The organism is Stenotrophomonas daejeonensis (assembly GCF_001431505.1).
Classification (GTDB): Bacteria; Pseudomonadota; Gammaproteobacteria; order Xanthomonadales; family Xanthomonadaceae; genus Stenotrophomonas; species Stenotrophomonas daejeonensis.
Window position 1 is genome coordinate 1 of sequence record NZ_LDJP01000006.1, and the last position, 54170, is coordinate 54170.

A 54170-nucleotide genomic window follows, 5' to 3' on the forward strand; every position below is an offset into this window, starting at 1 on the left:
ACGGCGATGGCGTGCGCGACCTGGGGCGCAATGCGAATTCATCGGGGAAATGATTGCGTGGGTGCGTGGTCGCCAGCATTTCGGTGGTGCCATCGGCCAGGCGCCCCAGGTCGCGCACGCCATCGCCGTTCACGTCGCTGCCTTCGGTCTTCGGGCGGGTGACGACGTCCTCGAAGCCGGGGCTGCGCACCGCGGTCTTGGCATGACCATCGTATTGCGCGGTGGGCTCGGTGGTGGCCTTGTGGAATTCACGGGCATGGCGCTCGCCGTTCGCGTCGGTCCACAGCACCACGATGCGGTCGTCATAGACCCCTTTGCCATGAAAATTGGCGGTGCCTTCGCGTGATTCGCCTTCCGTGGTGCGGTTTTCCTGACGCAATCCCAGGATCACGCGATCCTGCCCTGCCAGCGCGCCACGAGCGGCGTCATTGCCGCGTGTGGCAATGATGCTGGCATAGACGTCATGCAACTGCGCCTGTGTCAGGTCCTTGGTTTCCTCTGCTTCCCGAAATCGAGGCGGAAGCCCTGCATGTGCCAGCCGGTCCAGCATGAGCTGCACGCTGGCGGCCTCGGTGATGGGAACGGCACCGGGTTGGCGCAAGGCGGCAAGTTGCGCTTGCGCGCGTGCCGCGACGAAACGGTCCAGCGCCTCGCGGATGACCGGTGGCTGGCCTTGGCGCAGTGTTTCCAGATGGGCAGCGGCATCGCGTGCGCGGCCTTGCTGCAAGAGGGTGGCGACTTCATCGGCCGAAGCGCGGATGGCGAACTCTGGCATATCTCTGGTCCTTGAGAAAGAGGGTGGAGCAATCCGGATCCCCCGGCGCTTTATGCCACAAATCGCAAGGGGACATGCCCCAGCCGATTTCAGCGGCGATAACTTGCGGGCTCCTCCTGCATGCTGCTGCCATGTGGGGTGACGATGCGCGGGCGCAGCCATGCGGCGAAGGCGGCTTCGTCGAGGCTGCCTTCGGCAAGGCCGAGGTACGGTGGGTACAGGCCGAGGTCGTCCGCTTCCAGCATGGCATCGTTGAGCAGGATGAACACTTCGCAGGCCACGGCGGCGGTGCGCTTGTTGCCATCGACGAACGGGTGGTTGCGGGCCAGACCGAAGGCCAAGCTGGCTGCAAGGTCGGCCAGGTCCGGTAGTGGATCGCCACAGGCGTAACGCTGCTGGGGGCGGGTGAGGGCGGATTCGAGCAATGCTTCGTCGCGCATGCCACTGCCGCCGCCGTGCTCGGCCAGTTGGCGATCATGGATGGCCAGAGCCAGAGCGCGGCCGATCCAGACGATCATCGCCGGCCTCCTATTGCGCAAGTTTGTGCAGGAGCGTGCGGCGCTTGCGCATTACTTCCTCGGCCACTTCCATCTGCGCGGCCAAGGTGGGGTCGTACGTGGTCAGGCGGATGCCGTCGGGCGTTTCCAGCGCATACAGCTCGTCGCCCTTGTCCACGCGCAGGCGGGCCAGCAGATCCTTGGGCAGGATGACGCCGGACGAATTGCCGATGCTGGTGATCTTGAGCTTCATGATGGGCTCTGGAATGTGGTTATAACGAAAGTTATCACGTTGAGAGGGGTGCAGCAATCCGATCGGGTGATGCCTCTGGCCGTCACCGCTGGCCCGGTAACGAAAACGGCCCGCATGGCGGGCCGTTTCCTTTTCCATCAAGCGTGGTGGTGCAGTCAGCCTTCCACGTCATCCTTGTACGCATCCACCGGGATGCAGGCGCACATGATGTTCTTGTCGCCGTACACGTTGTCCACGCGCGCCACCGGCGGCCAGTACTTGCCCAGCTTCAGCGACGGCAGCGGGAAGGCGGCAAGTTCGCGCGGATAGCCGTGCGCCCACTCGCTGGCCGATACCTGCGCGGCGGTGTGCGGGGCGTGCTTGAGCGGGTTGTCCTCGCGGTCCAGCTTGCCGTCCTCGATGGCCTGGATTTCGCTGCGGATCTGGATCATCGCGTCGATGAAGCGGTCCAGTTCGTGCTGCGATTCGCTCTCGGTCGGCTCGACCATCAGCGTGCCGGCGACCGGGAAACTCAGGGTCGGGGCATGGAAGCCGAAGTCGATCAGGCGCTTGGCCACGTCCTCGGCGCCGATGCCGGTGGCCTTCTCCAACGGGCGCACGTCGAGGATGCACTCGTGCGCCACCAGCCCGTTGCGGCCGGTATAGAGCGTCTTGTAGTGCGGGGCCAGGCGCCTGGCGATGTAGTTGGCGTTGAGCAGGGCGACCTGGGTGGCCTTGCGCAGGCCGGCCGCGCCCATCAGCGCGATGTACATCCAGCTGATCGGCAGGATCGAGGCGCTGCCGAAGGTGGCCGCGCTGACCATCGCGCCGTTGCCGGTGCCTTCCGTGCGCACGCCATCCTTGCCCAGCGCGCCGGGCAGGAACGGTGCCAGGTGCGATTTCACCGCGCACGGGCCGACGCCGGGGCCGCCGCCACCGTGCGGGATGCAGAAGGTCTTGTGCAGGTTCAGGTGCGAGACGTCCGAACCCCACTTGCCGGGCTTGGCGACGCCGACCAGCGCGTTCATGTTGGCGCCGTCGGTATACACCTGCCCGCCGTGCTGGTGGACGATCTCGCAGATCTCGACCACGTCCTCCTCGAACACGCCGTGGGTGGACGGGTAGGTCATCATGATCGCGGCCAGGTTGGCCGAGTGCTTCTCGGCTTGCACGCGGATGTCGGCGACATCGACGTTGCCGTTGGCGTCGCACTTGGTCACCACCACCTTCATGCCGCACATCTGCGCGCTGGCCGGGTTGGTGCCGTGCGCGGACTCGGGGATCAGGCAGATGTTGCGATGGCTCTCGCCGCGCGAGGCGTGCCAGGCGCGGATCGCCAGCAGGCCGGCGTATTCGCCCTGCGCGCCGGAGTTGGGCTGCAGGCTCACCGCGTCGTAGCCGGTGGCCTCCACCAGCATCGCTTCCAGCCCGCCGATCAGCTCCTTGTAGCCCTGCGTCTGCCCGGCCGGGGCGAACGGATGGATGTTGGAGAACTCCGGCCACGTCACCGGGATCATCTCGGCGGTGGCGTTGAGCTTCATCGTGCACGAGCCCAGCGGGATCATCGTGCGGTCCATCGCCAGGTCCTTGTCGGCCAGCGTGCGCAGGTAGCGCAGCAGTTCGTGCTCGCTGTGGTGGGTGTTGAACACCGGGTGGGTCAGGAACGCGCTGGTGCGTTCCAGTTCGGCCGGGATCAGCGACGGTGCGCTGGCGTCCAGCGCATCGATGGACGGCAGGGTGGCGTCGTCGCCGCCGAAGATGCGCCACAGCAGTTCGACGTCGGCGCGGGTGGTGGTTTCGTCCAGCGAGATGCAGATGTATTCGTCCCATGCCTTGCGCAGGTTGGCGCCCAAAGACACCGCGCGCGCCATCAGCGCGTCGGTCTTTTCGCCGGTCTTCAGGCTCAGGGTGTCGAACGCGCTGGCGTGGTGGAACTGGTCGTAGCCCAGCTGCTGCAGGCCGGCCTTGAGGATGGCGGTGAGCCGGGCGACACGGCCGGCGATACGCTTCAGGCCTTCCGGGCCGTGGTAGACGGCGTACATCGAGGCCATCACCGCCAGCAGCACCTGCGCGGTGCAGATGTTGGAGGTGGCCTTCTCGCGGCGGATGTGCTGTTCGCGGGTCTGCAGGGTCAGGCGGTAGGCCGGGTTGCCTTCGGTATCGATCGACACGCCGATCAGGCGGCCCGGCATCGAGCGCTTGTAGGCGTCGCGGCAGGCCATGAATGCGGCGTGCGGGCCGCCGAAGCCGAACGGCACGCCGAAGCGCTGGCTGTTGCCGATGACGATGTCCGCACCCATCTCGCCGGGCGACTTCAGCAGGGTCAGCGCCAGCAGGTCGGTGGCGACGACGAACAGCGCGTTGTGGGCGTGGATCGCCTCGGCGTCCTTCTCCCAGTCGGCCAGCCAGCCGCTGGAGGCCGGGTACTGCGCCAGCACGCCGAAGAAATCGCCCTTGGCCAGCGCGGCGTTCCACTCTTCCTCGGAGTTGGCCAGCGCGACGTCGATGCCCAGTGGCTCGGCGCGGGTGCGCAGCAGTTCCAGCGTCTGCGGGTGGGTGTCGCCGCTGGCGAGGAAGGTGTTGGACTTCGACTTGGCCGAGCGCTTGGCCAGGGTCATCGCCTCGGCGGCAGCGGTGGCTTCGTCCAGCAGCGAGGCGTTGGCGATCTCCATGCCGGTCAGGTCGGCGACCATCTGCTGGAAGTTGATCAGCGCTTCCATGCGGCCCTGCGAGATCTCCGCCTGATACGGCGTATAGGCGGTGTACCACGCCGGGTTCTCGAGGATGTTGCGCAGGATGACGTTCGGCGTATGCGTGCCGTAATAGCCTTGGCCGATGAAGCTGCGCAGCACCTTGTTCCTGCCGGCGATGGCGCGGATCTTTTCCAGCGCCTGCACTTCGGTCAGCGACTCGGGCAGGGCCAGCGGATTGCCGGACTTGATCGAGCCGGGGACGATGGCGTCGGTCAGCGCATCGAGCGAATCGTGGCCGAGCACGCGCAGCATCTGCGCGATTTCGGCGTCGTTGGGGCCGATGTGGCGGTCGACGAAGGCGGAGGCGTGTTCGAGGTCGCGCAGCGAGGGCGTGTTCTGGGGCATGGCGGACGTCCGGAAGAAGGCGTGCGGGGCAGGGCGGCGGGCACGCAGCCTTCCGGCGGTGGTCGCGCGAAGGCGACGCCACGGCCGGCAAGCCGGCGGCTCGCCTCGTGCCCCTCTGTCCTTTTGCCTGAGAGTTTGGAAGCGGCGGGGACCGCGCGCTTCGTGCACCTTCGGCGCCGGATTGAACCGGTCTCTCCAGAGTTTTGTTGCAGGTGGTATCGGGCCTGAGCGATTGCGGGCGTTTGCGCCTTCGGCAGCGGGGTGAGCCGCTTCTCCCACCGTGTAGCGCGGCGATTATAGCGGTTGCCCCGGACCGCTGGTGCGGCGGATACGGCTGAACGGGCACCGCCCCGGGTTCCCCCCTCCATGCCATGTGCATGGCGCCGGCACCGCCGGGCGCCTATCATGCCCGGCCCCTCCATTTTCGATGGCGTCGCCCGTGCCGGGCTGGCGCCCGCCGTGCGTCCCCCACGCACGCCACCGCTGGACGCCCGATGACCGCCGCCGCCCCGCCTTCCACCCGCCGCCTGGCCCTGCTGCTCGCCGGGCTGTCGATGTTCGGCCCGTTCTCCATCGACACCATCTTCCCGGCCTTCCCGCTGCTGGCGCGGGAGCTGGCGGTGGACGAGGTGGCAGTGCAGCAGACCATCAGCGTCTACCTGCTGTTCTACGGGCTGATGAGCGTGGCACACGGGCCACTGTCCGACGCGCTCGGGCGCAAGCGGGTGATCCTGGCGGGGCTGGTGGTGTTCGTGGCCGCGTCGGTCGGCTGCGCGCTGGCGTCCGACCTGCCGACGCTGCTGCTGTTCCGTGCCCTGCAGGGCATTTCCGCCGGTGTCGGCATGATCGTCGGCCGTGCGGTGATCCGCGACCTGTACCACGGCGCCGACGCGCAGCGGCTGATGAGCCAGGTGTCGATGATCTTCGGCATCGCCCCGGCCATCGCCCCGATCATCGGCGGCTGGATACTGCTGGGCGGCGGCGACTGGCCGCTGATCTTCTGGTTCCTGGTGGCGTTCGCGGTGCTGCTGCTCACCGCCACCGCGCGCTGGCTGCCGGAAACGCACCCGCCGCAGGCACGCATGCCGCTGTCGCCGCGCAGCCTGCTGCGCGACTACCTGCGCATCGGCCTCAACCCGCGCTTCCTGCGGCTGGCGCTGGCCGGCAGCGTCAACTTCGGCGGCATCTTCCTGTACATCGCCTCGGCTCCGGTGTTCGTGATGCAGCACCTGCGGCTGGGCCAGGGCGGGTTCGCGTGGCTGTTCATCCCCACCATCGGCGGCATGACCACCGGCGCGTTCCTGTCCGGGCGCATGGCCGGGCACACCCCGCCGGTGCGGCAGGTCGGCATCGGTTTCGCCTGCTGCGCGCTCTCGGCGCTGCTGAACATCGGCTACGTGGCTGCGGCGCCGCAGCTCGAACTGCCGTGGGCGGTGCTGCCGATCTTCATTGGCGGGCTGGGCACGGCGCTGGTCTTCCCGATCCTCGCGCTGGCGGTGCTGGACATGTACCCGCAGCAACGCGGGCTGGCGTCCTCGTTGCAGGCCTTCGTGCAGCTGATGATAAGCACCGTGGTGGCCGGCGTGGTCTCGCCGCTGCTCAGCGGCCGGCCGCTGCACCTGGCGCTGGGCATGGCCGCCTTCATGCTGCTGGGCTTCATGTTCTGGTATTGGGAACATCGCCGCCACGCCGCGTAGCTGCGGGGCTTGCCCCGCGGGTTTCTCCCTCGAACAACACAGGCAATCACCATGTCGATCCAATCCAAGGGCCGCCGCGAGGCGAAAAAGAAGCAGGCCGAGCGCGAGCGCAACCAGGCCGCCGCGAACCCGCCGGCGAAGGCCGCGGTGGAGCCGCATGCCGAGCTGCGCGACCAGCAGCGCACCCTGCTGGCGGGCATCGTCCGCCGCGATGGCGAGTGGGTGCTGGGCATGGACGGCAGGATCGCCGGCGAAACCAGCAGCGCCGCGCGCGTGCTGGCGCTGATCATGCAGGCCGCCGAGCTGCACGAGCGCGGCGGCACGCCGGTGCGGCTGATGTATTCGGACGCGCTCAAGGACGCCGCGTATGCCGAGGCGCGGGCGGCCGGCAAGGATTTCGAGCAGTTCAAGCGGGAGCTGGCCAGTGAGTTGAAGGCCGGTAACGCCTGAGCCGTCGTGCGTTTGGCAGCGGGCGCACGGTATCCTGCGCCATCGGATCGGATGTTTGTCTAGAGGTCACACATGGCGCGAGCCAGGCACGGCTGCCTGTTGGTATTGACGGTATTGCTGCTGCTGGCCGGCATCGCGGCCGGCGCCGGCGCATGGCTCTACCAGCGGCAGGCGGCGTTTGCCGATACGCCGCTCACCGCCGAGGCCGGGAGCGTGGTAGTCGCCCGTGGCGACGGCTTCAACACCGTGCTGCGCAGGCTGCGCGAAGCCGGCGTGGACCAAGGCCGGGACTACCAGTGGAAACTGCTGGCGCGCCAGCTCGACGCCGCCGGCAAGATCAAGGCCGGCGAGTATGCGCTGGACGCCCGTCTTTCCCCGCGCGGGCTGCTGCTGAACATGCGCCAGGGCAAGGTGCTGCAGTACCGCGTCACCCTGGTCGAGGGCTGGAACATCCGCCAGCTGCGCGCCGCGCTCGGCCGCGCGCAGCCGCTGCTGCACGAAACCGAACGGATGGGCGATGCCGAGCTGATGGCGGCGCTGGGCTTCCCCGACCAGCATCCGGAAGGCCGCTTCCTGCCGGAAACCTATGTCTACCAGCGCGGCGACAGCGACCTGGACGTGCTCAAGCGCGCCCATGCCGCACTGGAAAAGGCGCTGGCCGAGGCCTGGGCCGCGCGCAGCGACGACCTGCCGCTGGCTTCGCCCCACGAACTGCTGATCCTGGCCTCGATCATCGAGAAGGAAACCGGCCTGGCCAGCGAGCGGCCGCAGATCGCCGGCGTGTTCGCGCGGCGCCTGAAGCTGGGCATGCGCCTGCAGACCGACCCGACCGTCATCTACGGCATCGGCAGCAGCTATGACGGCAACATCCGCAAGACCCACCTGACCACCGACACGCCGTACAACACCTACACCCGCGCCGGCCTGCCGCCCACGCCCATCGCCATGCCCGGCAAGGACGCCCTGCGCGCCGCCGCGCAGCCGGCGGCGGGCGATGCGCTGTATTTCGTCGCGGTGGGCGACGGCAGCGGCGCGCACGTGTTCTCGGCCAGCTATGCCGAGCACAACGCCGCCGTCGCCCGCTACCTGCAGCGACTGCGCGAGAACCGCAACCGGGCGGTGCAGCAGTGAGCGGGCAGGGCATGGACAAGGGTTTCGCCCCCTGGCAGCAGCGCGCCTTCGAGCAGACGGTGGCGGCGCTGGATGCCGGTCGCCTCGGCCACGGCCTGCTGCTGTGCGGCCCGACCGGCATGGGCCAGCGCGCCGTGGCGCTGGCGCTGGCCGCGCACGTGCTGGACCGCGACATGGACGCCGCCGGCCGCGCCCGCAACGCGCAGCTGATCGCCGCCGGTACCCACCCCGACCTGCAGCTGGTGTCCTTCATCCCCAACAAGAGCGGCGACAAGCTGCGCACCGAGATCGTCATCGAGCAGGTGCGCGAGATCTCGCAGAAGCTGGCGCTGACCCCGCAATACGGCGCCGCGCAGGTGGTCATCGTCGACCCGGCCGACGCCATCAACCGCGCCGCCTGCAACGCATTGCTCAAGACGCTGGAGGAGCCGGCCCCCGGCCGCTACCTGTGGCTGATCAGCGCCGACCCGGCACGGCTGCCGCAGACCATCCGCAGCCGCTGCCAGCGCCTGGAGTTCCGCCTGCCGCCGCGCGAGGAAGCGCTGGCGTGGCTGCGGCAGCGTGGCCACGACGACGGCATCGCCCGCGAAGCGCTGGATGCCACCCGCGGCCACCCGGTGCTGGCCGACCAGTGGCTGCAGGGCGAGGGCATGGCGCTGCGCCGGCAGGTGGCCGACGAACTGGAACGGCTCGCCGCCGGCAAGCTCGGCTGCGTCGAACTTGCACAACGCTGGACCGGCGACGAACACGCCGACCTGCGCCTGCGCCACGCCGCCGACCTGGCCCTGCGCAAGGCCGGCGACGGCTTGACCGATCCGAACCGATTGCACAAGCTGGCCGCCTGGTTCGATGCCGCCAACCGCACACGCGACCTGCTGCGCACCACGGTGCGCGCCGACCTGGCCATGGTGGAGCTGCTGCTGGCATGGGGGGCGGCCAATCAGCAACAAAAGGGGAATATCCGATGAGTGCGATCAACGCCCGCCAGGGCATCCTGTCCCTGGCGGTCAAGGACAAGGCTGCGCTGTACAGCGCCTACATGCCGTTCGTGAAGAACGGCGGCGTGTTCGTGCCCACGCCCAAACGCTATTTCCTGGGCGACGAGGTGTTCCTGCTGCTGACCCTGCCCGATTCCAGCGAACGCCTGCCGGTGGCCGGCAAGGTCATCTGGGTGACGCCGCTGGGCGCGCAGGGCAACCGCCAGGCCGGCATCGGCGTGCAGTTGGCCGACGGCGCCGACGGCGAGTCGATCCGCAACCGCATCGAGACCCTGCTGGCCGGCACCACGAGCTCGGACAAGCCCACCCAGACCATGTGATGGGCGGGGCGGAAAAAAATCGCATCGATCCGTTGACGCCATCGCCGTTCTCCCTATAATGGGCGGCTCGCAGCACGGGCGGTTAGCTCAGCGGTAGAGCATTGCCTTCACACGGCAAGGGTCGCAGGTTCGAACCCTGCACCGCCCACCACGCGAATGAAAAAACCCCTGATTTCTTCAGGGGTTTTTTGTTGCCGCCATCCGCGGCGGCAACCCTTCGGGCCATCGACAAGCGATGTCAAAAACCGCTCTGGCGGTTTTATTTGTTGCCCGGATTCCGGACCGGGTCCGTGCAGGCCGAAACCCGACGGGCTTGCGCAGGGTCGGCCGCAGTAGCGCCGTCAGCCCTGCGTGCCGGGTTCGCCGATGCTGCCGAACTCCACCGGCGTGCGCGTGTAGAACAGGTGCACGTTCTCCGTGCGCAGGCGCTGGAACAGGTCGTCGGTTTCTTCCGTGGTCAGGGTCATCATCACCGCCTGCGGCTGCTCGGCCAGTTCGAAGAAGCGCGCCGAGTGCAGGCGGTGGTCATGCCCGATGCCCTCGCTGGCCGGGATCAGCGTGGCGCCCTGCAGGCCCAGTTCGGCGGCGAGGTGGAGCAGCCACTCGGCCAGCGGGCGGCCGCCGTGGAGGCGGTCCTGCCGGGTGAAGAAGGTGATCTGGTAACCGTTCATGGGGTTCTCCTCAGCTGGCCTTGAACAGCGCAACGGTGGCGATGCCGGCGAAGGTCATCAGCAGCGTGCCGGCGACGTGGATGGCGATGGCGCCCAGCGCCAGGGTGTACTGGCCACGCTGCAGCAGGGCGACGATCTCGGCGGAGAACGTCGAGAAGGTGGACAGGCCGCCGCAGAAGCCGGTGATGACCAGCAGCCGCCATTCCGGCGACAGGCCGGGAGCCTGGGCGAAGAAGGCCAGGGCGATGCCGACGATGTAGCCGGCGATCATGTTGGCGGCGAGCGTGCCCGGCGGTACGTCGGGGAACAGGGCGTTGAGCCGCAGGCCCAGCCCCCAGCGCATCAGCCCGCCCAGTACCGAGCCGACGGCGATGGCGACGATCGGTTTCCACATGGAGTCCTCTCCTTGAATCGGTGTTCGAGGACAGGCGCGCGCCCACGCGGCCCGTCCGGCCAAGCGTAGGCATCATCAGCCGCTGTCGCGGCGGTTCGCGGAGGAATGCCATCTCCGTTGCCCGGCAAATATACAGCAGCGTGGTGGCCACGGCCGGCCACCGTTTCATCGGCGAAGATGGCTTGTTTCCATGCCCGCCATCGCGCCTGTCAGGTGCCGGCGGCCAGTTCGCGCCCACGCTGCGCGGCGGCGGCCACGGCGCTGTCGACCAACGCGTGGAAACCACCGCCGGCCAGCGTTTCCAGCGCAGCCTGGGTGGTGCCATTGGGGGAAGTCACGGCCTTGCGCAGCGCGCCGGGGTCCTGGCCGCTTTCGGCCAGCATGCGCGCCGCGCCGAGGACGGTCTGCACCACCAGTTGCCGCGCGGCATCGGCAGCCAGCCCCTGCGCAAGCGCGGCGTCCTCCATCGCCTCGGCCAATGCGAACACGTAGGCGGGGCCGCTGCCGGAAACCGCGGTGACCGCGTCCATCAGCGCCTCGTCGTCGATCCAGCGGGTCTGCCCGGCGCAGGCGAGGATGGCCTGCGCGGTCCCGCGTTCGGCGGCTTCCACGTCCGTGCCGGCATACAGGCCGGTCATGCCGGCGCCCAGCAGCGCGGGGGTGTTGGGCATGGCCCGCACCAGCGCGGCCGACGGCCCCAGCCAGCGGCGCAGCGCGGCGGTGGTGACGCCGGCGGCGATGGAGACCACCAGCGCGCCCGGCGCCAGCCGCGGCACCAGTTCGGCGCAGACGGTGGCCATCACCTGCGGCTTGACCGCCAGCACCAGCGTGCGCGCGTCGAGCGCCGCGGTGGCGACGGATTCGGCCACGCGCACGCCATGTTCCTGCTGCAACGCCTGCCGTTGCGGTGCCTGCGGCTCCACCACCTCGATCGACGCGGCCGGCGTCCCCGCCGCGACCAGCCCGGCGATCAGGCTGCGCGCCATGTTGCCGCCGCCGATGAAGGCGATGCCGCCGGAAAGGGGAACGGTGTCGTGGGGTGCGGTCATGGCGGCCTCGTCGCGGGTGGGGGAATCCCCCGAAGTGTACCCATCCGCGGGCCGGGGGCCGGTGCCGGAAACCGGTCCCCGCGGCGGCATCGACCTGTTACGCGGGAGGGCTATACTGCCGGCCGGGGAAACATCTTTCGCAAACCATTTGGGGATACGCGCACATGGATATCGCCGAACTTCTGGCGTTCTCGGTCAAGAACAAAGCGTCGGACCTGCACCTGTCCGCCGGCCTGCCGCCGATGATCCGCGTGGACGGCGACGTGCGCCGCATCAACATCCCGGCGCTGGACCACAAGCAAGTGCACGCGCTGGTCTACGACATCATGTCGGACAAGCAGCGTCGCGATTACGAGGAGTTCCTCGAAGTCGACTTCTCGTTCGAGATCCCGTCGCTGGCGCGCTTCCGCGTCAACGCCTTCAACCAGAACCGCGGCGCCGGCGCGGTGTTCCGCACCATTCCCTCGGAAGTGCTGACGCTGGAGGACCTGGCCTGCCCGCCGGTGTTCCGCCAGCTGATCGAGCAGCCGCAGGGCCTGATCCTGGTGACCGGCCCGACCGGCTCGGGCAAGTCGACCACGCTGGCGGCGATGATCGACCACATCAACAAGAACGACTACGGCCACATCCTCACCGTCGAGGACCCGATCGAATTCGTCCACACCTCGCAGAAGTGCCTGATCAACCAGCGCGAGGTGCACCGCGACACCCACGGCTTCAACGAGGCGCTGCGCTCGGCGCTGCGCGAGGACCCGGACATCATCCTGGTCGGCGAATTGCGCGACCTCGAGACCATCCGCCTGGCGCTGACCGCGGCGGAAACCGGCCACTTGGTGTTCGGCACCCTGCACACCAGCTCGGCGGCCAAGACCATCGACCGCATCATCGACGTGTTCCCGGCCGGCGAAAAGCCGATGGTGCGCTCGATGCTGTCCGAATCGCTGCGCGCGGTGATCTCGCAGGCGCTGCTGAAGAAGGTCGGCGGCGGCCGCATCGCCTCGCACGAGATCATGGTGGCCACCCCGGCCATCCGCAACCTGATCCGCGAGGACAAGGTGGCGCAGATGTACTCGGCGATCCAGACCGGCCAGCAGGTGGGCATGCAGACCCTCGACCAGAATCTGCAGGACCTGGTCAAGCGCAGCCTGATCACCCGCAACCAGGCCAGGGAATACGCCAAGGACAAGCGCCTGTTCGAGTGATGCCGGGCCGGGGCCCTGAACGGGAACCGGCGACGGCAGTGGAGTGTTTCCTGTATTTCCCCAAGAACGGACGGGGATGGCCCGGGAAAGCGGGAACGGCATCGGCCCTGGCCGGCGTGGTTTCCCGATCCCCGGCTCCCGGTCCCGGAGAACGGTCATGAGCACCATCGATTTCACCTCGTTCCTCAAGCTGATGGCGCACCAGAAGGCGTCGGACCTGTTCATCACCGCGGCCATGCCGCCGTCGATGAAGGTGAACGGCAAGATCAGCCCGATCACGCAGACGCCGCTGACTCCGCAGCAGAGCCGCGACATGGTGCTCAACGTGATGACGCCGGCGCAGCGCGAGGAGTTCGAGAAGACCCACGAATGCAACTTCGCCATCGGCCTGTCCGGCGTCGGCCGCTTCCGCGTCAGCTGCTTCTACCAGCGCAACCAGGTCGGCATGGTGCTGCGCCGGATCGAGACGCGCATCCCGACGGTGGAGGAACTGAGCCTGCCGCCGGTGATCAAGACGCTGGCGATGACCAAGCGCGGCATCATCCTGTTCGTCGGCGCCACCGGCACCGGCAAGTCGACCTCGCTGGCGGCGATGATCGGCTACCGCAACCAGAACTCGACCGGGCACATCATCACCATCGAGGACCCGATCGAGTTCGTGCACAAGCACGAAGGCTGCATCGTCACCCAGCGCGAGGTCGGCATCGACACCGACAGCTGGGAAGCGGCGCTGAAGAACACCTTGCGGCAGGCGCCGGACGTGATCATGATCGGCGAGATCCGCACCCGCGAGGGCATGGACCATGCCATCGCCTTCGCCGAGACCGGCCACTTGGTGCTGGCCACGCTGCATGCCAACAACGCCAACCAGGCGATGGACCGCATCATCAACTTCTTCCCGGAAGACCGCCGCAACCAACTGCTGATGGACCTGTCGCTCAACCTCAAGGGCGTGGTCGCGCAGCAGCTGGTGCCCACGCCCGACGGCAAGGCGCGCCGCGTGGCGATGGAAATCCTGCTCGGCACGCCGCTGGTGCAGGACTACATCCGCGACGGCGAGATCCACAAGCTCAAGGAAGTGATGAAGGAATCCGTGCAGTTGGGCATGAAGACCTTCGACCAGAGTCTGTTCGAGCTGTACCAGGCCGGCGAGATCAGCTACGACGACGCGCTGCGCTATGCCGACTCGCAGAACGAGGTGCGCCTGCGCATCAAGCTCTCGCAGGGCGGCGATGCCAAGACCCTGGCGCAGGGGCTGGACGGCGTGGAGATCGCAGGCGTGCGTTGAAGCCCGCACCTTGCTTGTGCATGCGAAGCCCGGCCAATGGCCGGGCTTCGTGTTTCGGCATCCAACCGATGCAGGGGGTCTTGACCCGTAGGTGCGAGGCTTGCCCCGCACGGAGGCTTTTCCGGTGAAGCTTCGTGCGGGGCAAGCCCCGCACCTACGAGCCCCGCGCCCACGGCGGGTCGCGGGCGACGATGTCGGCCAGCACCGGGCAATCGGCGCGGTGCGCGCCGGGCAGGTAGCCCAGGCTCATCAGGAACTCGCCGGTGATCTCGCCGCCGGTGAAGCGGAAGGTCTGCTTGAACAGCTTCACCCAGCCGGCCTTGTCGCGCGGGTGGTGGGCGTCCAGCCATTGCGCGAAGCCGCCATGCGAATCGCGCAGGCCGCGGATCACGTTGGCGTTGTGGATGGCGGCCCGCACCTTCAGCCGGTTGCGGATGATGCCGGCGTCGGCCAGCAGGCGCGCGACGTCGGCCTCGCCGTAGGCGGCCACCGTGTCCACGTCGAAGCCGTGGTAGGCGCGGCGGAAACCGTCGCGCTTGCGCAGGATGGTTTCCCAACTCAGGCCGGCCTGGTTGATCTCCAGCACCAGCCTCTCGAACAGTTCCGGCTCGGCGCGTTGCGGGAAACCGTATTCACGGGCGTGGTAGTGCACATGGACCGGGTGGCCGGGGGCGAAGTCGCAGTAGGAACTCATGGGGGTGCCGGTGGTTGCATGCGACCGCCAGTATAGGCGCGGGCGTCCGTCGCTATACTCGCCGCAGGCATCATGCTGCATGCTGCCTCGTGCCCTTGCGGGAGCCGGACCCGGATGCCAGACCAGCTTGTCGCCCGTTTTCTGCATGCCCCGCTGATGCTTGTGCGGTGGCTGCAGGCATGGTTGCGCGATGTTCCCGTCGACGATCCGCTGGACCGGCGCAATGCGCCGATGTTGCAGGTGGTATCGCTGTTGCTGGCCACGCTGCCGCCCTTGGCGTGGCTGGCCCGCGCGCTGGTGCCGGACGTGCCGTGGCGGCCCGGCGAGGTTGGCTCGATGCTGGTGGGCCTGTCGATCAGCGTATTGGCGGCGGTGAGTTTCCGGCTGGTGCGCAGGGGCCGCTTCGCGTGGGCCGCGCGTCTGCTGCTGGCCGGTTTTGCCACCTCGGTGGTCCTGGCCTACCTGACCACCGGCTTCACCGCCCAGCGCTTCGAACAGCCATTGCTGGCGGTATGGATGGTGATCGCCGCGCTGATCGTGGGGCGTGCGGCGCTGTGGTGGATGTTCTGCAGCATCCTGCTGGCTTTCACCTGCGGGATCATGGTCGATATCGGTGTGCAGGGGGCGGCACTTGCCTTTGCGAACGACGTGGTGGTCAGCGCGATGATCTTCCTGCTGGTGGCGGTCGTGCTCGATCGCAGTTCGGTGGCGCTGCGCGAGAGCCTGCGCGAGGCCCGCGAACATGGTGCCGCGCTGGGCGTGGCCAACGCGCGCCTGCATGCGGAGATGGCCGAGCGCGAGCGTACCCACGCACAACTGATCCAGTCGCAGAAGACCGAGGCCATGGGCCGGTTGGCCAGCGGCGTGGCGCACGACTTCGGGAATCTTGTGGGAATCATCGGCGGCCACGTGCACCGGGGCCTGGGGACGGACGATGCGACGCGGATGAAGGCGGCCCTTGCCGGGGTGGAGTCGGCCGCGACCAGGGCGGCGATGTTGACCCGCCGGCTGATGGCGTTCTCCCGCGAGGAGGCCGAAGTCCGCGAATGGTTCGATCCGGGGCCGGCGCTCACCAACCTGGAGCCGATGTTGCGACAGTTGCTGGCACCGGCGGTGCGGATGCGGTTTTCCATCGCCACGCCGCTGCCGGAGATCCATTTCGACCGCACCCGTTTCGAACTGATGGTGCTCAACATCGCCGCCAACGCCGACCATGCGATGCCGGGCGGTGGCGTGTTTTCCGTGACCGCCCGGGAAGACACCGGCGCTGGCCTGCTGCTGGCTTTCGGCGATGACGGCATGGGCATGGATGCAGCGGTGCTGGCGCGCATCTTCGAACCGTTCTTCACCACCAAGCCGCGCGGGCAAGGCACCGGGCTGGGGCTTTCGGTGGTGAGGGATCTGATCGAGGCCGGTGGCGGCAGCATCCATGCCGAAAGCGAGCCGGGCCGCGGCAGCACCTTCTTGCTGCGCATCCCCGGGCGGGCACCGGCCACGCGGCACAGCGCCGCGGCGTGAATGCAGGGCGACCGGGCGGGGACCTCGTGCGGGTAGAATGCCGCCATGTCCATGCGCTGCGACAACCTTGCCAACCACCTGCTGATCGCGCTGCCGTCGCTGGCCGACCCGCATTTCGCGCGCGGCGTCGCGTTGATCTGCCAGCATGACGACAACGGCGCGATGGGCGTGGTGGTCAACCAGCCCTCCGAATACACGCTGGGCGAAGTGCTGGCGCAGATGGAAATCGATACCGACGACAGCCAGCTGACCGCGCTGCCGGTGCTCAGCGGTGGGCCGGTGCATCCCGAGCGCGGCTTCGTCATCCACGACGACGAGCGCGGCTGGGATTCGAGCCTGCAGGTGGGCCGGAGCCTGTACCTGACCACCTCGCGCGACATCCTCGAGGCGATGGCCCGCGGCGATGGCCCGCGTAATGCGCTGGTCGCGCTCGGCTGCGCCGGCTGGGGGGCGGGGCAGCTGGAGCAGGAGCTGGCCGAGGACAGCTGGCTGACCGTGCCGGCCGATGCCGCGGTGCTGTTCGACACCCCGCTGGAGCAGCGCTGGCAGCTGGCGGCATCGCGCATCGGCGTCGACCTGTTCCGCCTGGCCGGATACAGCGGCCATGCCTGAGACACCGTTGTCCACCGACAGCACCGTGCTCGGCTTCGACGTCGGCTCGCGCCGCATCGGCGTGGCCATCGGCAGTGCTTTCGGCGTCGGCGCACGGGCGCTGGCGATGATCGACGTGCGTGCCGACGGCCCCGACTGGAACGCGCTGGACCGCCTGCACAAGGAGTGGCGGCCGCAGGGCCTGATCGTCGGCGACCCGCTCACGCTCGAAGGCGACGACCAGCCCAACCGCAGGCGCGCCCGCGCCTTCGCCCGCCAGCTGCGGCAGCGCTACGGTGTGCCGGTGCTGCTGGTGGACGAACGTTCCAGCTCGGTGGAGGCCGCGCGCCGCTTCGCCGTCGAGCGCGCCGAAGGCCGCAAGCGCCGCCGCGATGCCGCCAGCCTCGACGCGGTGGCCGCCGCGGTCATCGTCGAACGCTGGCTGTCCGCCCCGCACGACGCCATTCCCGTCACCTGACCGAAAGACCCGCCATGACCGCCACCGCCCCGCAACTCGATTCCGATGGACGCCTGCGCCACCTGCTGACCCTGGAAGGGCTGCCGCGCGAGCACCTGCTGCAGCTGCTGGACCGCGCCGGGCAGATCCGCGACGCGGCGGTAGGGCGGGTTGGCAACAAGCGCAACGTGCTGGCCGGCACCGCGGTGTGCACGCTGTTCTTCGAGCCCTCCACCCGCACCCGCAGCTCGTTCCAGCTGGCCGCGCAGCGGCTGGGCGCGGACGTGCTGAACTTCGACGCCTCCACCTCGTCCACGCGCAAGGGGGAAACCGCCACCGACACGCTGCGCAACCTCGAAGCGATGGGCGTGCGCGGCTTCGTCGTGCGCCATCCCGACGACGGCGCCGTGGCCGAACTGGCCGCCGCCGCGGGCGAGGGCACCGCGCTGGTCAATGCCGGCGACGGCCGCAGCGCGCACCCCACGCAGGGCCTGCTGGACATGCTGACGTTGCGCCAGGCCAAAGGCGCGGATTTCTCGAAGCTGAAGGTGCTGATCGTCGGCGACGTCAAGCACTCGCGCGTGGCCCGCACCGACCTGCATGCGCTGCGCACGCTGGGTACCGGCGAAATCCGCGTGTGCGGCCCGCAATCGCTGCTGCCGGATGATGACACCTTGAAGGGTTGTGTGGTCGGCAAGGATTTCGACGCCATGCTCGAAGGCGTGGACGCACTGATGATGCTGCGCCTGCAGCGCGAGCGCATGGAGGAAGGGCTGGTGCCGTCGCTGGAGCAGTACCACGCGGACTATGGCTTGACCAATGCCCGCCTTGCCCGTGCCGGCAAGGACGCGGCGGTGCTGCACCCGGGGCCGATCAACCGCGGCGTGGAAGTCACCGACGAGGTGGCCGACGGCCCGCAATCGTGGGTGCTGCGCCAGGTCTGCAACGGCGTCGCCGTGCGCATGGCGGTGCTGGAGACGCTGCTGGGCTGAGGATGGCGGGGCAGTGCCGGCAATGGCCGGCACCGGCTCCCGCCCGGTTCAGCGTTCCTGCGCGAACAGCCATCGCCACAGCGCCGGATCGGCGTAGGTGGCATCCCATGCGTTGTGGTCGCCCTGCGGGTATTCGGTGTAGCGCGCGTCGCGGGCGTTCGCCGCCTGGAAGGCGTCGCGCAGGCGGCGGTCGTCGTCCGGCGGCACCGCCTCGTCCAGTGCGCCGTGGAAAATCCAGATCGGCACGTCCTTCAGGCGCTGGGCCAGTGCGGCATACGGGTCGCTTTCCTGCGCCAGTGCTTCGACCATCAGGCCGGGGCGTTCGCTGCGCGGGGCGCGGATGCCGCCGCAGATCGGCACGATGGCGGCGAAGCGCGTCGGTTCGGCCAAGGCGATGTTCCAGCTGCCGTAGCCGCCCATCGACATGCCGGTCAGGTATTGGCGCGCAGGGTCGGCGGCGAACTCGGCGATTGCCGCGTCGAGCGCGGCCAGTGCCAGCCGGTTGTTGCGGTCGCTCCATTCTTCGCCCTCCGGTGCCTGCGGCAGCACCGCCAGCGCGGGGAAATCGGCGGCATGGGTGCGCAGGTAGGGGCCAAGCCCCGCCTCGGTCTGCTTGACGCCGTCGCGCCCGCGTTCGCCCGAGCCATGCAGGAACAGCACCACCGGCAAGGGGCCGGACCTGCGCGCGGATGCGGCGGGGACGAACACCTGATAGGGCATGCGCGTGCCTTCCAGCTCGATGCTGCGGGCAACGAAGCGGCCTTGGCCGGCGTCGGGCAGCGAAGCACAGGCGGCCACGAGGGCCGGCAGGGCAAGCGCGAGGGCAAGGCGGGTGAGCGGGCGAAGCAACGGGAGTGCCATGACGGATTCCGGTTCGGGGCCACCGACATCCTAGCGGGCTGCCGCGGTACCGGCAGCCTGCATGGCATCAATGCGGAGGCGGGGCGCTGGCCAATATCGCCAACTGCTCCTGCGCCTCGGCATTGCCGGCCGCGGCCGCCGCCTGCACCCGGGCGAGGTCCGGGTGCAACACCACCAGCAACGGGAATTCGCATTGCGGGCAGGCGTACTCGCTCTGCTCGTCGTGCAGTTCCATTTCCATCTGCCGGGAGTCGCCCTGCCAGTCGCAGGCGGGGCAGGCGTGGCGCTGGCCGCGCCAGCCGGGCTGGTAGTAGTCGGTGACGGTGGTGGTCATGTCAGGTCGCCGGAGCGTCATCGCGCAACAGATCGACGATATCCACTTCCAGCGCAGTGGCCAGCCGGTCCAATCCATCGATGCTGATGTTGGTCACGCAGCGCTCCAGTTGCGACACGTAGGTGCGGTGGAAGTCGGCCAGCTCCGCCAGTTGTTCCTGGCTCAGGCCGCGTTCGTTTCGCAAGGCCCTGATGTTGCGGGAAATGCGCTGCCGGGCGGTGCAGGCAGGCGGGGGCGCGGTCTTGACCATGCCGGCCAGAGTCAGCGACTACCGCTTGACGATCTACAGCGTATCAATCTACTGCGTTTGAATCCCTATACTTGAATGCAGGCCACGCCGGTCATGGCCGGGGCACTGCCGGTTCAAGGGGCATCAATTCACAAGGGGACAAACGCATGAAGATGGAAATCAGGGCCGTTTGCGCGGGCGCGGTGGTGCTCGCGGCGATGGCTTGGGTACAGGACGCCCACGCGCAGCGTTCGCCGTGGTGGGAGCGACAGAAGGCGGCGCAGGCAAGCGAGGCCACGTCCGTCGCGCAGGATGGCTCCGCGCAACCGGCAGTGCAGCAGCCGTACCAGCCGTATGTGCCTGCCGTCCGGCGGGAAAAGATCGAAGGGCCGGGCTACACCTACATCGAGGCTGGCGCCGCTCGCGTGGACGTGGACATGTACGACGTCAGCGAGAGTGGCAATGGCGGTTACCTGCGCGGCTCGCTGGCCATCACCGACGATCTCTACCTGTTCGGCGGCTACGACCGCGTGGCGAAAAGCTGGAGCGTGGATGCCGAACACGCCAAGGTCACCATCGACCAGGCAGAGTTCGGTCTGGGTGCGAGTGTTTCGCTTTCCCGACGCGTGGATTTCACCAGCGAGCTGTCGCTGCTGCGGTTGGGCGGCAAGCTGGATTACAAGGACCGGGACTACCCCGAGGACGACTTCAGCGGCAGCGACTACCTGTATGCCGGCAAGCTGATGCTGGGTATCCGCGCAAGGCCGGTGTCCAACCTGGAGCTGTGGGCCAAGGCCGGCTACCTGCGCGTGGACGACAACCTGCTGATCGACGATTCGGCGGTCGGCAACGTCGGCATCCAGTACCGCTTCACCCCGACCTGGGGCGTGGTGGGCGAAGCGGAGTTCTACGAGGACGTGCGCTTCTACCGGCTGGGCGTTCGCGCCAGTTTCTGATCGCCGCAAGCCGGTGCATGGAGCCGGAGCCCTTCGCGGGGTTCCGGCTTTGCTTTTATCAGTGCAGCAGGATCATCGTGGCCAGGCCGAGGAAGGCGAAGAAGCCCATCACGTCGGTGACCGCGGTGACCACCACGGTGCCGGCGACGGCCGGGTCGACGTTCATGCGCTTGAGCATCAGCGGCAGCAGTACGCCGGACAGGGCGGCGGCGCAGAAGTTGATGACCAGTGCCAGGGCGATGACCAGGGACAGCAGCAGGCTGTGGAACCAGAGGAAGGCGACCACGCCGACCAGTGCGCCGATCAGGGTGCCGTTGATCAGCGCGACCCGCATCTCCTTCCACAGCAGGATGCGGGCATTGCTCGCGCCCACCTGGCCCAGCGCAAGGCCGCGCACCATCAGCGTCAGCACCTGCACCGCGGCGTTGCCGCCGACGCCGGCGACGATCGGCATCAGCACCGCCAGCGCCACGACCTTCTCCAGCGTGACCTCGAACTGGCCGATCACGCTGGCGGCCAGGAAGGCGGTGCACAGGTTGATGCCCAGCCACACCACGCGGCCGCGCACGGCGCGCTTGATCGGCGAGAACAGGTCCTCTTCCTCGTCCAGGCCGGCGGCGCCCAATGCCTGGTGCTCGGCCTGCTCGCGGATGATGTCGATCACGTCGTCGACGGTGATGCGGCCCAGCAGCACGTTGCCGTCGTCCACCACCGGGGCCGAAACCCAGTCGTTGTCGGAGAACTGGCGCGCGACCTGCTGGGCCGAGGCATCGACGTGCAGCGATTCGAGTTCGTCGTCGATCAGCTTGTTGATCGGCGTGCCGGGGTCGTGCGTGATCAGGTCCTGCAATGCGACCCAGCCGATCAGCTGGTGGCGGCGGTTGACCACGTAAAGATGGTCGGTGTGGTCGGGCAGTTCGCCGCGCAGGCGCAGGTAGCGCAGCACCACGTCGATGTTGACGTCGGCGCGCACGGTGACCACGTCCGGGTTCATCAGGCGCCCGGCGCTGTCCTCGGGGTAGGACAGCACCTGCTCCAGCCGCTCGCGGTTCTCGCGGTCCATCGACTTGAGCACTTCGTCGATGACGGTGTCGGGCAGGTCCTCGACCAGGTCGGCGAGGTCGTCGATGTCCAGGTCCTCGACCGCGGCGATGATCTCGTCCGGGTCCATGTCGGCCAGCAGGCTCTCGCGCACCTCGTCGCCGACGTGGACCAGCACCTCGCCGTCGTCCTCGGGATCGACCAGCCCCCACACCACCTCGCGCTTGCCCGGCGGCAGCGATTCGAGCAGGTTGCCGATCTCGGCCGGCGCCAGCGTGTTGACCAGCCGCCGCACCGGCCCGAGCCGACCGCTGTCCAGCGCGTCGGAAAGCATGCGCAACTGGCGTGCGGTCTTGTCGTGGCGGACGGCTTCGGCCATCGGAACTCCGGGGAGGGGGAAGGGGAAAGGACGCGGTCCGGTGCAGGATGCGGCGACGGAGATGTTCGGCGCGTCATTATCACGCGGCGACGTTTCAGTGCACACCCTCGCGGATGCGGTGGTGCCGGCCGCTGGCCGGCAACTGCAATGGCAATGATCGTGAGGCTGCCGGCCAGCGGCCGGCACTACCGTGGGTCAGGGGCACGGTGCAGGAGCGCACCTTGGTGCGTGATGTGGCCTCCCCGGTAATGCCCCTCGCGCACCAGGGGGGGGCCTATGTGGTTGCCTGGATCATCCAGCGTTCGATGCCGCGGCGATCGCGCAGCGCCAGCAGTTTCGGCGCGAGGGCGCGCAGGTCGGCCAGCCTGCTTTCGCGGATGGCACGGCGCACTTCCAGCAGCGTGGCCGGGTGCAGGCTGAGTTCGGTGAGCCCCAGCGCCAGCAGCAGCGGGGTCATGCGCGCATCGCCGGCGATTTCGCCGCAGACCGACAGCGGCACGCCGTGCGCGCGCGCGGTTTCGACCACCTGTGCCAGCAGCCGCAGCAGCGCCGGATGCAGCGGCGAATACAGTTCGCTTACCGCTTCGTTGTTGCGGTCGGCGGCCAGCAGGTATTGCACCAGGTCGTTGGTGCCGATGGAGAGGAAATCCACCTGGTCGATGAAGCTGTCCAGCGCCAGCGCCGCGGCAGGGACCTCGATCATCGCCCCGACCGGCACGTGTTCGGCCAGGGCGTGGCCTTCGGCGCGCAGGATGCCGGCGAGCTTGACGATGCGGCGCTTGATGGCGAGCACTTCCTCGCGGGTGCTGACCATCGGCACGAGGATGCGCACCGGGCCGTAGCCGGAGGCGCGCAGCAGGGCGCGCAGCTGGGTATCGGCGACCTTGGGGCGGGCCAGCAGCAGGCGGATGCCGCGCAGGCCGAGCGCGGGGTTTTCCTCGCTGCCCAGCGCCAGCCCGGTGCGGTCGGCCTTGTCCGCGCCGAGGTCGAGGATGCGGATGGTGACCGGGCGGCCGCTCATGCCCAGCACCGCGTCGCGGTAGCTGTGGAACTGTTCTTCCTCGTCCGGCAGCGCATTGCGCTGCAGGAACAGGAATTCGGTGCGGTACAGGCCCAGCCCGTGCGCGCCCAGCGCATGCGCCTGCGCCACGTCCTCGCGCGATTCGGCGTTGGCCAGCAGGGTGATGTCCGCGCCGTCGAGGGTGCGGCTGGGCTTGGAGCGCAGGTGGCCCAGCTCGCGCTGCTCGCGTGCCAGTTCGCGCAGGCGCTGGCGGTACTGGCGCAGGTCGTCGGCGGCCGGGTCCAGCACCACCTCGCCGCTGCCGCCGTCGACGATCAGCACGTCGCCGTCGTTGATCCGGTGCAGCACGCCGCTGGCGGCGACCACCAGCGGCAGGTGCAGGCTGCGGGCCAGGATGGCGCTGTGCGACAGCGGGCTGCCGGCGCTGCTGACGATGCCGACCACGCCCTGCGCCTGCAGCTGCGCCAGTTCGGAAGGCGCCACGTTCTCGCAGACGAGGATTTCGCCGGCCAGCCCCTTCACGCTGGCCGGACGCTTGTGCAGGAAGGCGTTGATGCGGCCGATGACGTGGTCCAGGTCGTCCAGCCGGCTCTTGAGGTAGTCATCCTCCATGCCCTCGAACACCTGCGCCAACTTGTCGCGCTGCACGCGCAGGGCATAGGCGGCGCTGTAGCGGTGGCTGCGGATCAGCTCGTCCAGCGCGAACAGCAGTTCGGGATCGTCCAGCAGCATGGCGTGCAGGTCGAGGAACTCGCCGACCTCGGCCGGCAGCGCACCCTGCAGGCGCTGGCGCAGCTCGCGCATCTCGGTGCGCGCGGCCTCGATGGCCTGGTGCAGGCGCTGCAGCTCGGCATCCACCGCATTGGCGGCGATGCGCTTTTCCCCGACGTCCTGGGTGGGAGGCAGGCGTACCCGCGCGCGCCCCAGCGCGCTGCCGCGCGAGGCGCCGTGGCCCTGCAGGCGCAGTGCGCTCATGCGGCCACGCCGGCTGGACGGGCGGGTCCGGCGGCCATCAACTGTCCTCGTCGAAGCGGCGTTCGAACAGGGCGGCGACCGCGTCGAGGGCGGCGGCTTCGTCCTCGCCGTCCACGCGCACGGTGACCGGCGTGCCCTGGCCGGCGGCCAGCAGCATCACGCCCATGATGCTCTTGGCGTTGACCTCGCGGCCCTTGGCCACCAGCGTGGCGTTGGCGCGGAAGCCGGACAGCAGCTGCACCAGCTTGGCGGTGGCGCGGGCGTGCAGGCCGAGGCGGTTGGATACGGTGAGTTCGCGTTCAAGCATCGTCGATGATGGCTCCATTGCGGGCGCCCGCCGCGGCGGTGGCGGGCAGTTGGTCCAGTCCCTGTTCCGGATAGTTCATTACCCGCAGCAGCATCGGCAGGCTCAGTGCCGACACCCGCCGCACCGGCGTGCCCAGCCGCGCCAGCCGCGCGGCCAGGTTGCTGGGGCTGGCGCCGTACAGGTCGGTCAGCAGCAGCACGCCGGCTTCGCCCTCCACCCGCCGCAGTGCCGCCGATGCCTGTGGCAGCAGTGCGTCGAGGTCGGCGTCGAACGGTACTTCGAAGGCTTCGGCCTTCAGCGGCAGTTGCCGCAGCAGGCGCGTGGCCACTTCCAGCAGGGAAGCGCCGACGCCGGGATGGGTCACGAGGAGAATGCCGCAGGTCATGGTCGAACGTTAGCAGGTCGGAAGGCAGAAGTAAGGCGTCGGGAGGAGGGAAACAAGGGCGTGCGCCGGTCTTTCGCGGTGCCGTTCCCGCTTCCCGTTCCCGCGCTCACCCCGGCCCGGTCATTCCTGTTCGCGGTGGAACGTCGCCACGTCCGGCCAGCCCTGCGCGCGGGCATGCCGGGCCATGCGTTCGGCCAGGTACACCGAGCGGTGCTTGCCGCCGGTGCAGCCGAAGGCGATGGTGACGTAGCTGCGGGTCTCGCTGCCCAGTTTCGGCAGCCAGGTGTCGAGCAGGTCCTCGAGCTGGGCGACGTAGCGGGCCACTTCGGGCTGGGCGTCGAGGTGCTCGCGCACCTGGCGGTCGCGGCCGGTCAGCGGGCGCAGCTCCGGGTCCCAGTGCGGGTTGGGCAGCACGCGCGCGTCGAACACGAAGTCGGCCTCGGCCGGCACGCCGCGCTTGTAGGCGAAGGATTCGAACAGCAGCGACAGGTTGTTGCTGTGGCTCAGCGCGTGCTCGGTGATGATGTGGCGGCGCAGCTGGTGCACGTTGAGCCGGCTGGTGTCGATGATGGCGTCGGCTTCGCGGCGCAGCGGCGCGGTCAGTTCGCGCTCGCGGGTAATGGCCTCGGGCAGCGACAGGCCGAGGTGGCTGAGCGGGTGCCGGCGGCGGGTGTCGGCGTAGCGGGCCAGCAGGGTGTCGTCGTCGGCCTCGAAGAACAGCAGGGTGGCGTCGATGTCGTGGTTGCTGGCGGTCTGGCGCCACTGCCCGAGCTGGCTCAGGTCGCTGCGCCCGCGCACGTCGATGCCCAGCGCGATGCGCCGCGGGCTTTCCTTGCCGGGTTCGCCGAGCACCCCGCGCACGAACTCCGGCAGCAGGTTCACCGGGATGTTGTCCGAGCAGTAGTAGTCCAGGTCCTCGAAGGTCTTCAGCGCCACCGACTTGCCCGAGCCGGACAGGCCGCTGACGATGACCAGCAGCGGGTGCGGCTGCGCGTTCATGGGGTGCGCTGCTCCAGCAGGTTGCTGTGGCGGGCGATGAACATCGCCGCCGGGTCGATGCCCTTGGTGCGCAGGATGTGCAGGCGGGTGGCCGCCTCGGTGAGCACCGCCAGGTTGCGGCCGGGCATCACCGGCAGGGTGATCAGCGGCACGTCCAGGTCGAGCACATGGCGCTTGCCGGAGTCGCCGGTCAGGCGTTCGTAGCCATAGGTGCCGGGCTCGGTCATCGGCTTGGTCAGGTGGACGATGAGCCGAAGGTACTTGTTCTTCTTTACAGCCGTGTCACCGAACATCTGGCGCACGTTGAGCACGCCCAGGCCGCGCACTTCCAGCAGGTCCTGCAGCAGCTCCGGGCAGGTGCCGTCGAGCACGTCCGGGGCGATCTGGGTAAATTCCGGGGCGTCGTCGGCGACCAGCCGGTGCCCGCGGCTGAGCAGTTCCAGCGCCAGTTCGCTCTTGCCCGAGCCGGCCTCGCCGGTGATCAGCACGCCGATGGAATAGATCTCCATGAACACGCCATGCAGGATGATGCGCGGCGCCAGCGTGCGGGCCAGGTGGTAGGAGATGTGGTTCAGCAGTTCGTGGCCGCGCCGCGGCGAGCCCCACAGCGGGGTCTGCGATTCGTCGGCGGCCGCGCGCAGGTCCTCCGGGCAGCCGTGGTTCTTGGTGACCACCAGCGCCAGCGGGCGGGCGTGGATGATGCGTTCGATCACTTCCCAGCGCTGGCGCGAATCCAGCGAGTCCAGCCAGCTCAGTTCCTCGGTGCCGAGGATCTGCACCTTGTTCGGGTAGATGGTGTTGAGGTAGCCGGCCAGCGACGGGCGCCGCGCCACGGTGTCGCCGGCATCCAGCTCGCGTTCGCCGCCGGCCTGGCCCGCGATCCAGCGCAGTTCCAGCTTCTCGCGCTGCTGGTCGAACAGTTCGCGGGCGGTGATGCGGGTGTTCATGGCGCGGGGGTCCGGGGCGGGTGGTCGAGGATCCGTTTCAATGCATCGCCGTCGGCGGCCGCGCGCAGGGCGTCGCGGACGTGGGCGTCGGAAAAGATTTCCGCCAGCTCCGACAGCAGCATCAGGTGCTGGTGGGTGTAATGCTCGGGCACGGCCATCGCGAACACCAGGTCCACCGGTTCGCTGCCGCCGAAATCCACTGGCCGTTGCAGCCGCAGCAGCACGCCGCGGGGGCGTTGCAGCGTCGACGAGCGCCCGTGCGGGATGGCGATGCCGTGGCCGATGGCGGTGCTGCCGACGCTTTCGCGCTCGCGCAGGCTGTGGAACAGGGCGTCTTCGGCGGCTTCGCGGCAGGCGAGCATGCCGGCGGCGGCACGCAGGGCGCTGTCACGGTCGGCGGCCGCGAGTACCCGGGTACTCACGGCCGCCATCAGGTCGTTCAAGGGCATGGAGGGGACTGGCGGTGGCTGGTGTCAGCCATTGTCGCGCAGTGCGTGCGAAGCGTGGGGCAGGTGCTTCTCCTTGTACTTGATGACCAGCCGGTCGAGCTTGTCGGCCAGCACGTCGATGGCCGCGTACATGGTCTGGCCGCCGGCTTCGGCGTGCAGGGTCTGGCCGGGGAGGTTGGCGCTGGCGTCGACGTGGTGTTCGTTCTTCTGCAGTGACAGGGTGACCCGGACTTCGCAGTGCTGGTCGAAGTGCTTGCCCAGCCGCTGCAGCTTGGTTTCCACGTATTCCTTCAGGGCCGGGGTGACTTCCACGTCCTTGCCAAACGTCTCGATACGCATCGGGTGCCTCCTGTGGTTCGGGTTTGCGATATGAACCGCTGCCGCCCCCTGCGCACGCCTCAGGCGATGCGGACGCGTTCGTGGGAGGCGGAGATGTTCATGGCTTCACGATACTTCGCCACGGTGCGCCGCGCCACCGGTATTCCGCTGCTCTTGAGCAGGTCGGCCAGCTTGGCGTCAGACAGCGGTTTGCGCGGGTTTTCGGCGTCGATCAGGCGCCGTATCATCGATTGGATCGCGGTGCTGGAGGCCTCGCCGCCGCCATCGGTGTCGATGCCGGAGGCGAAGAACGCGCGCAGCGGCAGGGTGCCGCGCGGGGTGCGCACGTACTTGCGGGCGATGGCGCGGGAAATGGTGGATTCGTGCAGGTCCAGCTCGGCGGCGATCTCGCGCAGGGTCAGCGGCCGCAGCGCCTGTTCGCCGAATTCCAGGAAGCCGGCCTGGTGGTGCAGCAGGCTGCCCACCACCCGCAACAAGGTTTCGCCGCGCGCCTGCAGGCCCTTGAGCAGCCAGCGCGCCTCCTGCAGCTGCGTGCGCAGGTAGCTGGCGTCGGCCTCGCCGCAGCGGCGGATCAACTGCTCGTAGCCGCGGTGGATCACCACCTTCGGGCCGGCGTGGCTGGCCAGCGCCGCCTTCCAGATGCCGCGCTGGCGCCAGACCACGCAGTCGGGGACGACGTAGGTGTCGGCGGCCGGTTCGCCCAGCTGCGCGCCGGGGCGCGGGTCCAGCGAGCGCAGCAGTTGCACGGCCTGTTCGACGGCCTGCTGCGGTTGCTTCAGTTCGCTGGCGATGCCGGCGATGCCCGCGCGTGGCAGGCGTTCCAGCAGCGGGCCGGTGGCGATCCGCCGGGCCAGTGCCAGAGCGGGCGTGGTGGCGGGCAGGGCCGCCAGCTGCAGGTCCAGGCATTCGCCCAGCGTGCGCGCGCCGACGCCGACGGGGTCGAACTGCTGGATGCGGCGCAGCACCGCGAAGATCTCGTCCTCGTCGGCGACGATGTCCGGGCGCAGGGTTTCGGCGATGGCGGCCAGCGGTTCGCGCAGGTAGCCGTCCTCGTCCAGCGCATTGACCAGCAGCATGCCGATGGCGAGGTCGCGTGCGCCGAGGTGGGACAGGTGCAGCTGCCACAGCAGATGGTCGGCGAGGGTGTCGGCCTCGGCGACGCGCTCGGCGGCGCTGCCGTCGTCGTCATCGTCGAACGAGCCGCCGTGGCCGCCGCTCCAGTCGGCGTCGGCGGGGGGCGACTCGGCCTGCGCATCGCCGTCGTCGGCTGGATCGGGGGCGGGGGCTTCGACGCCATCGGTGGCGGTTTCGCCGCCGCCGGCATCGTCGTCCCATTCCAGCAGCGGGTTGCTTTCCACCGCTTCGGCCAGTTCCTGCTCAAGCTCGGTACTGGACATCTGCAACAGGCGGATGGCCTGGCGCAGCTGGGGCGTCATGACCAGGCTCTGTCCCAGCGATGTCTGCAGCCGTGCCTTCATCCCGTTTCCCGGCAGGTGACGTGGGGCCCGCCGCGGCTCAAAGGGTGAAGCTGTCTCCGAGGTAGACGCGGCGAACGTCGGTGTTGTTCAGCAGTTCTTCCGGTGCCCCCTGCGCCAGCACGCTGCCTTCGGCGAGGATATACGCGCGGTCGCAGATTCCCAAGGTCTCGCGGACGTTGTGGTCGGTGATCAGCACGCCGATGCCGCGCTGCTTGAGGTGGGTGACGATGCGCTGGATCTCGCCGACCGAAATGGGGTCGACGCCGGCGAACGGTTCGTCGAGCAGGATCAGCCGTGGTCGTGCGGCCAGTGCGCGGGCGATCTCGCAGCGGCGGCGCTCGCCGCCGGACAGGCTGGCGCCGGCCTGTTCGGCGACGTGGCCGATCTGCAGTTCGTCCAGCAATGCCGACAGTTCGCGTTCGCGGCCGTCCGCGTCGAGGTCCTCGCGCAGTTCCAGCACCAGGCGGATGTTGTCGGCCACGCTGAGCTTGCGGAATACCGACGGCTCCTGCGGCAGGTAGCCGACGCCGAGTTTGGCGCGGGCGTACATCGGCTCACTGGTGATGTCGCGGCCATCCAGCACGATGCGGCCGGCGTCACTCTCGACCAGCCCGACGATCATGTAGAAGCAGGTGGTCTTGCCGGCACCGTTGGGGCCGAGCAGGCCGACCACCTCGCCGGCATCGAGGGTCAGGCCGAAGCTATTGACCACCTCGCGGTTCTTGTAGCGCTTGCGCAGGCCTTCGGCGACGAGCATTACTTCTTGTCTCCCTGCGTGGCCGGGGCCTTGTTCTTGGGCTGGATCACGGTGCGCACGCGGGTGCCGTCGCCGCCGCTCTGCATGTCGCCGCTGCGGGTGTTGTAGACCATGCGCTGGCCGCTGTTGGAGCCGCGCTCGGACTCGACGTTGTAGTTGCCGGTGAGCACGATCACCTCGCTGTTGACGTTGTAGTCGAGGCTGTCGGCGCGGGCGTTCATCCAGGTGCCGTCGTCCATCTGCTGCTTGAGCGTGGCCTGCTTGCCGGTCAGAAGCACCCGCTCGGTTTCGCCGTTCTTCTGGATCACGTCGGCAGTGTCGGCGTGGATTTCCATCGTGCCCTGGACGATGACCACGTTGCCGCTGAAACGGCAGCGGCCGTCATCGGAGAAGTTGCAGTCGCTGTTGGTCGAATCGATGGTCATCGGCTGGTTGCGGTCCGAGGCCTTGCCCCACGCCAGCGCGGGAGCAAGCAGGGCGGCGAACAGCGCGAGCTTAGCGAGCTTGGCGGGCAACATTGGGTTCATAGCGGGTCTTGACCTGGGAAAGGAGGGAATACTGCCGGGTTTTCAGGTTGGCCCGAAAGCCGGTGCCGGTTTGCTGCAGGCCGGGGCGGGTCATGGTCACGCGCGCGCTGGTGCGGGCCAGGTCGCGTTCGGGGAACACGTCCAGCCTGCTGGTACGGAAGGTGGTGGGTGGGGTCTTGCCGTCCCGCGGGCTGTCGCCGGCGACGTTGCCGCGCAGGCGCAGCTGCTCGCCCTTGGCGCTGACCCAGCCGGTATCGGCGCGCAGTTGCCAGTGCTGGCCCTCGGCGTCGGGCATCAGGAACAGCGGCCGGGTGATGGTCGAGGTCTGGTCGGCGCGGTTGCGCTCCATCGCCGGCGCGCGCAGGGTGGTCGACTCCTTGCCGTCCTTGCCCAGCGCGACGATCTCGAAATCGCCCAGCACGAAGTCGGTGCGGCTTTCGACGACGCTGGCCGGCGTGGCGGCGGCGCGGTGGCGCCATGCCGACCAGCCGCTGGCCAGCGCGGCCAGCAGCAGGCCGAAGCCGAGCACGATGCGCCAGTTCATCGGGCGAACCCCGCCACGGCCGCGTCGAGCTTGCCCTGCGCGGCCAGCAGCACGTCGCACAGCTCGCGCGCGGCGCCGCGGCCGCCTTCGGCGCGGGTCCGCCAGTGCACGCGTTCGGCGACCAGCGGGTGGGCGTTGGCCGGCGCCACCGCCAGCCCGACCGCGCACAGCGGGGCGAAGTCCGGCAGGTCATCGCCCATGAAGGCCACCTGTTCCAGCCCGATGCCATGCTGTGCGCACAGGGCGCGCACGCTGGCCAGCTTGTCGCCCACGGCGATCTGGGTATCGATGCCGAGGTCGGCGCCGCGCCGCTGCGCCGACAGGCTGTTGCGCGCGGTGATCAGCACCGGGTGGATGCCGTGCTTCTGCAGCAGCTTCAGGCCCAGCCCGTCCTGCACGTAGAACGCCTTGCTCTCGTTGCCTGCATGGTCGTAGTACAGGCGGCCGTCGGTCAGGGTCCCGTCCACGTCGAAGCAGGCCAGCCGGATACCGCCGGCGACGGCATGCAGTTCGGCGGGAAAGTGGGCGAGGGGAGACCAGGGCATCAGTGGGCGATCCATTGCGTCAAGGGCGTCAGTGTGCGGGCTTTTAAACCACTTTTGCCCGCAACAAGTCATGAATGTTCAGGGCGCCGACCGCGCGGCCGTCGCCATCGACCACGATCAGGCCGTTGATCTGGTGTTTTTCCAGCAGCCGCGCGGCTTCCACCGCCAACTGGTCGGCGCCGATGGTGCGCGGGTTGCGGGTCATCACTTCGGCGATGCCGGCGCTGCGCACGTCAATGTCGGTGTCCAACGCGCGGCGCAGGTCGCCGTCGGTGAACAGGCCGACCAGCCTGTCCCCGGCATCGACCACGGCGGTCATGCCCAGGCGCTTGCGGCTCATTTCCATCAGGGCGGTGCTGAGGCTGGCGTCCTCGCGCACGCGCGGCAGGTCGTCGCCGCTGTGCATCACGTCGGTGATGTGCAGCAGCAGGCGGCGGCCGAGGCTGCCGGCCGGGTGCGAGCGGGCGAAGTCGTCGGCGGTGAAGCCGCGCGCGTCCAACAGCGCCACCGCCAGCGCGTCGCCCATCGCCAGCGAGGCGGTGGTGCTGGAGGTCGGGGCCAGCGCCAGCGGGCAGGCCTCGTGGTCCACATTCACGTCCAGGTGCACGTCGGCGGCGCGGGCCAGGCTGGACTGCGGCTTGCCGGTCATCGCGATCAGCGGATTGCCCTGGCGCTTGAGCACCGGCAGCAGCATCAGCACCTCGTCCGACTCGCCGGAATAGGACAGCGCCAGCACCACGTCGTCCTCGGTGATCATGCCCAGGTCGCCGTGGCCGGCCTCGCCCGGGTGCACGTAGAACGCCGGGGTGCCGGTGGAGGCCAGGGTGGCGGCGATCTTGCGCGCTATATGGCCGGACTTGCCCATGCCGGTGGCGACCACGCGCCCGCGCGAGCCCAGCACCAGCCGGCAGGCAGCGGTGAATTCGGCACCGATGCGGTTGCCGACCCGTTCCAGCTCGGCGCGCTCGATCTCGAACACGCGGCGGCCGCTGGTGGCCAGCTCGGCATCGTCCAGCGTGTCCGGGGAAACAGGGGAAGCAACCATGCGGGCGCCGCTCGAAGGGTAGAATGGACGTCCATTTTATTAGGAAAGCGCCTTGGACGCCGAGACCATCCAGAACCTGATCGAAGCCGGCCTGCCCGGCGCCCGCGCCGAGGTGTGGGGCGAGGACGGCGTGCACTTCGAGGCCACCGTGGTCTGCGAGGCCTTCGCCGGCAAGCTGCCGCTGGCCCGCCACCGCATGGTCTATGCCACGCTGGGCGAACTGATGGGCGGCGCGATCCACGCGCTGGCGCTGAAAACCATTACCCCGGGCGAAGCCGGCTGAGCCGGCCCCGCCCACCTACCGGCCCTTATCCAATGGCGAAAATCGTGGTCACCGGCGGCAATGCGCTGAACGGTGAAGTCAATGTCTCCGGCGCCAAGAACGCCGTCCTGCCCATCCTCTGCGCGACCCTGCTGGCCGATGCGCCGGTGGAGATCACCAACGTGCCTCACCTGCACGACGTGATCACCACGGTGAAGCTGCTCGGCGAACTGGGGGCCAAGGTCACCATTGACCAGGGCACGCTGTCGCGCGGCAGCGCGATCGTGGTCGACCCGCGCAGCGTCAACCAGCACGTGGCGCCTTACGAACTGGTCAAGACCATGCGCGCCTCGATCCTCGTGCTCGGCCCGCTGCTGGCCAAACATGGCGCGGCGGAAGTGTCGCTGCCCGGCGGCTGCGCCATCGGCTCGCGGCCGGTAGACCAGCACATCAAGGGCCTGCAGGCGCTGGGTGCGGAAATCAGCGTCGAGAACGGCTTCATCAAGGCCCGCGCCGAACGCCTGAAGGGCGGCCGCTTCACCTTCGACATGGTCAGCGTCACCGGCACCGAGAACGTACTGATGGCCGCGGTGCTGGCCGAGGGCACCACCGTGCTGGAAAACGCGGCGATGGAGCCGGAGGTCACCGACCTGGCGCACTGCCTGATCGCGCTGGGCGCGAAGATCGAGGGGCTGGGCACCGCGAGGCTGGTGATCGAGGGCGTCGAGCGCCTGGACGGCGGCCGCCACGCGGTGCTGCCGGACCGCATCGAGACCGGCACCTTCCTCGTCGCCGCGGCGATGACCGGCGGCCGCGTGACCCTGCGCAACGCGCGCCCGGACACGCTGGACGCGGTGCTGGCCAAGCTGGCCGAGGCCGGCGCGCGCATCGAAACCACCGAAGACAGCATCACCCTGGACATGCAGGGTAGGCGGCCGAAGGCGGTCAACCTGACCACCGCGCCGTACCCGGCGTTCCCGACCGACATGCAGGCGCAGTTCATGGCGCTGAACTGCGTGGCCGACGGCGTGGGCGTGGTCAACGAGACGATCTTCGAGAACCGTTTCATGCACGTCAACGAACTGCTGCGGCTGGGCGCGGACATCCAGGTCGAGGGCCATACCGCCATCTGCCGTGGCGTCGAGCGCCTGAGCGGGGCGCCGGTGATGGCCACCGACCTGCGCGCCTCGGCGTCGCTGATCCTGGCCGGGCTGGTGGCCGATGGCGACACCAGCATCGACCGCATCTACCACCTCGACCGCGGCTACGAGAACATCGAGGAGAAGCTCGGTGCGCTCGGTGCGCGCATCCGGCGGGTGCCATGATCCTGCGCGGCAGGTTCACCCCGCGCCGCCGCGCGCTGCTGGTACTGGTCCTGGTGGCGCTGGGCTGGCTGGGCTGGGCGTGGTACGCCGGCATCGCCATCACCCGCGGCGTGGAGAAGGAGCAGATGGACTGGAACGGTGATGGCCAGGTCAGTCGCGACGAGTTCTTCCAGGCCTTCTACGCGGTGAAGGTGGTGGACACGCAGGAAGGCAACCGCCACTGCCGCAGCTTCATCTGGCGCGGCACCGGCGAGGAATTCCGCCGCGACTGCAGGACTGTGTTCAAGGTCGACGAAGCCGCGCCGTAGATGCGCGGCTCGCCCCGCATGCGGCTGGGTAGGTCGGGGTTACACCCCCGATGCTTTGTGCGTGTCGCCGTCGGGGGCGTAGCCCCGACCTACGGCACCGTGGAGCGGGTTCACCCGCGATTGCTTTTGAGGTTTACGCGCCGGGCCGTCGCGCGTGAGCGCGCTCCCAACGTGGGCCGGGCAGAGCCGCGTGGCATGTGGCCTTCCCCGGTGCGGCCGGGTAGGTCGGGACTACATCCCCGACGCTGTTGCTGCCACAAACGCATGACGCCCCTTGCGGGGCGTCAGTGCTGTTCCATTTGGCTTGCTTACTTGCGCGTCATCTGCGCGTTGCGCTGGCCGGTGGCGGCCGACTTCTCGCCGGCGAACGGGTTGAGCTTGCGGATCATCCACGGGTACTTCGGCCAGTCGCCGCGCAGCCACGGGTGGTCGGGCTGGTTCAGTTCCAGCACGCGGCGGGCGTCGTCGGCCAGGGTCTTGTTGCCCAGGTGGGTGTAGGACTCGCCCAGCGCGGCCACCGCGTCGTTCTGGAACGCGCTCTGCGGGTAGGTTTCCAGCAGGTAGGTGGCGCGGCCGGCGGCCGAGATCCAGGCGCCGCGGCGCATGTAGTACAGGGCGTTGTCCATCTCGTACTGGGCGAACACGTCGCGCAGTTCGATCATGCGCTGGCGCGCGTCGGCGGCGTAGCGGCTGTTCGGGTAGCGCTCGGCGACGATGTTGAAGTCGGCATAGGCCTGGCGCGGGGCGGACAGGTCGCGGCGGCTGGAGTCCAGCGACCACACCCGGCGCAGGAACACGGTGTCGCTGTTGCCGTTGGCCAGCCCGCGCAGGTAGTACAGGTAGGCGATGTTGCGGTGGGTCGGGTAGGTGCGGATGAAGCGGTCGATGCTGGACACCGCGTCGTCGTTCTTGCCGGCCTTGTACTGGGCGTAGGCGCTTTCGATCATCGCCTGCTCGGTGTACGGGCCATAGGGGTACTGCGCGATCAGGCGCCTGAAGCTGTTCTCGGCGCCGGACCAGTTGCCGCCTTCCATCAGCTTGTGGCCCTTTTCGAAGAGCGTTTCGACCGGCATGCCCTCGTCCGCGTTCTTCTTGCTGCCGCGGTGGCAGCCGCTGGCGGCGAAAACCAGGACCAGCAGCAGGGCGGTGATGCGGACGGGCGTGGACAACGGCAAGGAGCGTCGGATCATGGGTCGGGGCGGGACGCGGCAGGAATACGAAGGGGCGATGATAGCCTAGTGGCCTGTCCCGCGACTGACTCCTGCCACCGGGACCCCGAATTCCCCTTCCGCTGCCCCCTGCCATGTCCGACAACGCTTCCCCTTCTTCCCGCCAGGCGCGGGTGCCCGATGCCGCCGCTGGCCGCCGTTTCGACGCGGTGCTGGCCGAGCTGTTCCCCGAGTTCTCCCGGTCCCGGCTGAGCGACTGGATCAAGTCCGGCGCCGCGCTGCTCGACGGCGCCCCGGCGCGCCCGCGCGACCTGCTGCGTGGTGGCGAGCTGGCCACGCTGGACGCGGTGCTGGAGGTCGAAACCGATGCCCTGCCCGAGGACATCCCGCTGTCGGTGCTATACGAGGACGAGCACGTCCTCGTGATCGACAAGCCGGCCGGGCTGGTGGTCCACCCCGGCGCCGGCAACCCCACCGGCACCCTGGTCAACGCGCTGCTGTTCCGCGACCCGGCCTTGGCCAAGGTGCCGCGCGCCGGCGTGGTGCACCGGCTGGACAAGGACACCAGCGGCGTCATGGTGGTGGCCCGCACCGTGCAGGCGCAGACCGCGCTGGTCGAGCAGCTGTCCGCGCGCGAGGTACACCGCCAGTACTTGGCGGTGGTCTGTGGCGCGCTGGTGGCCGGCGGCACCGTCGATGCGCCGATCGACCGGCACCCGCGCGACCGCCTGCGCATGGCGGTGCGCGAGGACGGCCGCGATGCGGTCACCCACTACCGCCTGCGCGAGCGTTTCCGCGCCCACACCGCGCTGGAGTGCCGGCTGGAAACCGGCCGCACCCATCAGATCCGCGTGCACATGGCGCACCTGAAGCACGCCATCGTCGGCGACCCGCTGTACGGCGGCGCGCTGAAGCTGCCCAAGGGCGCCAGCGACGAACTGGTCGCGCAGCTGCGCGGCTTCAAGCGCCAGGCGCTGCACGCCGAGACGCTGGAATTCATGCACCCGATCAGCGGCGTGGCGGTGCGCAACAGCGCGCCGGTGCCGGCCGACCTGCTGGCGCTGATGCAGGCGCTGCGCGAGGACACCGGGGCCTTCAATGAGCGCGAGCGGGACCGCTGGTGAACACCGCCGCGCCGTGGCTGGAAGCCGGCTGGCCGGCGCCGCCGGGCGTGCGTGCCTTCACCACGGTGCGGCAGGGCGCGGGCGGCTCGCGGCCGCCGTTCGACCGCTTCAACATGGGCAACCGCACTTCGCCCGAGGGCGACGACCCACGACAGGTGCAGCGCAACCGCGACGAACTGCGGCAACTGGCCGGGCTGCCCTCGGCGCCGCACTGGCTGCGGCAGGTGCATGGCACCGGCGTGCTGCGCTTCGACGCCCCGCCCACCGCGCAAGGCGTTGAAGCCGAGCCGGAGGCCGATGCCGCCGTGACCTCCACGCCCGGGGTGGTGCTGGCGATCCTCACCGCCGACTGCCTGCCGGTGGTGTTCGCCGCCCGTGATGGCGGCGAGGTGGCCGCCGCCCACGCCGGCTGGCGCGGGCTGGCCGCCGGCATGCTGGAAGCGACGCTGGCGGCGATGCGCACGCCGGCGGACGATGTCGTGGCATGGCTCGGCCCGGCGGCCGGGCCGGCGCATTACGAAATCGGCAGCGACGTGCGTGACGCCTTCCTCGCCCATTCGGCGCAGGCCGAAGCCGCATTTGCCGCCACCCGGCCGGGCCACTGGCGGGTAGACCTGTATGCATTGGCGCGCCAGCGTTTGCAGGCTGCCGGCATGGACGCGGCCGCCATCCACGGCGGCAACCAATGCACCATCGCCGATCCGTCACGCTGGTTTTCGCACCGCCGCGATCGCCGCAGCGGGCGCATGGCCACGCTGGTGTGGATGCAGCCGTGAGCACGCCGCTGTTCGAGCGCGTGCTCGGCGCCGCGTTCGCAGGGTTGCCGCCGCGCTTGCAGGCGTTGCATTCGATAGCGGAACGCCAGCGCTGGCGCGGGCGCGGCGAGGTGCTGCGCGGCACCCACTGGCTGGTGGTGCCGTGCGCATGGCTGGCGCGCTTGCCGCCGGCCGCCGCAGACGTGCCGGTAGGTGTCGAATTCGTCGTGGACGAAACCGGCGAGCACTGGAACCGTCGTTTCGGCGGCGTGCGCATGGCCTCGCGGCTGTGGCAGCGTGACGGCCACCTGTACGAACGGCTGGGCGCACTGCGTTTCCGCTTCGCGCTGGAAGTGGTGGACGATGAAATCCTGTGGCGGGCCGTGCGTGCATGGGCGTTCGGCATCGTGCCGCTGCCGGCGCGCTGGTTCGCCGGCGTGCATTGTCGCGAACGCGAGCGGGAAGGGCGCTACGAATTCCTCGTCGACGTCTCGATGCCGTGGCTGGGACGCCTGATCCGCTACGAGGGCTGGCTGCTGCCGGAGGGCGGCGATGACTGAGCATGCTGCGCCGGTAATCGTGTTCGACGGCGTCTGCGCGCTGTGCAGCCGCTGGGTGCGTTTCCTGCTGCGCTTCGACCGCGCTGGCCGCTATCGCTTCGCGGCGATGCAGGGCGTGCATGGACGGCAACTGCTGGCCGCGCATGGGTTGGACCCGGACGACCCGCTGTCGTTCCTGCTGGTCGAGGCGGGCGGCGCGTTCACAGATACCGACGCCATCGTGCGCGTGCTGGCCGGCCTTGGCGGCCTCTGGAAACTGGCGCTGTCGGCGCGCCTGCTGCCCCGGCCGCTGCGCGATGGCGCCTACCGCTGGCTGGCGCGCAATCGTTACCGCTGGTTCGGCCGCCACGATGCCTGTTACCTGCCGACGCCGGCGCAGGCGGCGCGGTTCCTGGACTGAGGCCGGCGCGACGGCGGCGGCTCAGCCGCCTTCCAGCGCCTGCAGGTAGTCGCTGCGCCAGCGGTGGATATCGTGCTCCTGCAAATGCTGCATCATTGCCTGCCAGCGTTCGATGCGCTCGCCGCGCGGCATGTTCGCCGCGGTGGCGATGGCATCGGCGACGCCGTCCAGGTCGTGCGGGTTGACCAGCAGCGCCTGCTTCATCTCGTCGGCGGCGCCGGCCAGCAGCGACAGCACCAGTACCCCGGGGTCGTCCGGGTCCTGCGAGGCCACGTATTCCTTGGCGACCAGGTTCATGCCGTCGCGCAACGGCGTGACCAGCCCCACCGCCGCCTCGCGGTAGAAGCCGGTGAGGGTGCGGTGCGCGTAGTTGCGGTTGACGTAGCGCAGCGGCGTCCAGTCGGCCTCGGCGTGGCTGCCGTTGATGTGCCCGGCCAGTTGCTCCAGCTCGTGGCGCAGGGCGCGGTACTCGGCCACGCTGCCGCGCGACACCGGCGCGATCTGCAGGAACGTCGTGCTGCCTTTTTCCTGCGGATGGCGGGTGAGGTAGCGCTGGAAACCGTGGAAGCGCTCGGGCAGGCCCTTGGAGTAGTCCAGCCGGTCCACGCCGATCACCAGCTTGCGGTGTTCCAGGCTTTGCCGCAGCGCGCGCACCGCGCTGTTGCCGGCGGCCGCGCGCGCCTGGCGGGCGATGTGCCCGGTGTCGATGCCGATCGGGTAGGCCGAGGTGCGCACGCGCCGGCCGTCCGGGGATTCGATCCAGTCCTCGTCGATGATCCGGCCGCCGCCGAACAGGCGTACCCATGACTGGAAACGGGCGGCATCGCGCCGGGTCTGGAAACCCAGCAGGTCGCAGGCGTACAGCGTGGAGAACAACGAGCGGTGCTCGGGCAATGCCTGCACCAGGTCGGCCGAGGGCACCGGTACGTGCAGGAAGAAGCCGATGCGGCAGCCGATGCCGCGCTCGCGCAGCAGCGCCGCCAGCGGGATCAGGTGGTAGTCGTGGATCCACAGCGTGTCGTCCTCGCGCAGCAGCGGCGCAAGCTTGTCGGCGAACAGCGTGTTGATCTTCCAGTAGGTCTCGCGCTTGCGCCGGTCGTAATCGACCAGGTCGAGGCGGAAGTGCAGCAGCGGCCACAGCGTGCGGTTGGAGAAGCCGTTGTAGTAGCCGTCCAGGTCGGCCCTGGACAGGTCCAGCGTGGCGTAGTGGATGTTGCCGTCGGTCTGCTCGTGCAACGCGCCGCTGTCGCCGGCCACGCTGCGCCCGCTCCAGCCGAACCACAGCCCGCCGCGCTCCTGCAGCGCCGCCAGCAGGCCCACCGCCAGCCCGCCGGCGCGGTTCTCGCCGGGCAGGGCCACGCGGTTGGAGACCACCACCAGCCGGCTCACGACGCCTCCTGCCAGCTGCGCGACAGCCGCATAGCCGCGGTGATCAGGCCCACGTGCGAATAGGTCTGCGGGAAGTTGCCCCACATCTGGCCGTCGTCGAAGGCCAGGTCCTCGGACAGCAGGCCGAGTGGGTTGCGCCGCGCCAGCACGCTTTCGAACAATGCGCGCGCCTCGTCGAGGCGGCCGATCGCGGCCAGCGCGTCGATGTACCAGAAGGTGCAGATGGTGAAGCTGGTCTCCGGCGCGCCGAAGTCGTCCGGGGCGATGTAGCGGAACAGCGCGTCGCCGTGCCGCAGCCCGTTGCCGATGGCTTCGACGGTGGCGACGTAGCGCGGGTCGGTCGCCTCGACCAGGCCGATGTCGGCCAGCAGCAGCAACGAGGCGTCCAGGTGGCTGCCGTCGAAGGTGTCGGTGAAGTGGCCCAGCTGCGCGTTCCAGCCGCGCGCCAGTACCCGCTGGCCGATGGCGTCGGCGCGCTCGCGCCACAGCGTGGCGCGTTCGGGCAGTTGCAGGCGGGTCGCGATCTTGGCCAGGCGGTCGCAGGCGGCCCAGCACATCGCCGCGGTGTAGGTGTGCACCGCGGTGCGGCCGCGGAATTCCCACAGGCCGGCGTCGGGCACGTCGTGCAGCGCCCAGGCGCGTTCGCCCAGCGGTTCCAGCCGGGCGAAGGTGTGGACGTCGCCGGGGTCCTTCAGGCGCTGGTCGAAGAACAATTGGGTCGAGGCCAGCACCACCGAGCCGTAGACATCGTGCTGCTTCTGCAGCCAGGCCAGGTTGCCGCGCCGCACCGGGCCCATGCCGCGGTAGCCGGCCAGCGATTCGACCTCGTGCTCGTCCAGCTTTTCCTCCAGGCCGATGCCGTACAGCGGTTGCAGGCTGCCGTCGGTGCTGGCGAGGTTGAAGATGTAGCGCAGGAAATCCTCCATCGACTTGGTCGCGCCCAGCCGGTTCAGCGCGCGCACCACGAAGGCGGCGTCGCGCAGCCAGCAGTAACGATAGTCCCAGTTGCGCGCGCTGCCCGGCGCCTCGGGGATGGAGGTGGTCATCGCCGCGATGATCGCGCCGCTGTCCTCGTACTGGCACAGTTTCAGGGTGATGGCGCTGCGGATCACCGCGTCCTGCCATTCCAGCGGGATCGACAGGTAGCGCACCCACTCGCGCCAGTAGTCCTCGGTGCGCTGCTGCGCTTCCTGCGCATAGTCGGCGAGGGACCGATGGAGCGTTTCGTCCACCCCCAGTACCAGTTCCATCGGGTGCGCCAGCACGAACGGCAGGGCATCGCGGACGAAGCGCACCGGCACGTCGGTGGTCAGGCGCAGGGTGAAACCCGGCAGCAGCCAGCGCATGTGGTTGCTGCCCCAGGTGGTTTCGGGAATGCGCGCGCCCCAGTCGGCCAGTGGCCGCACCCGCACGCGGATGCGCGGGCTGCCGGCCAGCGGGCGGATGCGGCGGATGATGCTGGGCGGGCGATAGAAGCGGCCGTCGTGGCGCCAGCGCGGGGCGAAGTCGATCACCTCCACCTGCCCGCCGTGCGCGTCGTGCAGCACCGTGCGCAGCACCGCGGTATTGGTCAGGTAGTGCTGCTCGCTGCCGGCGAAGTCCTCCAGCTCGATGCCGAAATCGCCGCCTTCGTGCGCGCGCGGCGACAGCAGCGCGCAGAAGGCGGGGTCGCCGTCGAAGGCGGGCAGGCAGCTCCACACCACGCGCGCCTGCTTGTCGACCAATGCGCCGAAGCTGCCATTGCCGATGACGCCGAGGTCGAGGTCGGATTGATGCATCGTTGCCTTCTCCTGCCGGCCATCCGGCTGCTTTCCGTTCCGTGACATGGCGCGCCCTCAGCGGGTGCCGGCGCGCAGCCACCCATGCACCGCGGCCACGTCGGGCAGGGCGTGGCGCGCATGGCTGCCGGCACGGGTGCCGACCAGCACGCCATACCCGCCCAGCCGTGCGGCCGCGGTGAAACCGTCCTCGTCGGTGAGGTCGTCGCCGATGAAGCACGGGCGGCGGCCGGCGAAGGGCGCCTCGCGCATCAGCGCGGCGACCGCCGTGCCCTTGTCGTGGCCGGCCGCGACCAGTTCGACGACGTGGTTGCCCGGCTGCAGGCGCACGCCCGGCAGCAGCGGCAGTTGCGCATGGGCGAAGGCCGCCACCGCGGCGGCGGCGGCCGGCGCCTTGCGCCAGTGCAGCGCCAGTGCAGCGCCCTTGGCCTCGACCAGCACGCCGGGATGGGCATGGGCGAAATGCATCGCGCGCAGGTGCAGCTCGTGCAGCCACGGCGCGGTGGTTTCGGCCTCGATGACGTCGCCACCGGTGGTCCGCAGCTGCGCGCCGTGCAGGCCGGCGGCCGGCAGCCGCAGCGGTGCGAACAGCCGGTCCACCTGCACCAGGGGGCGGCCGCTGACCAGCGCGAGGGCGCCTCCCAGCCGTTGCGAAAGCCGGGCGAGCAGGTCGGGCAGGCCGTCGGCGAGCATTACCCGTTCGGGGTGGTCGGCGAAGGCGACCAGGGTGCCGTCGACATCGAGGAAAAGCGCATCGTTGTCCGCCAGCGCCGGGGGCGGCGGACGCCGTGGTTCTTCTGACATGCAGCCACTATGCCGCATCGGTTGTTAGCAGAAGGTCATGCGCGGGGAACCGATCATGATCTTGCCTGTCATACGAGGATGTTCGCGATGCGAGGTGGTTCCCGATGAAGGACAGGAAGGCGGTGTGGCCGTGGGTCGTGGCGGGCGTGGCGGTGGTGGGAGGCGCGGGCTGGTGGCTGTTCCGCGACAACCTGTCGCCGGCGCCGGGCGCGTCGCCGTTCGCCGCGCAGGCGCCGGCCGGCGAAAGCCGGATCGAGCCACCGGCCGCGGCGCCGGAGGCGCAACCGGCACAGATCCCGCAGCACCCGCTGGAGCGCGACGACTCGGCCGATGCCGGGCTGCCGGCGCTGGGCGACAGCGACGCGACGGCGCAGCAGGCGCTGGCGTCGCTGTTCGCCAGCGATGTGCTGGCGCTGCTGCGGCAGGACCACCTGGTCCAGCGGCTGGTCATGCACATCGACAACCTCACCCAGCCGGCCATGCCGTCCAATGCGCTGGCGGCGCGGCCGCTGCCCGGCAGCCTGCAGGTCGAAGGCGATGCCGCGTCCGGCGGCGTCCGCATCGCCGCGGCCAACGCCGCGCGCTACGCGCCGTGGGTGAAGGCGTTCACCGCCGTCGACGCCGATGCGCTGGTGGCGGCCTACCTGCGGCTGTATCCGCTGGTGCAGGAGGCATGGCGCGAAGCGGGGCACCCCGATGGCCATTTCAACGACCGCCTGGTCGCGGTGATCGACCACCTGCTGCAGGCGCCGGAACCGGCCCGGCCGTTGGAAGTGGAACTGGACGAACGCGGCAGGTACCGTTTCGTCGATCCGGGCCTGCAGTCGCGTTCGGTGGGGCAGAAGCTGCTGTTGCGGCTGGACGCGGAGCAGTCCCGCGCGGTCCGGCAGCAGCTGCGCGCGATCCGCGCGGCGGTGACGCGCGGCGGCTGAACGGGCACCGCCGGGTGGGCTTGAATCACGTCGCCGCAACCGCATCTGAACGAGTATCGCCGGCAGCGCCGGCCCCTGATCCGGGATGACCACCATGCGGATGGACAAGCTCACCTCCAATTTTCAGAAAGCCCTGGCCGACGCGCAGTCGCTGGCCGTGGGCCGCGACAACACCATCATCGAACCGGTGCACGTGCTGGCCGCGCTGCTCGACCAGCCCGGCGGCAGCAGCCGGCCGCTGCTGGCGCAGGCCGGAGTCAACGTGCCGCTGCTGCGCGAACGCCTGGGCGAAGCGCTGGAGGCGCTGCCCAAGGTATCCGGGCAGGCCGGCAACCTGTCGATGGGCAACGACCTGAGCCGCCTGCTCAACGCCACCGACAAGCTGGCGCAGCAGCACAATGACCAGTTCATCGCCAGCGAATGGTTCCTGCTGGCCGCCACCGACGACAGCGGCGCGGCCGGCATGGCGCTGCGCGCGGCAGGTGCCAACAAGCAGAAGCTGGAGGCCGCCATCGACAAGCTGCGCGGCGGCGAAACCGTGCAGAGCGAAAACGCCGAGGAACAGCGGCAGGCGCTGGAGAAATACACCATCGACCTCACCGCGCGCGCCGAGAGCGGCAAGCTCGACCCGGTGATCGGCCGCGACGAGGAAATCCGCCGCACCATCCAGGTGCTGCAACGCCGGACCAAGAACAACCCGGTGCTGATCGGCGAGCCGGGCGTCGGCAAGACCGCGATCGTCGAGGGCCTGGCCCAGCGCATCATCAACGACGAAGTGCCCGAGGGCCTGCGCGGCAAGCGCGTTCTGTCGCTGGACATGGGTGCGCTGATCGCCGGCGCCAAGTTCCGCGGCGAGTTCGAGGAACGGCTGAAGGGCGTGCTCAACGACCTCGCCAAGAACGAAGGCCAGATCATCCTGTTCATCGACGAGCTGCACACGATGGTCGGCGCCGGCAAGGGCGATGGTGCGATGGACGCCGGCAACATGCTCAAGCCGGCGTTGGCGCGCGGCGAGCTGCACTGCATCGGCGCGACCACGCTGGACGAATACCGCCAGTACATCGAGAAGGATGCCGCGCTGGAGCGTCGCTTCCAGAAGGTGTTCGTCGGCGAACCCAGCGTCGAGGACACCATCGCCATCCTGCGCGGGCTGAAAGAACGTTATGCCGTGCACCACGGCGTGGAGATCACCGACCCGGCGATCGTCGCCGCCGCCACGCTGTCCAACCGCTACATCACCGACCGCCAGCTGCCGGACAAGGCCATCGACCTGATGGACGAGGCCGCCAGCCGCATCCGCATGGAGATCGACTCCAAGCCGGAGGAACTGGACCGCCTCGAACGCCGCCTGATCCAACTGAAAATCCAGCGCGAAATGTTGAAGAAGGAAAAGGATGACGCTTCGCGCAAGCGCCTTGCCGATCTGGAAGCCGACATCGACGGGCTGGAGCGCGAGTTCTCCGACCTCAACGAAATCTGGAAGTCGGAAAAGGCTGCGTTGCAGGGCGCGACCAAGGTCAAGGAGCAGATCGAGCAGGCCAGGCTCGACCTCGAAGCGGCGCAGCGCCGGCAGGATTTCGCCCGCATGAGCGAAATCCAGTACGGCCTGCTGCCGAACCTGGAAAAGCAGCTGGCCGCCGCGCAGGAAGCCGAGCACAAGGACTTCAAGCTGGTGCAGGACCGGGTGACCGACGAGGAGATCGCCGAGGTGGTCAGCCGCTGGACCGGCATCCCGGTGAGCAAGATGCTCGAAGGCGAGCGCGACAAGCTGCTGCGCATGGAAGAGGTGCTGCACGACCGCGTGGTCGGGCAGGAGGAGGCGATCAAGGTCGTCTCCGACGCGGTGCGCCGCTCGCGCGCCGGGCTGTCCGACCCCAACCGCCCGAGCGGCTCGTTCCTGTTCCTCGGCCCCACCGGCGTCGGCAAGACCGAGCTGACCAAGGCGCTGGCCGACTTCCTGTTCGACAGTAGCGATGCGATGGTGCGCATCGACATGAGCGAGTTCATGGAGAAGCACAGCGTGGCGCGGCTGATCGGCGCGCCCCCCGGCTACGTCGGCTACGAGGAAGGCGGCTACCTCACCGAAGCGGTGCGCCGCCGCCCGTACAGCGTGATTCTGCTCGACGAGGTCGAGAAGGCACACCCGGACGTGTTCAACATCCTGTTGCAGGTGCTCGACGATGGCCGTTTGACCGACGGCCAGGGCCGCACCGTGGACTTCCGCAACACCGTCATAGTGATGACCTCCAACCTCGGCTCGCACCAGATACAGGAGCTGAGCACGGACGATTCGCCGGAGGCCTACCTGCAGATGAAGGCGGCGGTGATGGGCGTGGTGCAGGCGCACTTCCGCCCGGAGTTCATCAACCGGCTGGACGACATCGTCGTGTTCCACCCGCTGGACAAGCAGCAGATCAAGCAGATCGCGCGCATCCAGATGGCCGGGCTGGAGAAGCGGCTGGCCGAGCGCAACCTGAAGCTGGACGTGGCCGACTCGGCGTTCGAGCTGCTCGGCAACGTCGGCTTCGACCCGGTGTACGGCGCGCGCCCGCTCAAGCGCGCGATCCAGCAGCAGCTGGAGAACCCGCTGGCGCAGAAGATATTGGCCGGCGAGTTCGCCGGCGGCGACACCATCAAGGTGGAAGCCGGCGGCGGCCAGCTGCAGTTCGCCAAGGGCTGACCAGGCGGGCGCGGGGCGCGGGCATGGGTTGAAGTGCCCCGCGCCGCGCTTTCCGGCCTCCCCCGGAGCGGGCAACGGACTGCCCAAAATAACGGATCCCGGCGCGGTTTTGGTTTCCGGCGATACGAAACGCCGGATGCGGTTTTGTGTCAGCATGGCCCTGCCGCCGGAGACGTTTCCCGGTGGAGGTATCGGGGGGATGCCAATGCATCACTGGGCCACGACGCGGGGTGGAAGGATTCTGCTGTTGGGCAGTGTCTGCCTGCTGTTGCAGCAGGTGGCGGTTCCCTATCGGCTGGAACTGTGGAGCCATGCCGCACCGGCGTCGCTGGTGCACCTGCACGTCGGCCTGCTGCTGGCCATCGCCATGCTCGACCGCGACCGCTGGGTGATGCCCGGCTGCTATGCGCTGATCATGCTGGGCTGGCTGGCGCGCGCATTGCACCTGGGGTACACGCCCGCGGAGCTGGGGGTGGGCTCGCTGGTTTCCGTGGTCGGCTGCGCATGGACGTACTGGTGCGCGCGGGTGGGCCTGAAACGGCCGGCGGCGCCGGGGCGCGAGCCGCTGTCGCAGGGCGACCTGCTCCGTTTCGCGCTGTTCGGCCTGCTGGTCTTCCCGCTGGGGCAGGCGCTGCTGGGCCTGCTGTACGGCCTGCCGTTCGGTACGGCCAGCCAGGTCAGCGGCCTGATCGAAACCCTGTTCGCCAAGTATTTCGGCGTGCTGGTGGTCACCTTGCCGGCGGTGGTGGCGTGGACCGAGCGGCGCCGGCCGGCGCTGGCCGGCCGCAACGGCCAGTGGGGGCTGCTGTTCCTGCTGGTGCTGGGCGGCGTGCTGAGCGTGGGCCTGAGCCGGGTGGTGCGCATCGACCTGAGCGGCACGCCCACCGGCGGCGCGGTGCTGACCGACTACCGCATCGCCGTGCTGGCGGTGCTGACCTGGTGCATGCTGCACATGCGGCTGGCGTTCGCGATGCCGCTGCTGGCGGCCACGCTGCTGTTGATGGTGGGCAACTTGGGGGGCGCGGCGATGCTCACCCGCACGCCGGTGGGCTTCCTCAACCTCGTGCACCTTGCGCTGGAAATGGGCATCGTGCTGATGGCGATGATGTACTACCTGCTGGCCAGCCGCGACCGCGAGGACATGGCGCGGCGGCTGGACGAGCAGGCCCGGCGCGATTCGTTGACCGGCCTGCCCAACCTGCGCGCGTTGCGGCGGCAGGCCGGGCAGCGGCCGGAGGCATGCGGGCTGGCCTGCCTGCTGCTGGACCAGGCCGACACGCTGACGGTGGGCTACGGCCTGGGTGCGCAGACCCGGGTGATGACCGAGGTGGCCGCACGGTTGGAAGCCCACGACGTGCAGTCCTGCTACCTGGGCAGCGGGCAGTTCGCATTGCTGGCCGAATGCGGCGGCAGGATCGATTGGGGCGCGCTGCTGCGCGACATCGAACAGCCCGGCTTCCTCGTGGAGGGGCAGAACGTGCGCCTGTTGCCGTACCTGGGCGTGGCGCGCTTCGGCGGCGACACCGGGCTGGACCTGGACGCCGCGCTGATGCTGGCCTCCAGCCTCGCGTTCGAGGCGCGCGCCAGCAACGAGGTCGAGCCATTGTTCGCCAACGCCGAGCGCGCCACCCTGCAACAGGCACAGGCGCGCCTGCACGGGGCCAGCGCGGCCCTGGCCCACCTGCGCCGCCCCGACGGGCTGGTGCTGTTCTTCCAGCCGGTGCTGCCGTTGGGCGAGTTGCGGCTGGGTGGGCGCATCGTCGGCGAAGTGCTGTGCCGCCTGCGCGACGAGCAAGGCGAACTGCTGCGGCCGGACCGGTTCCTGCCGGCGGTCGAGGCCGCGCGGCGCGGGCCGGAGCTGGATCTGGCGGTGGTGGCCGAGCTGTTCGCGCAACTGCGGCGGTCGCCGGAGCTGGTGGCGGCCTGCGGCCGCATTTCGGTGAACCTGACCGGGCAGAGCCTGGCCTCGGAGAGCTTCCGCGTGCGCCTGCTGGAACTGCTGGAGCAGGCGCCGCTGCGGTTGTCGCGGCTGTGCTTCGAGATCACCGAGACGGTGGCCATCTTCACCGCCGAGCAGGCCAGCCTGCTGCTGGACGAACTGCGCGTGCGCGGCTGCCGCATCGCCATCGACGACTTCGGCGTGGGCATGCAGAGCTTCGCCCGGCTCAAGGAGCTGCCGGTGGACATCATCAAGATCGACGGCTCGTTCGTGCGCAACCTCACCCGCGACCCGCGCGACTACGCGATGGTGCAGGCCTCGGTGGCGGTGGCGCGCGCCTGCGGCGCCGAGGTGGTGGCCGAATACGTCGAGGACGAGGACACCGCCGCCTGCCTGCGCAAGCTCGGCGTGCACTGGGGGCAGGGCTACCTGTATGCCCGGCCGATGCCGCTGCGGGAAGGGTTGTGCTGGACCTGCGCGCAGGCCGATGGCGCCATCAGGGAAGACGCGGAGCCGCAGCCGCAGATGAACCTGCTCTGAGAAGGCGCCGCCACCGGTGGCGGGGGCGACGCTTCCGTCCGCATCACCAGGCGATGGTGAAGCGCTGGCGCACGTGGCGCGGCTGTTCCAGTTCGTCGGCCACGGCCACCGCCAGGTCGGCCGGGCTGATCGTGCCCGGGCCGTCGGCGGCCATCAGCGGGGTGTCGGTGCCGCTGCGGTAGCGGCCGGTGCGCTCGATGGGGCCGCCGGCATGGAAGGCGACGGGCGGGCTGAGGAAGGTCCAGGCCAGCGCCGTTTCCTGCCGCAGTTCGTCCAGCGCATCGCGCGCGGCGCGGGCGCCTTCGCGGTAGTCGGCGGGAAAGTCCGGGGCATCCACCAACTGCGTGCCATCGGCGGCCAGCAGGCTGCCGGCGCCGCCGACCACGAGGTAGCGCTTCACGCCGGCGGCGGTGGTGCCGGCGACGATGGCGCGCGAGCCGCGCATGAAGTCGCGGTACAGGTCCGGGTTGTTCCAGCCGGCGTTGTAGGCACTGACCACCGCGTCGCTGCCGGCCACCGCCGCCTGCACCTGCGCGGCGTCCTGCACGTCGGCGCGGACCACGCGCAGGCGTTCGCGCGCGGCGAGTTTCTCCGGGTGGCGGGCCAGCGAGGTGACCTCGTGGCCGCGGGCCAGCAGTTCTTCGAGCAGGGCGCGGCCGACGAAGCCGGTGGCGCCGATCAGGGCGATTTTCATGGGGAGTCCTCAAGCGGGATGGGAGGGCGCCAGTGTCCCCCCGTGGCCGTGGCGGCGGCAGTCCGCGGGCGCCACAATCACCTTGAAGCTGCGCTTCACGACGCGGCGCCGACGGGAGAGGGTGATGGAGAATTTCAGGCGCATGGCGCTGTTCGCGCAGGTGGTCCAGCACGGCTCGATGAGCGCGGCGGCGCGCGCGCTGGGCATGAGTACCTCGGCGGTCAGCCAGCAGTTGCGCACATTGGAGCGCGAGGCCGGGGTGGCGCTGCTGCACCGTTCCACCCGGCGGCTGGCGCTGACCGACGTGGGCAGCCGCTATTACACGGCCTGCGTGCGGCTGCTGGATGCGGCCGGCGAGGCCGAGGCCGAGCTTTCCGCCGCGCGCCATGCACCCAGCGGCGAGCTGCGCCTGTCCGCGCCGCTGGGCATGGCCGACCACATCGGCCCGGCGCTGGGCGGCTGGCTGCGCGACAACCCGCAATTGCGCCTGTACCTGCATTTCGAGGATGGCTGGACCGACCTGGTGCAGGCCCGCATCGACCTGGCGCTGCGTTTCGGCCGGCTGCCGGACAGCGACTGGATGGCGCAGCGACTGGGCGTCCTGCAGCGCTGGCCCTGCGCCGCGCCGGAGTGGCTGCAGCGGCATGGCGCGCCGTCCGATCCGCTGCAGGTGCCGGCCAGCGACTGGCTGGGGCTGGCGCAGGTGCCGGGGCTGGCGTGGCGGCATCGGGTGTCCGGACAGGAACGGCAGGTGCCGGCGCACCCGCGCATCGTCAGCCACAACCAGCCGGCGGTGCGCCAGCTGTGCGAGTCGGGACTGGGCGTGGCGGTGCTGACCTGCCTGGACGTGATACCGCTGCTGGCCGACGGCCGGCTGGTGCGGCTGCTGCCCGAGTGGGCTCTCCCGCCGCTGCCGGTATGGGCGGTGACGCCGCACCGGCAGACCCAGCCGGCCAAGGTCCGCCAGGCAATCGAGCTGCTCGGCGACCACCTGGCGCAGATGCCCGACGCTGCCGACACCTGCGGCTGACCGAACGCGGGACCGGGAAACGTGCCTTGGTCCTGCAGCAACGGGCCGCCGCGACTGCGACCTGGGCGAGGGCCGGATCGTGCGGCTGTCGCATCCGCCGCGCCGCAAAGCGGCCGCCTGCCGCCAACGAGCGTGGAAGTGGTGGCGCTGTGCCGGCAGGGCGCATTCGACGACCTCGATGCCGGCTTTGGCGAATTGTTCGGCCGGGGCCACCGGGCAAGGGGCGCACGCCGCTGACCGGTTGCGACGATCCATCGCCGGCCGTGGCCGGGCGAGTGTGGTGTGCATCCGCCATTGCAGCCACCATCGGCCCGCAGGGAAGGGCGTTCGGGTTTTTCTTTTGTCGCTCCGGCTTGGCTTTCCACGATCAAGCAAGTGTGCCCACTTGATCGAGAAGCCATGCATCCCTCGTTGCCATTGATTTCCTGCCCGTGCCCGGCACGGGCATTGCCGTGGCTGGTCCTTGCCCTCGCCGCCGGGTTTCCGGTGCGTGCAGGCGGCGAAGCCATGCCCTCCCGTTCCGCGACGGTGCAGTTACGCCAGCCAGATACGGCCAATCGCGTGCCGGCGCCCGCGGCGGAATTGCGCGAAGGCCGCCAGTTGCAGCCCGCAGGCCAGATACGGATGTCCGCGCCGGTAAGCCAGGTACGCAGCGGCGTGCAGGACCCGGTGGCAGTGCAGCGGATACGGTTGCAGGGCATGCGCCAAGCCATGCCGGCCAGGCTCGCCGCATCGCCGGCGGCGTTGCGCGCGGCCCTGCCCGGCATCCATGCGCTCAGTGGCCAGCATGGCGGGACCTTCGAGCCGGGCGGCCGCTACCTGATCGAAGGCAACGGCTTTGGCGAGCGCACCGGTACCGTGACCCTGCGCGGCAACGGCATGCGCGCGATCGACCTGCAGGTCATCACCTGGACCCCGGCGTACATTATGGTGGACGTGCCGGCCGACATTTCCGGCGTCCCCGACCTGCCGCGCGTGGAGTTGACCGTCGCCAGCCCGGCGGCACGACCGCTGGTATCGCGCGCCTTCGGTTTCCACGCCGCCCGCGAAACCGTGCCGCTTCCGGGCATTCCAGTGGATGCGTTGCGGTTGGACAGGGGGTACATGGGCAACCAGACGAAGGTGGAATATCGCCTGGGCGGGCGCGATGGCACTTTCAGGGTGCTCAGAGCGACGCATGACCCGGATCGCATGGGGTGCGATGACCGTGCGCGCGACCTGTACGACAACCGGAAGGTGCCGCTGGCACCCGGTTTCGAAGTGGTGTCCATCAGTTGGAGCCATGACCCGTTGCGCAACCTCGAAACATCGGCGACCCACCAGACCGCTCTGGGCCGCTACGACTTCCGCTGGGACGATGGCAATACCGCCGTTTTCACTTCCGGCGTGCAGCGTACCTATGCCAAGAAGACCTCTTTTTCGTTCAATCCGATCGTCGAGTGGCTGCCGATGATGGGGGAGCACTATCCGCAGGTCAGGCCCGGAGGTGCGGTCTGCACGTCGCGCTACGTTGCCACCATCCATGCCAGCGGCCCGCGGGGAATGAAACCGGTGCCGTGACGGGCGTGTCGCCTTTGCATGGCTTTTCCCGATCCAACCGGTGTCGGCAATCTGCCGTCCTTCCCGCGAGACAGCCCGATGTTCGCAAAACGCAATGCAACGATGTTTCTGTCCACTGCCGTCATCGCCATGGTGGCAGGCGCCGTGCAGGCACAGAACGCTCCACTCCGGATCAATGCCGGCACGGCGCAGCGCCAGCAGGATGTGCGGGCACTGCAATTCAGCAACAAGGCGCTTGCCAACAGCGTGAAAATCAATACCGGAAGGGTCAGCCACGAGCGCTCCTTCGGCGGTACGAGGCTGCGCACCACCCTGGTGTTGAACCCGGATTCGCCGCTGGCGCGCACCCGCCGCGGCGGGGGCAATGGCGAACTCCAGTCCAGTGGCAGCAGCCGGCAAGAGCCATCGGGCGATGGGTTGGTCTGCACCAGCACCAATACGCGGCTGAGCCTGGACAACGACAGCTTCAAGGTTGCCGCCACCAGCGCGCAGGCCAGCAAGCTCTATCCGGGCGCGGTCTATGACTTCAAAAATTTTTTCGACGGGCGGATGAACCCGGCCACGGGCGCGCGCCATCCCGTCCGCATCGTCGCCAGCAACGTGCCGGGCATGGCCGACCGGGGCACCGGCACCTACGAGGTGGTCGAGCAGCCCATGCAGAGCTCCATCAGCAACGGCGTCAACCGCCTCACCGGGCGCATGCCGGCCGGCAGCAGGCAGATGCAGTCCTATGCCGCCGATGTCTATCAACTGAGCAACGCCGCCGAAACCCAGCTCAAGCTCGGCGCGAGCGCGGCCTCCTATGGCGTCAGTGCCGAAGCGGTCTATGGCAGCCGGCAGCGCGATGGCGAACAGGAATTCCTGGTGGACGTCACGCAGGAGATGTACACCTTGTCCGTCGAGCCGGATGCGCGCGGCATCTTCGTCGATCCGGCGGTGGCCACGCAGGGCGACAAGGTCATGCTGGGCACCGTCACCTACGGCCAACGCCTGCTCCTTTCGGTCAAGACCCGCTACAAGGACGGCCTGTCGGCGGTCAATGCGCAGGCCCGGTTCAGCAGCCCCTTCGCCAAGGCATCGGCCAGCCTGGAAAGCCTGCAGAAGAGCTTCAGCGAGGAAACCAGCGTCCGCGTGTACGCCGTCGGCGGCAACAGCCCCGGCTTCGGCCCGCCGCAGCGGATCGATGACATCAAGGCATGGCTGGACGACTACTTCCGCAACACCCACCTGGGCAACCCGCAGCCGATCCGGTACCAGTTCGTCAACATGAACAACGAGATCGTGCGGGCCGAAAGCGCCACCGACAACTTCGTCACCCGCAACTGCGTGCCGGAGGAGGTGACCCTCACCCTCACGCTGGAAAGCATCAAGAACCTTTCGGGGAACGACTACACCCGCGATGAAGTGGTGAAGTTCGGCACCCGCCAATTGGTGGCCGCGCACGTGGGCACCCAGCGCTACTGGCCGGCCAATGGCGACTACCCGCATTCCATCTGCTGGTGGGGCGACGAGGGCAACGTCGGCAACGGTTGCAAGCCGGTGCGTGAATTCAACGGCAGCATCAACGTTGGCGAGAGCCGCGTGTTCAGGCTCAAGGCGCGCGACATCGGCGATGGCGATTTCGTCAACATCCATACCGACTACATCGCCATGTACCGCACCCGGGCGGGCGGCAGTACCAACAGCCGGCGCGACGTGGACAACACCCGCATCTGGCTCAAGCGCGAGGTGATGGCGGCCGACAGCAAGGGGTTCCTCAAGCAGGTGGACATCCCGTTCAATGGGCGCACGTTCCGCTATACCTACCGGGCCACGCTCCAATGACGAACATGCATGCATCCCTGCCGTGGTTGTTGGCAGCCATGCTTGCTGCCTGCGGCGGTGCCAGTGGAGGCCCGGCGCAGGCCGGGCCTTCCGCGCCGGCTGCACCGGCCACCCCGTTGCCACCAGCAAGCGATGGCAATGCCAACCTCGACCCGGACATGCTTCCCCCCCGCATCCAGTGCGCGCGCGTACCGTGCGGGGATACCCCGCCGGCATCGGCCAGGTCGCGTGCGCGGGAGTTGTTCGAGCGATACCCCGGCTTCGCCTTCGACCCGGCCCCGGCCGGTGCGCTGCTCACCCCCGCCCTTCATGCGTTGTTGCAGCGCGACCAGGCCTGCGCCGACGAACACGGCATGTGCGCCATCGGCGCCGACCCGTGGAGCGCCGCGCAGGACGGCCAGATGGGGGAGGTGCTGGGCTATCGCACCCTTGAAGTGCAGCGCCGGGTGATGGGGTCGCCCACGCATGCCCGGGTGGAGGTGTGCTTCCGTTTCATCCTGGAACCGCAATCGCCGCAGCAGCGTTGCGCCACCCTGGCAATGGAGCGCAGATTGCATGGCCCGTGGCAGGTGGATGACCTGGTTGATGCCCAGGGCCAGTCGCTGCGGCAGTTGCTGCTGCATGCCGACGCGCCGCAGGCAGAGTAGCGCCTGCCGCCACCGGCCTTGCCCGGGAAGAGCGCAGGCCGTGTCGTCTTTGCGCGCTGTTTTCCGATTCCTCTGTTGACGCCGCATTCCGCGGCGCATGCCTTCCTGGAGGAACGTGTCGATGAACCAGAGCAGTCGTGGCAATGCCGTGTGCAACCGTGTGCGTTTGTGGTCCCCGTCACTGCTGGCGCTTGCCGTGGCAGTGTGTTTGCCGCGGCCGGCATTGGCGGCAGACCCGCAATGCGAGGTGTGGGATGCCGCCACCCAGAGTTGGGTTT

The 54170-nt window shown here is 69.2% G+C and carries 56 protein-coding genes, 1 tRNA gene, 1 pseudogene and 2 riboswitches (1 of these 60 running past the window's edge); of the genes and pseudogenes, 28 read left to right on the top strand and 30 right to left on the bottom strand.

What is annotated here, in order from left to right; translation table 11 throughout:
• The 4 genes and pseudogenes from ABB34_RS00705 to gcvP form a co-directional block, all read right to left on the bottom strand.
• Nucleotides 1-775: pseudogene (locus ABB34_RS00705) on the bottom strand (XVIPCD domain-containing protein); the annotation flags it as partial.
• Nucleotides 776-864: 89 nt separating this feature from the next.
• Nucleotides 865-1293 (bottom strand): type II toxin-antitoxin system death-on-curing family toxin, encoded by a 429-nt coding sequence (locus ABB34_RS00710; protein ID WP_057639318.1) that lies wholly within the window; start codon nucleotides 1291-1293, stop codon nucleotides 865-867.
• A 10-nt stretch (nucleotides 1294-1303) separates the two neighbouring features.
• Complete coding sequence (locus ABB34_RS00715; RefSeq protein ID WP_057639319.1) at nucleotides 1304-1525, bottom strand: AbrB/MazE/SpoVT family DNA-binding domain-containing protein; 222 nt, start codon at nucleotides 1523-1525, stop codon at nucleotides 1304-1306.
• Between the two features lie 155 nt (nucleotides 1526-1680).
• Nucleotides 1681-4602, bottom strand: coding sequence for an aminomethyl-transferring glycine dehydrogenase (gcvP, locus tag ABB34_RS00720; protein WP_057639320.1), 2922 nt, complete (start codon nucleotides 4600-4602; stop codon nucleotides 1681-1683).
• A gap of 105 nt (nucleotides 4603-4707) precedes the next feature.
• A riboswitch (glycine riboswitch) is annotated at nucleotides 4708-4811 on the bottom strand.
• Nucleotides 4812-5096: 285 nt separating this feature from the next.
• Between gcvP and ABB34_RS00725 the strand changes: the two genes are divergently transcribed.
• From ABB34_RS00725 to ABB34_RS00750, 6 genes are all read left to right on the top strand, one after another.
• Nucleotides 5097-6299, top strand: a complete 1203-nt coding sequence (locus ABB34_RS00725) for a multidrug effflux MFS transporter (protein WP_057639321.1) — start codon at nucleotides 5097-5099, stop codon at nucleotides 6297-6299.
• A gap of 51 nt (nucleotides 6300-6350) precedes the next feature.
• Nucleotides 6351-6749: a hypothetical protein gene (locus ABB34_RS00730; RefSeq protein WP_057639322.1), complete on the top strand. Its 399-nt coding sequence runs from the start codon at nucleotides 6351-6353 to the stop codon at nucleotides 6747-6749.
• A gap of 72 nt (nucleotides 6750-6821) precedes the next feature.
• The gene (gene mltG, locus ABB34_RS00735) at nucleotides 6822-7880 is read left to right on the top strand and encodes an endolytic transglycosylase MltG (protein WP_057639323.1); all 1059 of its coding nucleotides are present in this window, start codon (nucleotides 6822-6824) and stop codon (nucleotides 7878-7880) included.
• 11 nt (nucleotides 7881-7891) lie between these two features.
• Entirely contained in the window at nucleotides 7892-8848 is a 957-nt protein-coding gene (locus tag ABB34_RS00740; RefSeq protein WP_057639324.1) for a DNA polymerase III subunit delta', read from the top strand.
• The gene (locus tag ABB34_RS00745; protein ID WP_057639325.1) at nucleotides 8845-9198 is read left to right on the top strand and encodes a PilZ domain-containing protein; all 354 of its coding nucleotides are present in this window, start codon (nucleotides 8845-8847) and stop codon (nucleotides 9196-9198) included. The genes ABB34_RS00740 and ABB34_RS00745 overlap by 4 nt, the downstream gene beginning before the upstream one ends.
• A gap of 76 nt (nucleotides 9199-9274) precedes the next feature.
• Nucleotides 9275-9349, top strand: a tRNA-Val gene (locus tag ABB34_RS00750).
• A 190-nt stretch (nucleotides 9350-9539) separates the two neighbouring features.
• Here the strand turns inward: ABB34_RS00750 and ABB34_RS00755 are convergent.
• The 3 genes from ABB34_RS00755 to proC form a co-directional block, all read right to left on the bottom strand.
• Nucleotides 9540-9869 carry a DUF190 domain-containing protein gene (locus ABB34_RS00755; protein ID WP_057639326.1) on the bottom strand — a complete coding sequence of 110 codons (330 nt, stop codon included), beginning with the start codon at nucleotides 9867-9869 and terminating at the stop codon, nucleotides 9540-9542.
• A gap of 10 nt (nucleotides 9870-9879) precedes the next feature.
• Nucleotides 9880-10263, bottom strand: a complete 384-nt coding sequence (gene crcB / locus ABB34_RS00760; RefSeq protein WP_057639327.1) for a fluoride efflux transporter CrcB — start codon at nucleotides 10261-10263, stop codon at nucleotides 9880-9882.
• 59 nt (nucleotides 10264-10322) lie between these two features.
• Nucleotides 10323-10388, bottom strand: a riboswitch (Fluoride riboswitch).
• A gap of 84 nt (nucleotides 10389-10472) precedes the next feature.
• Nucleotides 10473-11312: a pyrroline-5-carboxylate reductase gene (gene proC / locus ABB34_RS00765; RefSeq protein WP_057639328.1), complete on the bottom strand. Its 840-nt coding sequence runs from the start codon at nucleotides 11310-11312 to the stop codon at nucleotides 10473-10475.
• Between the two features lie 164 nt (nucleotides 11313-11476).
• On the opposite strand from proC, the gene ABB34_RS00770 reads away from it, so the two are divergent.
• Together ABB34_RS00770 and ABB34_RS00775 are read left to right on the top strand one after the other, a co-directional pair.
• A complete protein-coding gene (locus tag ABB34_RS00770) occupies nucleotides 11477-12514 on the top strand; it encodes a type IV pilus twitching motility protein PilT (protein WP_057639329.1) in 1038 nt (345 codons plus the stop codon).
• A gap of 157 nt (nucleotides 12515-12671) precedes the next feature.
• Nucleotides 12672-13802, top strand: a complete 1131-nt coding sequence (locus tag ABB34_RS00775; RefSeq protein WP_057639330.1) for a PilT/PilU family type 4a pilus ATPase — start codon at nucleotides 12672-12674, stop codon at nucleotides 13800-13802.
• 154 nt (nucleotides 13803-13956) lie between these two features.
• Here the strand turns inward: ABB34_RS00775 and ABB34_RS00780 are convergent, their stop codons facing one another.
• Nucleotides 13957-14496 (bottom strand): DNA-3-methyladenine glycosylase I, encoded by a 540-nt coding sequence (locus tag ABB34_RS00780; protein WP_057639331.1) that lies wholly within the window; start codon nucleotides 14494-14496, stop codon nucleotides 13957-13959.
• Between the two features lie 183 nt (nucleotides 14497-14679).
• Here ABB34_RS00780 and ABB34_RS00785 point away from each other — a divergent pair, with 183 nt between their 5' ends.
• Genes ABB34_RS00785 through ABB34_RS00800 form a run of 4 tightly spaced genes read left to right on the top strand, consistent with a single transcriptional unit; the run spans nucleotide 14680 to nucleotide 18054 of the window.
• A complete protein-coding gene (locus tag ABB34_RS00785) occupies nucleotides 14680-16014 on the top strand; it encodes a sensor histidine kinase (protein ID WP_211258131.1) in 1335 nt (444 codons plus the stop codon).
• Nucleotides 16015-16059: 45 nt separating this feature from the next.
• On the top strand, nucleotides 16060-16626 hold the full coding sequence (locus tag ABB34_RS00790) for a YqgE/AlgH family protein (RefSeq protein ID WP_057639333.1): 567 nt from the start codon (nucleotides 16060-16062) through the stop codon (nucleotides 16624-16626).
• Nucleotides 16619-17083: a Holliday junction resolvase RuvX gene (gene ruvX, locus ABB34_RS00795; RefSeq protein WP_057639334.1), complete on the top strand. Its 465-nt coding sequence runs from the start codon at nucleotides 16619-16621 to the stop codon at nucleotides 17081-17083. Before ABB34_RS00790 ends, ruvX begins: the two co-directional genes overlap by 8 nt.
• 14 nt (nucleotides 17084-17097) lie before the next feature.
• Nucleotides 17098-18054, top strand: coding sequence for an aspartate carbamoyltransferase catalytic subunit (locus ABB34_RS00800; RefSeq protein WP_057639335.1), 957 nt, complete (start codon nucleotides 17098-17100; stop codon nucleotides 18052-18054).
• 48 nt (nucleotides 18055-18102) lie between these two features.
• On the opposite strand, the gene ABB34_RS00805 is transcribed toward ABB34_RS00800, so the two are convergent.
• The 3 genes from ABB34_RS00805 to ABB34_RS00815 form a co-directional block, all read right to left on the bottom strand.
• Nucleotides 18103-18903, bottom strand: coding sequence for a carboxylesterase family protein (locus tag ABB34_RS00805; RefSeq protein ID WP_057639389.1), 801 nt, complete (start codon nucleotides 18901-18903; stop codon nucleotides 18103-18105).
• 79 nt (nucleotides 18904-18982) lie between these two features.
• A complete protein-coding gene (locus ABB34_RS00810; RefSeq protein WP_057639336.1) occupies nucleotides 18983-19249 on the bottom strand; it encodes a hypothetical protein in 267 nt (88 codons plus the stop codon).
• Nucleotide 19250: 1 nt separating this feature from the next.
• Entirely contained in the window at nucleotides 19251-19499 is a 249-nt protein-coding gene (locus ABB34_RS00815; protein ID WP_057639337.1) for a helix-turn-helix domain-containing protein, read from the bottom strand.
• A 146-nt stretch (nucleotides 19500-19645) separates the two neighbouring features.
• Here ABB34_RS00815 and ABB34_RS00820 point away from each other — a divergent pair, with 146 nt between their 5' ends.
• Entirely contained in the window at nucleotides 19646-20434 is a 789-nt protein-coding gene (locus ABB34_RS00820) for a hypothetical protein (RefSeq protein WP_057639338.1), read from the top strand.
• Between the two features lie 58 nt (nucleotides 20435-20492).
• On the opposite strand, the gene mgtE is transcribed toward ABB34_RS00820, so the two are convergent.
• From mgtE to ABB34_RS00890, 14 genes are all read right to left on the bottom strand, one after another.
• A complete protein-coding gene (gene mgtE / locus ABB34_RS00825; RefSeq protein ID WP_057639339.1) occupies nucleotides 20493-21854 on the bottom strand; it encodes a magnesium transporter in 1362 nt (453 codons plus the stop codon).
• Nucleotides 21855-22128: 274 nt separating this feature from the next.
• Entirely contained in the window at nucleotides 22129-23850 is a 1722-nt protein-coding gene (gene ptsP / locus ABB34_RS00830; protein WP_057639340.1) for a phosphoenolpyruvate--protein phosphotransferase, read from the bottom strand.
• A 37-nt stretch (nucleotides 23851-23887) separates the two neighbouring features.
• Entirely contained in the window at nucleotides 23888-24157 is a 270-nt protein-coding gene (locus ABB34_RS00835; RefSeq protein ID WP_057639341.1) for an HPr family phosphocarrier protein, read from the bottom strand.
• Complete coding sequence (locus ABB34_RS00840; protein ID WP_057639342.1) at nucleotides 24150-24542, bottom strand: PTS sugar transporter subunit IIA; 393 nt, start codon at nucleotides 24540-24542, stop codon at nucleotides 24150-24152. The genes ABB34_RS00835 and ABB34_RS00840 overlap by 8 nt, the downstream gene beginning before the upstream one ends.
• 120 nt (nucleotides 24543-24662) lie before the next feature.
• Nucleotides 24663-25541 (bottom strand): RNase adapter RapZ, encoded by an 879-nt coding sequence (gene rapZ, locus ABB34_RS00845; protein ID WP_057639343.1) that lies wholly within the window; start codon nucleotides 25539-25541, stop codon nucleotides 24663-24665.
• On the bottom strand, nucleotides 25538-26488 hold the full coding sequence (hprK, locus tag ABB34_RS00850) for an HPr(Ser) kinase/phosphatase (RefSeq protein ID WP_057639344.1): 951 nt from the start codon (nucleotides 26486-26488) through the stop codon (nucleotides 25538-25540). Before hprK ends, rapZ begins: the two co-directional genes overlap by 4 nt.
• Nucleotides 26485-26937, bottom strand: a complete 453-nt coding sequence (locus ABB34_RS00855; RefSeq protein ID WP_057639345.1) for a PTS sugar transporter subunit IIA — start codon at nucleotides 26935-26937, stop codon at nucleotides 26485-26487. The genes hprK and ABB34_RS00855 overlap by 4 nt, the downstream gene beginning before the upstream one ends.
• A gap of 24 nt (nucleotides 26938-26961) precedes the next feature.
• Nucleotides 26962-27276, bottom strand: a complete 315-nt coding sequence (gene hpf / locus ABB34_RS00860) for a ribosome hibernation-promoting factor, HPF/YfiA family (protein ID WP_057639346.1) — start codon at nucleotides 27274-27276, stop codon at nucleotides 26962-26964.
• A 59-nt stretch (nucleotides 27277-27335) separates the two neighbouring features.
• Nucleotides 27336-28754 (bottom strand): RNA polymerase factor sigma-54, encoded by a 1419-nt coding sequence (locus ABB34_RS00865; protein WP_057639347.1) that lies wholly within the window; start codon nucleotides 28752-28754, stop codon nucleotides 27336-27338.
• A 37-nt stretch (nucleotides 28755-28791) separates the two neighbouring features.
• On the bottom strand, nucleotides 28792-29511 hold the full coding sequence (gene lptB / locus ABB34_RS00870; protein WP_057639348.1) for an LPS export ABC transporter ATP-binding protein: 720 nt from the start codon (nucleotides 29509-29511) through the stop codon (nucleotides 28792-28794).
• Complete coding sequence (gene lptA, locus ABB34_RS00875; protein ID WP_152979457.1) at nucleotides 29511-30038, bottom strand: lipopolysaccharide transport periplasmic protein LptA; 528 nt, start codon at nucleotides 30036-30038, stop codon at nucleotides 29511-29513. Before lptA ends, lptB begins: the two co-directional genes overlap by 1 nt.
• A complete protein-coding gene (gene lptC / locus ABB34_RS00880) occupies nucleotides 30007-30582 on the bottom strand; it encodes an LPS export ABC transporter periplasmic protein LptC (RefSeq protein ID WP_057639350.1) in 576 nt (191 codons plus the stop codon). Before lptC ends, lptA begins: the two co-directional genes overlap by 32 nt.
• Nucleotides 30579-31127, bottom strand: a complete 549-nt coding sequence (locus ABB34_RS00885) for a KdsC family phosphatase (RefSeq protein ID WP_057639390.1) — start codon at nucleotides 31125-31127, stop codon at nucleotides 30579-30581. Before ABB34_RS00885 ends, lptC begins: the two co-directional genes overlap by 4 nt.
• Before the next feature lie 43 nt (nucleotides 31128-31170).
• Complete coding sequence (locus ABB34_RS00890; RefSeq protein WP_057639351.1) at nucleotides 31171-32172, bottom strand: KpsF/GutQ family sugar-phosphate isomerase; 1002 nt, start codon at nucleotides 32170-32172, stop codon at nucleotides 31171-31173.
• Between the two features lie 52 nt (nucleotides 32173-32224).
• On the opposite strand from ABB34_RS00890, the gene ABB34_RS00895 reads away from it, so the two are divergent.
• Genes ABB34_RS00895 through ABB34_RS00905 form a run of 3 tightly spaced genes read left to right on the top strand, consistent with a single transcriptional unit; the run spans nucleotide 32225 to nucleotide 34067 of the window.
• Nucleotides 32225-32455: a BolA family protein gene (locus ABB34_RS00895; RefSeq protein WP_057639352.1), complete on the top strand. Its 231-nt coding sequence runs from the start codon at nucleotides 32225-32227 to the stop codon at nucleotides 32453-32455.
• Between the two features lie 32 nt (nucleotides 32456-32487).
• Nucleotides 32488-33759: a UDP-N-acetylglucosamine 1-carboxyvinyltransferase gene (gene murA / locus ABB34_RS00900; RefSeq protein ID WP_057639353.1), complete on the top strand. Its 1272-nt coding sequence runs from the start codon at nucleotides 32488-32490 to the stop codon at nucleotides 33757-33759.
• Nucleotides 33756-34067 carry a hypothetical protein gene (locus ABB34_RS00905; protein WP_057639354.1) on the top strand — a complete coding sequence of 104 codons (312 nt, stop codon included), beginning with the start codon at nucleotides 33756-33758 and terminating at the stop codon, nucleotides 34065-34067. The genes murA and ABB34_RS00905 overlap by 4 nt, the downstream gene beginning before the upstream one ends.
• A 308-nt stretch (nucleotides 34068-34375) precedes the next feature.
• Here ABB34_RS00905 and ABB34_RS00910 read toward each other — a convergent pair whose 3' ends face one another.
• Nucleotides 34376-35257 (bottom strand): outer membrane protein assembly factor BamD, encoded by an 882-nt coding sequence (locus ABB34_RS00910; protein ID WP_057639355.1) that lies wholly within the window; start codon nucleotides 35255-35257, stop codon nucleotides 34376-34378.
• Nucleotides 35258-35370: 113 nt separating this feature from the next.
• Here ABB34_RS00910 and rluD point away from each other — a divergent pair, with 113 nt between their 5' ends.
• From rluD to ABB34_RS00930, 4 genes are read left to right on the top strand one after another with little or no spacing between them, the layout of a single operon-like run.
• The gene (gene rluD / locus ABB34_RS00915; protein WP_057639356.1) at nucleotides 35371-36360 is read left to right on the top strand and encodes a 23S rRNA pseudouridine(1911/1915/1917) synthase RluD; all 990 of its coding nucleotides are present in this window, start codon (nucleotides 35371-35373) and stop codon (nucleotides 36358-36360) included.
• Nucleotides 36357-37136 carry a peptidoglycan editing factor PgeF gene (pgeF, locus tag ABB34_RS00920; protein WP_152979458.1) on the top strand — a complete coding sequence of 260 codons (780 nt, stop codon included), beginning with the start codon at nucleotides 36357-36359 and terminating at the stop codon, nucleotides 37134-37136. Before rluD ends, pgeF begins: the two co-directional genes overlap by 4 nt.
• Entirely contained in the window at nucleotides 37133-37675 is a 543-nt protein-coding gene (locus tag ABB34_RS00925) for a DUF4166 domain-containing protein (RefSeq protein WP_425478907.1), read from the top strand. Before pgeF ends, ABB34_RS00925 begins: the two co-directional genes overlap by 4 nt.
• Nucleotides 37668-38075, top strand: a complete 408-nt coding sequence (locus ABB34_RS00930) for a thiol-disulfide oxidoreductase DCC family protein (RefSeq protein ID WP_057639359.1) — start codon at nucleotides 37668-37670, stop codon at nucleotides 38073-38075. The genes ABB34_RS00925 and ABB34_RS00930 overlap by 8 nt, the downstream gene beginning before the upstream one ends.
• A 21-nt stretch (nucleotides 38076-38096) precedes the next feature.
• On the opposite strand, the gene otsA is transcribed toward ABB34_RS00930, so the two are convergent.
• From otsA to otsB, 3 genes are read right to left on the bottom strand one after another with little or no spacing between them, the layout of a single operon-like run.
• Nucleotides 38097-39464 (bottom strand): alpha,alpha-trehalose-phosphate synthase (UDP-forming), encoded by a 1368-nt coding sequence (gene otsA, locus ABB34_RS00935; protein ID WP_057639360.1) that lies wholly within the window; start codon nucleotides 39462-39464, stop codon nucleotides 38097-38099.
• Nucleotides 39461-41242, bottom strand: a complete 1782-nt coding sequence (locus tag ABB34_RS00940; RefSeq protein WP_057639361.1) for a glycoside hydrolase family 15 protein — start codon at nucleotides 41240-41242, stop codon at nucleotides 39461-39463. Before ABB34_RS00940 ends, otsA begins: the two co-directional genes overlap by 4 nt.
• A 57-nt stretch (nucleotides 41243-41299) precedes the next feature.
• Nucleotides 41300-42046 (bottom strand): trehalose-phosphatase, encoded by a 747-nt coding sequence (otsB, locus tag ABB34_RS00945; protein WP_057639362.1) that lies wholly within the window; start codon nucleotides 42044-42046, stop codon nucleotides 41300-41302.
• Between the two features lie 104 nt (nucleotides 42047-42150).
• On the opposite strand from otsB, the gene ABB34_RS00950 reads away from it, so the two are divergent.
• The 3 genes from ABB34_RS00950 to ABB34_RS15745 all read left to right on the top strand — a co-directional run bounded on the left by ABB34_RS00950 (nucleotide 42151) and on the right by ABB34_RS15745 (nucleotide 48137).
• Nucleotides 42151-42978 (top strand): DUF3014 domain-containing protein, encoded by an 828-nt coding sequence (locus ABB34_RS00950; protein WP_057639363.1) that lies wholly within the window; start codon nucleotides 42151-42153, stop codon nucleotides 42976-42978.
• A 94-nt stretch (nucleotides 42979-43072) separates the two neighbouring features.
• Nucleotides 43073-45658 carry an ATP-dependent chaperone ClpB gene (gene clpB, locus ABB34_RS00955; RefSeq protein WP_057639391.1) on the top strand — a complete coding sequence of 862 codons (2586 nt, stop codon included), beginning with the start codon at nucleotides 43073-43075 and terminating at the stop codon, nucleotides 45656-45658.
• Between the two features lie 247 nt (nucleotides 45659-45905).
• Nucleotides 45906-48137 carry an EAL domain-containing protein gene (locus tag ABB34_RS15745; protein ID WP_057639364.1) on the top strand — a complete coding sequence of 744 codons (2232 nt, stop codon included), beginning with the start codon at nucleotides 45906-45908 and terminating at the stop codon, nucleotides 48135-48137.
• Between the two features lie 43 nt (nucleotides 48138-48180).
• Here the strand turns inward: ABB34_RS15745 and ABB34_RS00965 are convergent, their stop codons facing one another.
• The gene (locus ABB34_RS00965; protein ID WP_057639365.1) at nucleotides 48181-48831 is read right to left on the bottom strand and encodes an NAD(P)-dependent oxidoreductase; all 651 of its coding nucleotides are present in this window, start codon (nucleotides 48829-48831) and stop codon (nucleotides 48181-48183) included.
• 124 nt (nucleotides 48832-48955) lie between these two features.
• On the opposite strand from ABB34_RS00965, the gene ABB34_RS00970 reads away from it, so the two are divergent.
• From ABB34_RS00970 to ABB34_RS00990, 5 genes are all read left to right on the top strand, one after another.
• A complete protein-coding gene (locus tag ABB34_RS00970) occupies nucleotides 48956-49861 on the top strand; it encodes a LysR family transcriptional regulator (RefSeq protein ID WP_057639366.1) in 906 nt (301 codons plus the stop codon).
• 399 nt (nucleotides 49862-50260) lie between these two features.
• Nucleotides 50261-51421: a hypothetical protein gene (locus ABB34_RS00975; RefSeq protein ID WP_152979460.1), complete on the top strand. Its 1161-nt coding sequence runs from the start codon at nucleotides 50261-50263 to the stop codon at nucleotides 51419-51421.
• A 102-nt stretch (nucleotides 51422-51523) separates the two neighbouring features.
• Entirely contained in the window at nucleotides 51524-53245 is a 1722-nt protein-coding gene (locus ABB34_RS00980; protein ID WP_057639368.1) for a thiol-activated cytolysin family protein, read from the top strand.
• Nucleotides 53246-53484: 239 nt separating this feature from the next.
• Nucleotides 53485-53892 carry a hypothetical protein gene (locus tag ABB34_RS00985; protein WP_057639369.1) on the top strand — a complete coding sequence of 136 codons (408 nt, stop codon included), beginning with the start codon at nucleotides 53485-53487 and terminating at the stop codon, nucleotides 53890-53892.
• Between the two features lie 196 nt (nucleotides 53893-54088).
• Nucleotides 54089-54170 carry the 5' end (the start) of a YadA-like family protein gene (locus tag ABB34_RS00990; RefSeq protein WP_211258132.1) on the top strand. 1517 nt of this gene lie beyond the right edge of the window, so the window shows 82 of its 1599 coding nt (coding positions 1-82); its start codon is at nucleotides 54089-54091; its stop codon lies beyond the right edge, outside the window.

What these genes read in the sequence shown, in the direction of transcription:
- ABB34_RS00710 (WP_057639318.1), bottom strand. Translation starts at nt 1,293, where the DNA reads ATGATCGTCTGGATCGGCCGCGCTCTGGCTCTGGCCATCCATGATCGC.
- ABB34_RS00715 (WP_057639319.1), bottom strand. Translation starts at nt 1,525, where the DNA reads ATGAAGCTCAAGATCACCAGCATCGGCAATTCGTCCGGCGTCATCCTG.
- gcvP (WP_057639320.1), bottom strand. Translation starts at nt 4,602, where the DNA reads ATGCCCCAGAACACGCCCTCGCTGCGCGACCTCGAACACGCCTCCGCC.
- ABB34_RS00725 (WP_057639321.1), top strand. Translation starts at nt 5,097, where the DNA reads ATGACCGCCGCCGCCCCGCCTTCCACCCGCCGCCTGGCCCTGCTGCTC.
- ABB34_RS00730 (WP_057639322.1), top strand. Translation starts at nt 6,351, where the DNA reads ATGTCGATCCAATCCAAGGGCCGCCGCGAGGCGAAAAAGAAGCAGGCC.
- mltG (WP_057639323.1), top strand. Translation starts at nt 6,822, where the DNA reads ATGGCGCGAGCCAGGCACGGCTGCCTGTTGGTATTGACGGTATTGCTG.
- ABB34_RS00740 (WP_057639324.1), top strand. Translation starts at nt 7,892, where the DNA reads ATGGACAAGGGTTTCGCCCCCTGGCAGCAGCGCGCCTTCGAGCAGACG.
- ABB34_RS00745 (WP_057639325.1), top strand. Translation starts at nt 8,845, where the DNA reads ATGAGTGCGATCAACGCCCGCCAGGGCATCCTGTCCCTGGCGGTCAAG.
- ABB34_RS00755 (WP_057639326.1), bottom strand. Translation starts at nt 9,869, where the DNA reads ATGAACGGTTACCAGATCACCTTCTTCACCCGGCAGGACCGCCTCCAC.
- crcB (WP_057639327.1), bottom strand. Translation starts at nt 10,263, where the DNA reads ATGTGGAAACCGATCGTCGCCATCGCCGTCGGCTCGGTACTGGGCGGG.
- proC (WP_057639328.1), bottom strand. Translation starts at nt 11,312, where the DNA reads ATGACCGCACCCCACGACACCGTTCCCCTTTCCGGCGGCATCGCCTTC.
- ABB34_RS00770 (WP_057639329.1), top strand. Translation starts at nt 11,477, where the DNA reads ATGGATATCGCCGAACTTCTGGCGTTCTCGGTCAAGAACAAAGCGTCG.
- ABB34_RS00775 (WP_057639330.1), top strand. Translation starts at nt 12,672, where the DNA reads ATGAGCACCATCGATTTCACCTCGTTCCTCAAGCTGATGGCGCACCAG.
- ABB34_RS00780 (WP_057639331.1), bottom strand. Translation starts at nt 14,496, where the DNA reads ATGAGTTCCTACTGCGACTTCGCCCCCGGCCACCCGGTCCATGTGCAC.
- ABB34_RS00790 (WP_057639333.1), top strand. Translation starts at nt 16,060, where the DNA reads ATGTCCATGCGCTGCGACAACCTTGCCAACCACCTGCTGATCGCGCTG.
- ruvX (WP_057639334.1), top strand. Translation starts at nt 16,619, where the DNA reads ATGCCTGAGACACCGTTGTCCACCGACAGCACCGTGCTCGGCTTCGAC.
- ABB34_RS00800 (WP_057639335.1), top strand. Translation starts at nt 17,098, where the DNA reads ATGACCGCCACCGCCCCGCAACTCGATTCCGATGGACGCCTGCGCCAC.
- ABB34_RS00810 (WP_057639336.1), bottom strand. Translation starts at nt 19,249, where the DNA reads ATGACCACCACCGTCACCGACTACTACCAGCCCGGCTGGCGCGGCCAG.
- ABB34_RS00815 (WP_057639337.1), bottom strand. Translation starts at nt 19,499, where the DNA reads ATGGTCAAGACCGCGCCCCCGCCTGCCTGCACCGCCCGGCAGCGCATT.
- ABB34_RS00820 (WP_057639338.1), top strand. Translation starts at nt 19,646, where the DNA reads ATGAAGATGGAAATCAGGGCCGTTTGCGCGGGCGCGGTGGTGCTCGCG.
- mgtE (WP_057639339.1), bottom strand. Translation starts at nt 21,854, where the DNA reads ATGGCCGAAGCCGTCCGCCACGACAAGACCGCACGCCAGTTGCGCATG.
- ptsP (WP_057639340.1), bottom strand. Translation starts at nt 23,850, where the DNA reads ATGAGCGCACTGCGCCTGCAGGGCCACGGCGCCTCGCGCGGCAGCGCG.
- ABB34_RS00835 (WP_057639341.1), bottom strand. Translation starts at nt 24,157, where the DNA reads ATGCTTGAACGCGAACTCACCGTATCCAACCGCCTCGGCCTGCACGCC.
- ABB34_RS00840 (WP_057639342.1), bottom strand. Translation starts at nt 24,542, where the DNA reads ATGACCTGCGGCATTCTCCTCGTGACCCATCCCGGCGTCGGCGCTTCC.
- rapZ (WP_057639343.1), bottom strand. Translation starts at nt 25,541, where the DNA reads ATGAACGCGCAGCCGCACCCGCTGCTGGTCATCGTCAGCGGCCTGTCC.
- hprK (WP_057639344.1), bottom strand. Translation starts at nt 26,488, where the DNA reads ATGAACACCCGCATCACCGCCCGCGAACTGTTCGACCAGCAGCGCGAG.
- ABB34_RS00855 (WP_057639345.1), bottom strand. Translation starts at nt 26,937, where the DNA reads ATGCCCTTGAACGACCTGATGGCGGCCGTGAGTACCCGGGTACTCGCG.
- hpf (WP_057639346.1), bottom strand. Translation starts at nt 27,276, where the DNA reads ATGCGTATCGAGACGTTTGGCAAGGACGTGGAAGTCACCCCGGCCCTG.
- ABB34_RS00865 (WP_057639347.1), bottom strand. Translation starts at nt 28,754, where the DNA reads ATGAAGGCACGGCTGCAGACATCGCTGGGACAGAGCCTGGTCATGACG.
- lptB (WP_057639348.1), bottom strand. Translation starts at nt 29,511, where the DNA reads ATGCTCGTCGCCGAAGGCCTGCGCAAGCGCTACAAGAACCGCGAGGTG.
- lptA (WP_152979457.1), bottom strand. Translation starts at nt 30,038, where the DNA reads ATGAACCCAATGTTGCCCGCCAAGCTCGCTAAGCTCGCGCTGTTCGCC.
- lptC (WP_057639350.1), bottom strand. Translation starts at nt 30,582, where the DNA reads ATGAACTGGCGCATCGTGCTCGGCTTCGGCCTGCTGCTGGCCGCGCTG.
- ABB34_RS00885 (WP_057639390.1), bottom strand. Translation starts at nt 31,127, where the DNA reads ATGCCCTGGTCTCCCCTCGCCCACTTTCCCGCCGAACTGCATGCCGTC.
- ABB34_RS00890 (WP_057639351.1), bottom strand. Translation starts at nt 32,172, where the DNA reads ATGGTTGCTTCCCCTGTTTCCCCGGACACGCTGGACGATGCCGAGCTG.
- murA (WP_057639353.1), top strand. Translation starts at nt 32,488, where the DNA reads ATGGCGAAAATCGTGGTCACCGGCGGCAATGCGCTGAACGGTGAAGTC.
- ABB34_RS00905 (WP_057639354.1), top strand. Translation starts at nt 33,756, where the DNA reads ATGATCCTGCGCGGCAGGTTCACCCCGCGCCGCCGCGCGCTGCTGGTA.
- ABB34_RS00910 (WP_057639355.1), bottom strand. Translation starts at nt 35,257, where the DNA reads ATGATCCGACGCTCCTTGCCGTTGTCCACGCCCGTCCGCATCACCGCC.
- rluD (WP_057639356.1), top strand. Translation starts at nt 35,371, where the DNA reads ATGTCCGACAACGCTTCCCCTTCTTCCCGCCAGGCGCGGGTGCCCGAT.
- ABB34_RS00930 (WP_057639359.1), top strand. Translation starts at nt 37,668, where the DNA reads ATGACTGAGCATGCTGCGCCGGTAATCGTGTTCGACGGCGTCTGCGCG.
- ABB34_RS00940 (WP_057639361.1), bottom strand. Translation starts at nt 41,242, where the DNA reads ATGCATCAATCCGACCTCGACCTCGGCGTCATCGGCAATGGCAGCTTC.
- otsB (WP_057639362.1), bottom strand. Translation starts at nt 42,046, where the DNA reads ATGTCAGAAGAACCACGGCGTCCGCCGCCCCCGGCGCTGGCGGACAAC.
- ABB34_RS00950 (WP_057639363.1), top strand. Translation starts at nt 42,151, where the DNA reads ATGAAGGACAGGAAGGCGGTGTGGCCGTGGGTCGTGGCGGGCGTGGCG.
- clpB (WP_057639391.1), top strand. Translation starts at nt 43,073, where the DNA reads ATGCGGATGGACAAGCTCACCTCCAATTTTCAGAAAGCCCTGGCCGAC.
- ABB34_RS00965 (WP_057639365.1), bottom strand. Translation starts at nt 48,831, where the DNA reads ATGAAAATCGCCCTGATCGGCGCCACCGGCTTCGTCGGCCGCGCCCTG.
- ABB34_RS00970 (WP_057639366.1), top strand. Translation starts at nt 48,956, where the DNA reads ATGGAGAATTTCAGGCGCATGGCGCTGTTCGCGCAGGTGGTCCAGCAC.
- ABB34_RS00975 (WP_152979460.1), top strand. Translation starts at nt 50,261, where the DNA reads ATGCATCCCTCGTTGCCATTGATTTCCTGCCCGTGCCCGGCACGGGCA.
- ABB34_RS00980 (WP_057639368.1), top strand. Translation starts at nt 51,524, where the DNA reads ATGTTTCTGTCCACTGCCGTCATCGCCATGGTGGCAGGCGCCGTGCAG.